The following is a 57,671-nucleotide window of genomic DNA, read 5'->3' on the forward strand; positions in this document are numbered from 1 at the left end:
GTACGGGCGGCCACCGGTACCGGTCGTAGCGCGGGCTCGCGCTACAGCCACTCACCTTCCAGGGCGGTGGCCGTGAGGCCCGGTGCCGCCGCGTACAGGACGGCCCGGTCGCCCGGCTTCTGCCCGGCGTCGTGCGCCCTGCGCATGATGTCGAACACGGCGGCGCCTCCGCGGTTGCCGCTGGTGTAGCTGTCCCGGCTGTGCTCCAGCAGCCCCGACGGCCACGCGTCGGGCATCGTCTGCTCCATGTACTCCAGCACCCGGGTCCCGCCGGGGTGCGCGAGCAGGACGTCGGGGTGCCAGGAGCCGGGGTCGTCCCGGTAGCGCAGACGCAGCCACTCCCACATCGCCGTCACCGTCTCCTGTACGGCGCGCGGCCCGCGCCGGTCCATCACGAAGTGGGTGCCGTCCGACCGTGTCTCCAGGCGGTGCAGGTGCTGGGTGCCCGGCAGGGTGTGGTTCCAGGCGGTGTCCAGCCGCAGCACCGACTCGGGCCGCCGGCGGCCCGTGACCACCGCGGCGACCGCGGTGTCCGCGAACAGCAACCGGACGATCAGGGACTCCAGAGTGTCGTCCGCGGGCTGGTAGGTGGTGCTCAGCGCCTCCGAGATCACGACCAGGACGACCCGGTCGGGGTCCGCGGCCACGAGATCGGCCGCCAGCGCCAGGGAGCGGGTCCCGGCTATGCAGGCCCACTGCGTGGCCGGCAGCAGCATCACGTCGTTGCGGAGCGGAAGCCTGTTGGCCAGGGCGACGTCCAGACCCGGCAGCGCCGGGGTGGTGGAGTTGCTGGTGATCAGACAGTCGACGTCCGAGGCGTCCAGCCCGGCGATCTGCAGGGCGCCGCGTGCCGCACGCTCGCCGTAGGACTGCACGGCCTCCCAGGCGGGCGCGGTGCGCTCCTGGACGGTCTGCGGCGCGGGTACCGTCTCGAGGGCGGCGATCACGCGGTCCACGTCCTGTTCGGCGAACCCGTCGCGGGCCAGCGCCTCCCGGGCCGGGCCGGCACCGGCTGCCACCAGGCCGCCGCTCCCGTCGCCGGGGGCGACGGCGGTCTCCAGCGGCAGCATCCACCCGCGGGACTCGATGCCCGTACTGGCAGCGATGCCGTCGATCCGGGGTGCCCACGTCGCGTGTGGGTGCCGGCCGCGTACTTCCGCCACGATCTGGTCGGTCTCCACGGTGTGCTCGCCGTGAATCACGGCGGGAGGGCACAGGTAAGCGGCCACGGTTCGCGCCTTTCTACAGGGACGTATGGGGGCGTACTGGCTGGAACGTGCGGGGCGTGCAGGGCATGCGGGGCGGGGGAGCGCCACGAGTACCGCGCCATGGGTCACTTGGCGCTTCGCGTCCGGGGAAATGCCGCTGCGCTCTCCTTCGGGCGCCGGCATCCGTGTCGAGCATGGACGCCAAAAGGACATTTCCGCTGTGATGCAGTCAACTTGGGCGGCATTCAGGTGCGTGACTCGGCACACATCGCCCGAGACGGGGCTCCCTGGGCGCTCCCCCGCGGACTTGCCGTGATGTGCCGTCAGCCCGCCATCCCGGCGTGCGGCGCGCTGTCGGCCGTCGCCTCGACCACGCGTGCCTGGTGCTCCCCCTGTTGGAGCACGGGTACCCCGTACGGCCGCGGGGCCTCCGCTGCGTTCCGCACCATGTGGTGAGGACGTCACCCGGTACACGGTGGAGCCTTCGGGGGGGGCGGCGGTCGGGGTGCCGCTCCGGCCGCCCGGCGGGCGAGCGGGCCCGGGGGCCGACCACCGGGTCGTGGAGGCCGTCGGCCATGTCGGTGGCCCGCACGGCCACTTGGACGTTCACCGTGACCGCGCCACATCGCCGCGGTGCGCACCGGGCGGACGGCCCGATGCTCTCGGGGGCCCGCACGTCAACCGGCCCCGGTTGCCGCCCGCTTCGGCGTCGGACGTAGAAGTGGAAGGGGCACCCCCACCCCCACCCCCTTCCGGATTCAGCGCCCTGTCGCGCCGTCGATCAGTTCGCGGAGGATGTCCGCGTGGCCGGCGTGGCGGCCGGTCTCCTCGATCATGTGGGTGAGGGCCCAGCGGACACTCGGCGCGGGGTGCCCCGGGTCCGGCCGGGGGACCGGCCCGCCGAGGTCGGCGCAGTCGTCGAGGACGGCGTTCGCACGCCCGACGGCCTCCCGGTAGCGGGCGACGACGTCGCCCACGCCGTCCTCCGGCGCGGCACGGAACGTCGCCCGCCAGTCGGTGACCTTCTCGCCCAGGAAGATCGCGCGTTCGACGCAGGCGAGGTGGTTCAGCAGGCCGAGCAGGTTCGTGCCCGAGGGGACTTGGGCCGTTCGGACCTGCGGCTCGGGGGCGCCGTCGACCTTCGCGGCCACCGAGGTCCGGAGGTAGTCGAGGAAACCGCGCGGCACGTCGGCCTCGCTGCTTCCGGTCCGGGGCGGAGGGGTGTCCCTGCGGCGGGATCCGGTGGGCATGGTGGCCTCCTTCTTCGGGGGCGGCTCTCGGGCCGTTCGGTCAGGCGCCGCGGCGGACGAGCAGGACGTGGTCGACGAGCTCGGCGGTGCGCCCGTCCGGGCCGGTCGCCGTCCGGCGGGGGGCGTCGGCCCGCTCGACCGTCCACGTCGCCGGGTCCAGGCCGATGCCCGCCGCGACCTCCTGCGGGGTCGGGTAGCGGACGTCGGCATCCCGGTTCCACGACCACGGCGCGGTGGAGCCGTGGTCGACGACCAGCAGCCGCCCTCCCGGGCGCAGCGCATGCGCGGCCTTGCGCAGGACCGCCGCCCGGTCCAGGTCGAAGGGGGTGTGGAGGTAGTGGACGGAGACCAGGTCGAACCGGCCCTCGGGGAAGGAGCCGCGTAGGTCGTGCTGCCCGGCGGTGACCAGGTCGGCGAGCCCGAGCGAGCGGGCGTGGCCGGTGAGCCGGTCGGCCGCCACGGCCGAGATGTCGACGGCGGTGACCCGCCATCCCCGGCGGGCGAGCCACAGCGAGTCGCCGCCGTCGCCGCATCCGAGGTCCAGCACGTCCCCGGGCGGCAGGCCCGTGACCGTCTCGACGAGACGGACGTTCGGCCGCGGGTCGGTGGCCGGCGGCCGGCCGCCGTAGACACCGTCCCAGAACGTGACCGCATCGGTGGCACTCATCGGAACTCCCCTCTGTCTGCCCGGCTTGTCTGCCGGGATCGTCTGCAGGTCTCGTCCGTGGGACCTGCTCTCGTCCGTGGGACCTGTCTCGTCCGTGGGGCCTGTCTCGTCCGTGGGACTGACCTGTCTTGTACGTGGGCTTGTCTCGTCCGCAGCTCTTGTCCGCAGCGGTGCGGTCAGTCTCGTCAGGGGCTCGTGAACCGGCACGGAATCTTGCCGTTGTGGCAAGGTGGGCCGATGGACGGCGGAACGGAAGACGTGCTCGGCGCGGTGGGGCCCCGGCTGCGTGCGCTGCGGCGCGATCGCGGCATCACCCTCGCCGATCTCTCGGCGGCCACCGGAGTGTCGGAGAGCACGCTGTCCCGGCTGGAGAGCGGGCAGCGCCGGGCGACCCTGGAGCTGCTGCTGCCGCTCGCCCGCATCTACGACGTTCCGCTGGACGACCTCGTCGGTGCCCCGCGCACGGGCGACCCCCGTATCCACCTGAAGCCGATCCGGCGGTTCGGGATGGTCTTCGTGCCGCTGTCCCGGCGGCCGGGCGGGACCCAGGCCTTCAAAATGATCATCCCGAGCCGGCCACGCCCCCTCGAGCCGACCCCGCAGACGCACGAGGGCTTCGAATGGCTGTACGTGCTGGGCGGCCGGCTCCGGCTGGTGCTCGGCGAGCGCGACCTGACGCTGACGCCCGGCGAGGCCGCCGAGTTCGACACGTCCCTGCCGCACTGGCTGGGCAGCGCCGACGGCGGCGCGGTCGAACTGCTCGTCCTGTTCGGCCTCCAAGGGGTTCGTGCGCACGTGCGCACCGGCTCCCCGCCGGTCTCGTAGGGCACGCGCGGGGCCGGCCACCCCGGCGGACGACTGAACGACGGGTCAGGAAGCGAGTCGGGAAGCGGGTCTGGAAGCGGGTCGCTCAAACGACGCGGGGGCCCGCACATCCGTGCAAGGCCCTTGTGTAATTCCTCTGGAAGCCTCAATCTTTCGGCTGACGCACCAAAAGTCGCTCCGGATTGACATGACCATGACCCGATGGTCGTGGCCGGAGCGGCCTGCTCGGCGTGCACGAACCCCACCACGCACCACCGACTGAGGAGGACCCCTCACATGGCAGTGCTGCGTCAGCACCCCCACGGCACCACCCGGCGAAGACTGGCCGCCGTCAGCGCCGCGGCCACCGCGGCCCTCGCCGCGAGCCTCGTCTCCGCGCTCCCCGCCACCGCCGCGGAGGGCCACATCCAGTACGAGGGCGCGGCGAACGCGGTCGCCGGAAGCTACATCGTGACCCTGAAGGCGGACGAGGCGAAGGCCGGTTCGGCCGAGGGCCGCGCCGTCGCCAAGCGCCACGGCGCCGACATCGAGCGCACGTACACCAAGGCCCTGAACGGCTACGCGGTCGAGGCCTCCGAGACCGAGGCGAAACGTCTCGCCGCCGACCCGGCCGTCGCCTCCGTCGTCCAGGACCGCACCTTCCACGTCACCGGCACCCAGCCCAACCCGCCCTCGTGGGGCCTGGACCGCATCGACCAGCAGAACCGCCCGCTGGACAGCTCGTACACCTACCCGGACAGCGCCGGACGGGGCGTGACCGCGTACGTCATCGACACCGGCGTCCGCATCACCCACAACGACTTCGGCGGCCGCGCCTCCTACGGCTACGACGCCATCGACAACGACAACACCGCCCAGGACGGCCACGGCCACGGCACCCACGTCGCCGGCACCGTCGCGGGCGGCGCGTACGGCGTCGCCAAGCAGGCGAAGGTCGTCGGCGTCCGGGTGCTGAACAACTCCGGGTCCGGCACCACCGCGCAGGTCGTCGCCGGCATCGACTGGGTCGCCCGCAACGCGGTGAAGCCGGCCGTCGCCAACATGTCGCTGGGCGGCGGCGCCGACAGTGCCCTGGACACGGCCGTCCGCAACGCCATCGCCTCCGGGATCACCTTCGCCGTGGCGGCCGGCAACGAGTCCACCAACGCCTCCACCAAGTCCCCCGCCCGGGTGACCGAGGCGATAACGGTCGGCGCCACCACGTCGAGCGACTCCCGCGCGAGCTACTCCAACTACGGCTCGGTCCTGGACCTGTTCGCCCCCGGTTCGTCCATCACCTCGGCCTGGAACAGCGGCGACTCGGCCACCAACACCATCTCCGGTACGTCGATGGCGAGTCCGCACGTCGCCGGGGCCGCCGTGCTCTACCTGGCCGACAACCCCTCGTCCACACCCGCGCAGGTCGCCTCCGCGCTGACGTCCGCCGCCACCGGCGGCGTCGTCTCCAACCCCGGCAGCGGCTCGCCCAACCGGCTGCTGAACGTCGGCGACGGCGGCACCACGCCCCCGCCGACCGGTGACCGCTTCGAGAACACCGGCGACTACACCATCCGGGACAACGCCACCGTCGAGTCCCCGGTGACCGTCGCCGGAGTGTCGGGCAACGCGCCCTCGTCCCTGGCGGTCGAGGTGAACATCGTCCACAGCTACATCGGCGACCTCCAGGTCCAGCTGGTCGCCCCGGACGGCACGGCGTACACGCTGAAGTCGTACGGCACCGGCGGCAGCGCGAACGACATCAACACCACGTACACCGTGAACGCCTCCTCGGAGACCGCGAACGGCACGTGGAAGCTGCGGGTCAGCGACAACGCGTCCTGGGACACCGGGCGGATCGACGCCTGGGCCCTGCAGTTCTGACGGACCGCTCCTGACAGCGGCTCAGTGAAGGACCTCGCCCTCGCGGTGCGGCTCCGGGTCGGTGACCCGGCCCGCCGCGAGGGCGAGGCGCGTGTGCTGGTGCGGCCGTTCGCCGCCCGGATCGCCGCGTTCGCGACCCGCGTACCGCCCCCGCCTGCCGCGCGCTTAACATGCGCTCAGTCATCGACCGGCCGTCCGTCGGGCCGGCCGGTCCAGCCCCGCGGCGCCTTGGCGTCACCGCCCCGAACAGGAGCACGGCACACGTGTCCATACCGCCGCCCGGTCCCCAAGAGCCGCACGACCAGGGGCAGCACCTGCGGGGACCGTACCCGCAGGGCGGGTACGCACAGGTGCCGTATCCGCCGCAGGGGCCGTATCCGCCGAGGCAGCCGTACCCGGGCGGCTGGGGCGGGCCCTACGGGGCCTTCCCCCGGCAGCCTCCCGTCAACGGTGTGGCCATCGCCGCCTTCGTCCTCGGTGTCCTCTGCTTCGTACCGGCCGTCGGGCTCGTGCTGGGGCTGATCGCGCTGGCCCGGATCCGGAGGACGGGCGAGCGGGGCAAGGGGTTCGCCGTGGCCGGTTCCGTGCTGTCCTCCGTGGGGCTGGCCCTGTGGGTGCTGTCGCTCTCCACGGGCGCCGCCGCCGGCCTCTGGGACGGCTTCCGGGACGCCGCGCGGGGCGAGGGAACCGCCTACGCGCTCGAGAAGGGCCAGTGCTTCACCACACCCAGCGGATCCCTGCGGGGGGTGACCTACGACGTCGAACAGGTGCCCTGCCAGGAGGAGCACGACGGCGAGGTGTTCGCCGCCTTCGAGCTGCCGGGCGGTGCCTTCCCCGGCGACGCGGAGATCACCCGGGCCGCCGACGAGCGGTGCTACGGCCTCCAGGACGCGTACGCCATGGACCGGTGGGCGCTGCCGGCCGACGTCGACGTGTACTACCTGACCCCGACCGCGCAGAGCTGGCGCACGGGTGACCGGGAGATCACCTGTCTGTTCGGGAACACGGACGAGCGGGGGACGCTGACCGGCTCGCTGCGCAACGACGGGACGAGCCTCGACTCGCACCAGCACACGTACCTGGTGGCGGAGGGCTACCTCAACCGGGCCACGGACGAGATGCCCGTGGCGGAGACCGTCGAGGAGGACCTCGCCGGGTACCAGGTCTGGGCGGGGCAGATGTCGGAGGCGCTCGTCCGGGAGACCGGGACGCTGCGCGGGCACAGCTGGTCCGCCGGCGCCGAGCGGCCGGTCGCCGACCTGGTCGAGGACCTGGAGACGGCGCAGGAGGAGTGGGGACTGGCGGCGAAGGCCACCGACGTCGACACGTACTACGCGCACCTCGACAAGGGCTTCGCGCTCATCGAGGCCGACACGACGGTCACCGCCCGCAAGGCTCTGGGGCTCGACTCCACACCGCCGGTGTACGAGGAGGGCGGTGACGGAGGGGGAGAGAGCCCCGGCAAGGAGGTGTGACGGCTCCTATAGCGGGGAGAAAGTGCCTGCGTAAAGCCCTCCGTGGGGATAAGTCATCACTTCGAGTGATTCTCTGGCCTTTGCTTGCCTGGCGGAACCTACGGTTGCCACGCTGTTGCTGTCTGTACAACCCGATGGGAGCGGCCAGTGACATTCGGTGAGCAGCCGGCGTATCTGCGTGTCGCGGGTGATCTCCGCAAGAAGATCGCCGACGGCCTGCTGCCGCCCCACACCCGCCTCCCGTCCCAGGCGCGGATCCGTGAGGAGTACGGCGTCTCGGACACCGTCGCCCTGGAGGCGCGCAAGGTGCTGATGGCCGAGGGGCTGGTCGAGGGCCGCTCCGGATCCGGGACGTATGTGCGCGAGCGGCCCGTGCCCCGGCGCATCGCCCGCTCCGGGTACCGGCCGGCCGGTGGCGCCACGCCCTTCCGGCAGGAGCAGGCCGAAGGCATGACGCGCGGCACCTGGGAGTCGCGCAGCGAGCAGGCCGAGGCGAGCGGCGCCGTCGCCGAGCGGCTCGGGATCAAGCCCGGGGACCGGGTGATGTGCACGCGGTACGCCTTCCGGGACGGCGGCGAGGCCATGATGCTCTCCACCTCCTGGGAGCCGCTGGACCTCACCGGCCGTACGCCGGTGATGCTGCCCGAGGAGGGGCCGCTCGGCGGCATGGGCGTCGTCGAGCGGATGGCCGCGATCGACGTCGTCGTCGACAACGTCACCGAGGAGGTCGGCGCCCGCCCCGGCCTCGCCGAGGAGTTGCTCGCGCTCGGAGGGGTCCCGGGGCACGTGGTCCTGGTCATCCAGCGCACGTTCTACGCCTCGGGCCGGGCGGTCGAGACGGCCGACGTGGTCGTTCCCGCCGACCGCTACCGCGTGGCGTACCACCTGCCCGTCAAGTAGCGGCGCCGCCGGGGGAGTTCGCGCGTCGCCGGTGGTGTGAGATGGCGCACGCCTCTCGTGCGCCTCCCGCGCCCCCTTTTCGTTGCCGGCGCCGGTCGCCGTACCTCGTGCCGTGGTCCGCTCGACACCGGATTCCGGTCGTTCCCGCAGGTCGTCCCCGGGGCTTCGGGCATGCCTCCGACCGGAAGCACTTGAGTGCGCGGACGGCGCGTTTCACATCGTGCGCCCCCTGCGTTCTGGCTGGTTGCGTACCTCTTTGTGCAAAGCCGTATTCGCTGCGTGAAGGTTGGGCGTAGGCTCCGGCATATGCGGATTGCGGTTTCCTTGGCGGGCGGGGCGCGGCGCGGGCCGCGGGCGGGAAGTGGAGGGGCGCGATGAACGACGGCACGGTCACTCTTCCCTGGCTGGTCTTCCGGCGGGACGACAACGGCAATCGCTACCGCGTGGGCAGGTACGCGACCCGGGCCGAGGCCCAGAGGATCGCGGACACCCTCGACGGTCGCGGCCACCAGCAGCTCTACTGGGTCGAGAGGCTCGGCCCGAACGGCACGGGCACGGCGGACTGACCGCGTCGGCGGGACAGGCCGTAGGCTCCGGCGCATGACGGAACGGATCGTGGTGGGTGCCGCCCTCGTCGACGGTGGCCGGCTGCTCGCCGCGCGCCGCAGCGCACCGGCCGAGCTGGCCGGACGGTGGGAGCTGCCCGGCGGCAAGGTGGAGGCGGGCGAGGAGCCCGAGGCGGCCCTCGTGCGCGAACTGCGCGAGGAACTGGGCGTGACGGCCGAGCCCGGTGAGCGGGTCCCGGGGCAGTGGCCCCTGCGTCCGCCGCTCGTCCTCCAGGTGTGGACAGCCCGCCTGCTCCCCGGCTCCGCCTCCCCCGAACCCCTCGAGGACCACGACGCCCTGCGCTGGCTCGGCCCCGCCGAGATCTGGGACGTGCCCTGGCTCGACCAGGACGTGCCGGCCGTCCAGGCGGTGCTCGCGTACCTGGGGCCGGCGGCGGACGCGCGGGGCGTGTGAGAGCTCCGGAGCGAGCGCCCCGTACGCCGTCGATGCCACAGTGCGCCCTTCCGGGCGGTACCGGCACCCGAATATCGGGTATGTGCCCATTAACCCCACGAAAGCGGACATGGGTGGGGGTCGCCGGCCGGGGAAGTGATCGGCGTGATCGACAGCGAAGACGGCTGTGCCGAGTGGGTCTTTCCCGCGGCGCCGGACGCCGTGCGGACCGCCCGCTCCCTCGTCCGCCGCACCCTGCACGGGTGGGACCTCGACAGCGTCTGCGACGTCGCCGCCCTGCTGGTGAGCGAGCTGGTCACCAACGCCCTGCGGCACGCCACCGGCCCCATCGGCGTCCGCCTGGTACGCCATCCCGCCGGACCGGACGGCGTGCTGCTCGTCGAGGTCTCCGATCCGCTTCCGGACCCGCCCCGCGAGCGGGTCGCCCGCCCCGGGGACGAGGACGGCCGGGGGCTGCAACTGGTGGCCTCCTCCGCCCGCCGCTGGGGAACCCGGCCCGGAGAGGTGGGCAAGACCGTGTGGTTCGAACTCGCGGTGCCGCGATGACCGGGTGACACAACGATTTCCGGGCGTACTTGACTCCTTTCGGTACGTCCCTCGCCGCCCCGGAACGCCCCGGCACCGGCCCTGGTCCCGACGGCCGACTGGTTCAGGCCAGTGGCAGTTGTCGAACTGCGTGATTCGATGTCGTGTCCGCTGGTTAGAAGACTGGAAGTGTTGTCACGGTCCGGACCGAAAAGCATCGGGACCGTGCTGTGATCGTGAACACCGTGTTGTGCGGCGCCGTAGTGCTGGATACTGCGGGCAGCCGCCCCCGGTGACCGGTGCCGGACGCGGTGAGCTGGAGGGGACGGTTCGCGTGAGCGAGATACCAGCGAGGGCCACGGAGTCCGAGGGCCCGTCGGACGGCGCGCCGTTCGGTGACGCGGTGTGGCAGAGCAGCCCGCCCGGCTCCATCTACGACTACGTGAAGGTCGCGTCCTTCTCCATCGGCCCCGACGGGCTCGTCGACCAGTGGAGCCTGCGCGCGGAGCAACTGCTCGGCATCCGGGCCGGGCAAGCCGTGGGCACCGACCCCATCGAGGCCTTCATCGACCCCGACCTGCGGGAGCGGGGCCAGCGCAAGATGGCCGAGATCCTGGACGGCCGGGAGTGGACCGGCGTGGTCCCCTTCCGGGTGCCGGACGACGGCGCCGATGCGGGGCACCGCCGGCCCGGACAGCGCGGGCTCGCCGAGGTGTACGTCATGCCGACGCGGACGGAGGACGGTGAGAAGGCCGCCGTCTGCATCGTGGTCGACGTCCGCGTCCTGCGCACCATCGAGACCGACCTCGCCGCCTCGCAGGCCATATTCGGCCAGTCTCCGTTCGGCTTCCTGCTGATCGACCCCGACCTCAGGGTGCGCCGCGCCAACGAGCGGTTCGCCTCCGTCTTCGGCGGCACGCCCGACGACCACCGCGGCAAGGGCGTCCACGACTACCTGCCGCGCGCCGAAAGCGACCGGGTCTCGGCGACCCTGCGCCGGGTGCTGGAGACCGGGGACTCCATCACCGACATGCACGTCACCGGCTTCGTGCCGGGCACGGAGGAACGCCGCCACTGGTCCGTCAACCTCTACCGCGTGCACAGCGGTTCCGGCCGGCCCATCGGCGTGGCCTGGCTCGGAACCGACATCACCGCCCGCCGCGAGGCCGCCCGCGAGGCCGCCGCCGCCCGGCGCAACCTCGCCCTCCTCAACGAGGCGGGCGCACGCATCGGCAACTCCCTGGACCTGGAGACCACCGCCCGCGAACTCCTCCACGTCGTCGTCCCCGGCTTCTGCGACCTGGCCACCGTCGACCTCTACCAGGGCCTGCTGGTGGGAGACGAGACCCCGCCCGGCCTCGCCGACGGCAGCGCGGAGCTGCGCCGCGTGGCCTTCTCCAGCGCGGTCTCCGACGTGCCGTTCCACGGCACCGGCGAGCGGGTCCAGCTCGGCGCCGTCCACCACTACCCGTTCAACTCGCCCTGCGCGGACGCCCTGCGCACCGCCCGCCCGCGCGCCGTCCCCGCCGAGGACGGCGGCCTGGTGCAGTCCACGCTGGCCGTGCCGATGGTCGCCCACGACACGGTCGTGGGACTCGTGCAGTTCGCCCGGGCCAAGGGCAGCGAGCCGTTCGGGGACCGCGACCGCGACCTCGCCGTGGAGCTGGCCGCGCGGGCCGCCGTCTGCATCGACAACGCCCGCCTCTACCGGCGTGAGCACGAGCGCGCGCTGATCCTGCAACGCTCCCTGCTCCCGCCCGGCGACCCCGAGGCGTCCGGCCTCGACATCGCCTGCCGCTACCTGCCCGGCAACGCGGCCACCGGCCGCTCCAGCGAGGTCGGCGGCGACTGGTTCGACGTGATCGAACTACCCGGACACCGCACCGCGTTGGTCGTCGGCGACGTCATGGGACGCGGCCTGCGCGCCGCCGTCGCCATGGGTGAACTCCGCACCGCCGTACGCACGCTGGCCCAGCTCGACATCGAACCGGCCGAGGTGCTCTCCCAGCTGGACGAGATCGCGCGCGGCCTCGGAGCCCCCGGGGGTGTCCAGCAGGCGACCCGGGCCGCCCGCCGCCCCCGCGAGGCCGACCTGTCCGAGGTCTACCTGGCGACCTGCGTCTACGCCGTCTACGACTCGGTCACCAGGCGCTGCACCTTCGCCAACGCGGGCCACCTGCCGCCCGTGCTGGTCGAGCCCGGCGAGTCCGCGCTGATGCTGGACGTCCCCCCGGGCCTGCCGCTCGGCGTCGGAGGCGAGCCCTTCGAGGAGGTGGAGGTGGAACTGCCAGAGGGGTCCCTGCTCGCCCTCTACACGGACGGACTGGTCGAAAGCCGCGACCACCCCCTCGACGAGGGCCTCCAGGCCTTCGTCGGCGCGCTCACGGACCCCACCCGTCCCCTGGAAGACGTCTGCGACCAGGTCCTCAACACCCTCGACAGCCACCACGGCGAGGACGACATCGCGCTGCTGATGGCCCGCGTCCAGGGCCTGCCCAGCGAGTCCGTCGGCGACTGGACCCTGCCGCGCGAGCCGCGCAGCGTCGGCCGGGCGCGCGAGCTGGCCCGCGCCCAGCTGCTCGACTGGGACATGGAGACGCTGGTCGACACGACGGAGCTGCTCGTCAGCGAACTGGTCACCAACGCCCTGAGGTACGGCGAGGGCGAGATCAGACTCCGCCTCCTCCTCGACCGCACCCTGGTCTGCGAGGTCTGGGACTCCGGCCTGGTCCAGCCCCGCCGACGCCGCGCCCGCGACACCGATGAGGGCGGGCGCGGCCTGCAACTGGTCGGACTGCTCAGCGCCGCCTGGGGCTCACGCCGCACGCCGCGTGGCAAGACGGTGTGGTTCGAACTGCCCCTCCCGGGCGCCGACACCCAGCTCACGGACCCGGCGGAGGCCCTGCTGAGCCTGTTCTGACCCGGCCCGGTGTCGTGCGGGTCCGGGCGCGCCGGACGCGGCGCCGGTGGCCGCAGCCGGCCAGCAGCAGCGCCGTCGCGGCCGTGACCAGGGGCGGCACCAGGTCGGCGGAGATCACCGCGCCGCGCTCCCGACCGCAACCGGAACACCGGTTCGAGTCGTCCACGCTGGCAACACGTTCGGAGCGTATGCGCGTGAACCGGCCACCGCGACCGGGGGCGGGCCAGAGGGAGGGAACACCGTGGAGCAGACGGAATCGAAGGCCACCGAACCGGCAGCCGCCGACGACGAGAGCCCCACGGGCGGTGCGAGCGGGAACACGAAGAGGAAAAGACGGCTCCGCCGCCTGCGCCGCGTCACCCTCGCCGTCCTCCTGGTCCTGCTCGTGCCCCTCCTCACCGCCGAGACGGCCCTGCGCGTCAACTACATGGGCGACCCCGCCGACGGCACCTACACCAGGAACCGCGACGCGATGTGGCTCGGCCACGCCTGGGTCGACGGCCGCAAGGGCGACGCGGACCTCGCCGCCTTCGCCGGCCGCGTGGAGACCACCGGCATCCGCGACCTGTACGTCCACACCGGCCCGCTGGAACACGACGGCACCCTGCCCGAGGCCCGCTACCCCAAGGCCCGCTGGCTGATCGACGCCGTGCACCGGGAACTGCCCGGCGTCCGTGTCCAGGCCTTCCTCGGCGACGTCCTGGTCACCGAGGGCGCCGAGGGCATGCACCTGGCGAAGGCCGGCACCCGGGCCGCCGTCGTCGACTCCGCCCGCCAGGTCCTGGACGCGGGCTACGACGGCGTCCACCTCGACCTGGAGCCCCTGCACTCCGGCGACCGGGACTACCTCTCCCTCCTGGACGACCTGCGCGCCGTCACCCGTGCCCGGGACGCGCAGCTGTCCGTGGCCACCCACCAGATCGATCCGCTCCCGGCCCTCCACTCCGTCTTCGGCGTCTTCACCGAGAACCCCAAGTGGTGGTCGCAGGAGTTCTTCGGCCAGGTCGCCCGACGCGTCGACCAGGTCGCCGTGATGACCTACGACACCGCGCAGCCGCTGGAGGGCACCTACGGCGGCTACGTGGCCCAGCAGACCTCCCTGGCCCTGGAGGTCACGCCGCCCACCACCCACCTGCTGATGGGCCTGCCCTTCTACCACGAGAGCAACTTCGACCACTGGGGCCACGCCGAGACCGTCGCCGCCGCCGTACGCGGCGTCCGCCTGGGCCTGTCCCGCACGGACGCGGACCGGAAGCTCTTCGGGGTCGCTCCGTACATCGACTTCGCGGCGACGGAGAAGAACTGGGACGAGTACCGCGAGGGCTGGGTCCGCTGAGCGGGCGCTCGACGCCCTAGGACCGGCGCCTGATCTTCGACCCCAGCCACACCAGCGGGTCGTACTTGCGGTCCACGGCCCGTTCCTTCAGCGGGATCAGCGCGTTGTCCGTGATCTTGATGCCCTCGGGGCAGACCTCCGTGCAGCACTTGGTGATGTTGCAGTAGCCGAGGCCGTGTTCGTCCTGGGCCGTGCGCCCACGGTCCAGGCCGGTGTCGCCGGCCGCGTCCAGCGGGTGCATGTCCAGTTCGGCGACGCGCATGAGGAAGCGCGGGCCCGCGAAGGCGGGTTTGTTCTCCTCGTGGTCACGGACCACATGGCAGGTGTCCTGGCACAGGAAGCACTCGATGCACTTGCGGAACTCCTGCGAGCGGTCGACGTCCTCCTGCATCATCCGGTACTCGCCGGGCCCCAGGTCGGCGGGCGGGACGAAGGACGGGACCTCGCGGGCCTTGGTGTAGTTGAAGCCGACGTCCGTCACCAGGTCGCGGATGACCGGGAAGGCGCGCAGGGGCGTGACGGTGACCGTCTCCTCGGGGGAGAAGACGGACATCCGGGTCATGCACAGCAGCCGCGGCCGTCCGTTGATCTCCGCCGAGCACGAACCGCACTTGCCCGCCTTGCAGTTCCAGCGCACGGCGAGGTCGGGGGCCTGCGTGGCCTGGAGCCGGTGGATGATGTCGAGGACCACCTCGCCCTCGTTCACCTCGACCTCGAAGTCCTCGAGGCCGCCGCCCTCGACGTCTCCCCGCCACACCTTGAAGCGAGCCTCGTAGCCGCTCATTCGGACAGCTCCTCCTCGGCGAGGTACTTGACCAGCTCGTCCTTCTCGAAGAGGGCGAGCAGGTCGGGTCGGACGGGCTCGGTGGTCCGCCGCTCCAGCGTGATCTGGCCGCGCTCGGGGTCCGCCGCCGCCAGGCCGCCACTCGGGTCGGCCAGGGAGCACACCAGGTTGGCCGGGCGCCACCGGCGGTCCATCGACGGATGGTCCTCGCGGGTGTGCCCGCCGCGCGACTCGGTGCGCTCCAGCGCGGCCCGCGCCACGCATTCGCTGACCAGCAGCATGTTGCGCAGGTCCAGGGCGAGGTGCCAGCCCGGGTTGAACTGCCGGTGCCCCTCGACTCCGGCCCGGTGGGCCCGTACCCGCAGCTCCGCGAGCTTCTCCAGGGCCTGCTTCATCTCCGGCTCGCGGCGGATGATGCCGACCAGGTCGTTCATCGTCTGCTGGAGCTCCTGGTGGAGGGTGTACGGGTTCTCCGGCGGGCCGTCGGACGCCTCGGGTGCCTCGGCCTCGGCGGAGAACGGCCGCAGCGCCTCCGCGGCGGCGGCGTCGACCTGGTCGTCGTCCACCCGGGGCCGCCCGGCGGACGCCCGGCCGGCCGCGTACTCTGCGGCGTGCCAGCCCGCCCGGCGCCCGAAGACCAGCAGGTCGGACAGGGAGTTGCCGCCGAGCCGGTTGGAGCCGTGCATGCCGCCGGCCACCTCACCGGCCGCGAACAGCCCCGGCACCCCGCGTGCGGCGGCCGAGTCGGAGTCGACGGCGATGCCGCCCATCACGTAGTGGCAGGTGGGCCCGACCTCCATCGGCTCGGCCGTGATGTCGACGTCCGCCAGCTCCTTGAACTGGTGGTACATCGAGGGCAGCCGACGCTGGATCACCTCGGCGGGCATCCGCGTGGAGACGTCGAGGAAGACCCCGCCGTGCGGGGAGCCCCGGCCCTCCTTGACCTCGGAGTTGATCGCGCGCGCGACCTCGTCCCGGGGGAGCAGCTCGGGTGGCCGCCGGTTGTGGTCCGGGTCGTCGTACCAGCGGTCGGCCTCCTCCTCCGTCACCGCGTACTTGTCCTTGAAGACGTCGGGGACGTAGTCGAACATGAACCGCTTGCCGTCGGAGTTCCTGAGCACCCCGCCGTCGCCGCGCACCGACTCGGTGACCAGGATGCCCTTCACGGACGGCGGCCAGACCATGCCGGTCGGGTGGAACTGCACGAACTCCATGTTCAGCAGCGGCGCCCCGGCCAGCAGTGCCAGCGCGTGGCCGTCACCCGTGTACTCCCACGAGTTCGACGTCACCTTGAAGGACTTACCGATGCCGCCCGTGGCGATCACCACCGAGGGCGCCTCCAGTACGAAGAAGCGGCCCGACTCCCGCTCGTAGCCGAAGACGCCCGATACCTGGCCGCCCTCCTTGAGCACGCGGGTGACCGTGCACTCCTGGAAGACCTTCAGGCGGGACTCGTAGTCGCCGCTCTCCCGGAAGTCCTCCTGCTGGAGCGAGACGATCTTCTGCTGGAGGGTGCGGATCAGCTCCAGGCCCGTGCGGTCGCCGACGTGGGCGAGGCGCGGGTACTCGTGGCCGCCGAAGTTGCGCTGCGAGATCCGGCCGTCCTTCGTACGGTCGAACAGCGCGCCCCAGGTCTCCAGCTCCCACACCCGCTGCGGGGCCTCCTGGGCGTGCAGCTCGGCCATCCGCCACTGGTTGAGGAACTTGCCGCCGCGCATGGTGTCGCGGAAGTGCACCTGCCAGTCGTCGCCGGAGTTGGCGTTGCCCATGGCGGCCGCGATGCCGCCCTCGGCCATCACGGTGTGCGCCTTGCCGAACAGCGACTTGCAGATCACGGCGGTACGGGCGCCCCGTTCGCGGGCCTCGATGGCGGCGCGCAGCCCGGCGCCGCCCGCGCCCACCACGACGACGTCCCATTCCTGCCGGTCGACCACGGACATCAGAACAACCTCGGATCGTCGAAGGCACCGGACGCGACGAGATACACGTAGAAGTCGGCGAGCGCCACGCTCACCAGTGAGGCCCAGGCGAGCAGCATGTGCCGGGCGTTGAGCCTGCCGACCCACTGCCACATCCGGTAGCGCACGGGGTGCCGGGAGAAGTGCTTGAGCTTGCCGCCGACGATGTGCCGGCAGGAGTGGCAGGAGAGGGTGTATGCCCAGATCAGCACGATGTTGACGAGGAACACCAGGGTGCCCAGGCCCATGTGGCCCCACGCGTAGTGCTCGTCGCGGAAGGCGAGCACGGTGTCGTAGGTGAGGATCAGCGCGACCAGGAGCGCGGCGTAGAAGAAGTACCGGTGGATGTTCTGCAGGATGAGCGGGAAGCGGGTCTCGCCGGTGTACTTCTTGTGCGGCTCGGCCACCGCGCAGGCCGGCGGGGACGCCCAGAACCCCCGGTAGTAGGCCTTGCGGTAGTAGTAGCAGGTCAGGCGGAAGCCGAGCGGGAAGATCAGGATGATGATCGCGGGGGAGATGCCCCACCAGCCGCCGAACAGTTCCCAGTTGGGGCCGCCGCGCATCGGCTCGCAGTTCTCCGCCAGACAGGGGGAGTAGAAGGGCGAGACGTACGGCGCCGCGTAGTAGTCCGCGTTGGCGAAGGCCCGCCAGGTCGAGTAGACGACGAAGGCCAGCAGGCCCGCGGCGGTGGCGGCCGGTGCCAGCCACCAGCGGTCGGTGCGCAGGTGCGGGGCGCGGATGGCGGCGCGCGTCGGGGTGTGGACGCCACCGCCTCGGGGATGGGGTTCGGTGGCTGGAGGTTCCGTACCAGTGGCCACTGGGCGACTCCGGTCGGTCGGGTCGGGTTCAGGGGGCGCGGCGGTCGCGGGCGCCGAGGCCCTCGTCGTCCGAGTCCGTCCACAGCGAGCCGTCGTACGGCGTGTCGGGGATCGGGACGAGGTCCGGACGCTTGGGCGTGTCCGGTGCGGCTGCCGCCGTCCGCAGCAGCGCGACGCTCTCGCGCAGATGGTCGGCGTCGGTGCGGACCCGGCGGACCTCGAGCCCGCCGCTGCCCAGCTGCTGTTCCAGCCGGGCCACCGACCGGGACAGGTCGTCGAGACTGCGTTGCATGGATGACAGGTCGTCGTGCACGGACATGACGTGACCTCGCTTCCGTAGGGCACGGCACGGGGCCGGTCCTGGGTGTCGACGTTCATGCGCCTGCGAGTGTCGCGCGTCACACCTGCCGCTGGGAAGGGACTTGCACCGATTGGCCGGGGCGTGTCGGTGCATCACGGGTTGCGTTGCGCCGCACGGGTGGGGTTACGCACCGTCGTCGCCGTGTCTCCCAGCGTCGCCGAACCGTTTCCTCTTCAGTGGCGGCATCCCTGCCCGGGATACAAATGATCAACTCCAATACCGCATATAACGCATACCGCACCATACAGCGCATATTGCCGTCACAAGTGATCACCATGCCCGCGGCCTTCCGGAGGTAGCAGAGATGTCCTACGTCGGCGTCGGACCGCGCGCGGTCACGCGCTCGGTCGCCTTCCTCACCGCGGGGGTGCTCGCGGTCCCCGCGCTGGCCGGCTGCAGCTCCGAGGACCCGTCGGGCAAGCCGCTCGCCGGACCGGACATCGCCTCGGCGGCCCGCTCCCACGTCTCCGACGGCGGCACCCTGCGCTGGGCCGTGGACTCCGTACCGGACACGCTGAACACCTTCCAGTCGGACGCCGACGCCACCACGACCCGCGTCGCGCAGGCCGTGCTGCCCTCGATGTACCGGATGGACGAGACCGGCCGCCCGGTGCGCGACTCCGACTACCTGGAATCGGCCGAGGTCGTCGAGACCGAGCCCAAGCAGGTCGTCGTCTACAAGCTCAACCAGCAGGCCGTCTGGAGCGACGGCCGGGAGATCGGCGCCGCCGACTTCGCCGCCCAGTGGCGCGCCCTGTCCGGCAAGGACAGCGCCTACTGGACCGCCCGCAACGCCGGCTACGACCGCATCGAGAAGATCCAGCGCGGCGCCGGCGACCTGGAGGTCAAGGTCACCTTCAGCCGCCCCTACGCCGACTGGAAGTCGCTGTTCACGCCGCTGTACCCGAAGGACGTCATGGGCACCCCCGACGCCTTCAACGACGGCGCCCGGCGCAAGCTCAAGGTCACCGCGGGCCCCTTCGCCGTCGAGAAGGTCGACACCAAGGGCGACGAGGTCGTCCTCACCGGAAACCCGCGCTGGTGGGGCGAGCCGGCGAAGCTGGACCGGATCGTGCTGCGCGCCGTGCCCCGCGACGAGCGGGTCTCCGAGCTGGTCGCGGGCAAGCTCGACCTGGCCGAGGTCGACCCGGGCGGCGCCGAGCAGGCAGGCCTGGCCGCCGCCCCCCGGGACGCGGGCACCGGTACCCAGCTCATGGGGCCGGACGACACCCCGGCCGCAGGCTCGGGCGACTCGCCGCTGCCCGGGCCGCAGGGCAGGTCCGCCGCTCAGGCGCTGCGCTCCTGGGCGGTGGCCAACGGCTCCGACGAGGAGGCCGCCGAGGAGGAGATCCAGGCCCGTGAGAAGCGCCGCGAGGCACTGGCGAAGTTCGAACGCCGGCAGAAGGCCCTGAGCGGCTTCGAGGTCCGCAAGTCGCTGGAGCCCGCCTACACCCAGCTCGCCCTGAACGGCGCCGACGGTCCCCTCGCCGACGAACGCGTCCGCCGGGCCGTGGCCCGGGCCCTGGACCGCGAGAAGCTGGCCGAGGCGGTGCTGGGGCCGCTGGGCCTGCCCGCCGAGCCCGTGGGCAGCCACCTCGCGCTGTCCGGCCAGCCCGCCTACGCCGACGGCAGCGGCGCCCTCGGCGACCAGGACGCCAAGGAGGCCCGGGCCCTGCTCGCGGACGCCGGGTGGGTGCCCGGCGGGCCGGTGGAGGAGTCCGAGGAGGGCGAGAAGGCGGCCGGCGCCAAGGGCGAGAAGGGCAAGGACGGCAAGGACGAGAAGGAGTCCGAGGACGCCGACGACGGGACGTACATCGTCGGCGAGGACGACAAGAACACGGACGGCGGGAACGGCGGCGAGCGCGCGGACGACGAGAACGGCGAGCGCACGGACGGCGAGGAGAAGGCGGAGCGGGAGAACGGCGAGAGGGAGAAAGAGGACAGCAGCGGCAAGAACACCGCGCAGGGCGGCGCCCCCGGCGCCTACGCCCCCAAGGGCACCGCCGCCCCGGCCGGCTCGGCGACGGGCCCGCTCGCCAAGGACGGCAAGGCGCTCACCCTGCGCTTCGTCCTCCCCTCCGGCCCCGGCTCCGAGGCGCTGCGCACCGTCGCCGACCGCATCTCGGACATGCTGGAGAAGATCGGCATCGGCACCGACGTCACCAAGGTGCCGGACGAGAGCTACTTCAAGGACCACGTCGCCTCCGGCGAGTACGACCTGGCGCTCTACTCCTGGCCCGCCTCCGCCTTCCCCGCCACCGACGCCCGACCCATCCACGCCAAGCCCGTCCCGGCCGCCGACGGCTCCCTGAACGTCGCACAGAACTACACCCGGGTCGGCACCGACCAGGTCGACCAGCTCTTCGACCAGGCCGTGGCGACCCTGGACCAGAAGGAGGCCCGGAACCTGCTCCGCAAGGCCGACTCGCGCATCTGGGCGGCGGCCGGCTCCATCCCCCTCTACCAGCGCCCCCAGCTGGTGGCGGCCCGGAAGAACCTCGCCAACGCGGGCGCGTTCGGTTTCGAGACCCCGGTCTACGAGGACATGGGCTTCCTGAAGAAGGGCGCCCACGGCCCCCGGCCGTCGGCCACCCCCTCGTCCTGACCGGGTGCTCCGGACGGCCTGACCCGGTGCTCCGGACGTCCTGACCCGGCGTCCCCGGCCCGTCCGCAGAGCACCCGGGAAGCCCCAGTCCCACGGGCCCCGTACCATTGGGTGAGGCCGTGGCATGTATCGCCCGGCAGGCCCGCGTGACACGGACGTACGCGAGGGCCGTCCTCACACCCTCCGGGAGTACGCCTCATATGGCCACGCGCCACGACATCCGCAACGTCGCCATCGTCGCCCACGTCGACCACGGCAAGACCACCATCGTCGACGGAATGCTGAAGCAGGCCGGCGCCTTCGCCGCCCACCAGCTCGAAGGCGTCGACGACCGCATGATGGACTCGAACGACCTGGAGCGTGAGAAGGGCATCACGATCCTCGCCAAGAACACGGCGGTGAAGTACCACCCGAAGGATGGCGGCGACGTCATCACCATCAACATCATCGACACCCCCGGCCACGCCGACTTCGGTGGCGAGGTCGAGCGCGGTCTGTCGATGGTCGACGGCGTCGTCCTGCTCGTGGACGCCTCCGAGGGCCCGCTCCCGCAGACCCGCTTCGTGCTGCGCAAGGCGCTCAGCCAGCGGCTGCCGATCATCCTCTGCATCAACAAGACGGACCGCCCGGACGCCCGGATCGACGAGGTCGTCAACGAGACGTACGACCTCTTCCTCGACCTGGACGCCGACGAGGAGCAGATCGAGTTCCCGATCGTCTACGCCTGCGGCCGGGACGGCGTCGCCTCCCTGACCAAGCCCGAAGACGGCACGGTCCCCTCCGACTCCACCAGCCTGGAGCCGTTCTTCTCGACGATCCTGGACTACATCCCGGCGCCGACCTACGACGAGGACGCCCCGCTCCAGGCGCACGTGACCAACCTGGACGCGGACAACTTCCTCGGCCGTATCGCCCTGCTGCGCGTCCACCAGGGTGAGCTGAAGAAGGGTCAGACGGTCGCCTGGATGAAGCGCGACGGATCCGTGCAGAACGTGCGGATCTCCGAGCTGATGATGACCGAGGCGCTCACCCGCAAGCCCGCGGAGAAGGCCGGACCGGGTGACATCTGCGCCGTCGCCGGCATCCCGGACATCATGATCGGCGAGACCCTGGCCGACCAGGAGAACCCGGTCCCGCTGCCGCTGATCACGGTGGACGAGCCCGCGATCTCCATGACCATCGGCACCAACACCTCGCCGCTGGTCGGCCGCGGCGCCACCGGCAAGGGCGCGGACAACAAGGCGGCCGTCAAGGACCGCAAGGTCACCGCCCGCCAGGTCAAGGACCGCCTGGACCGCGAGCTGATCGGCAACGTCTCGCTCCGTGTCCTGGACACCGAGCGTCCGGACGCCTGGGAGGTGCAGGGCCGCGGTGAGCTGGCGCTGGCCATCCTGGTCGAGCAGATGCGCCGCGAGGGCTTCGAGCTGACCATCGGCAAGCCGCAGGTCGTCACCAAGGAGGTCGACGGCAAGACGCACGAGCCGGTCGAGCGCATGACGATCGACGTGCCCGAGGAGCACATGGGCGCGGTCACGCAGGTCATGGGCGTGCGCAAGGGCCGGATGGACAACATGTCCAACCACGGCTCCGGCTGGGTCCGCATGGAGTTCGTGGTCCCCTCCCGCGGTCTGATCGGCTTCCGTACGGAGTTCCTGACCCAGACCCGCGGCACCGGCATCGCCCACTCCATCCACGAGGGCCACGAGCCCTGGTTCGGCACCCTCACGACCCGTAACAACGGTTCGCTGGTCGCCGACCGCTCCGGTGCCGTCACCGCGTTCGCGATGACGAACCTCCAGGAGCGCGGCGTGCTCTTCACGGAGCCCGGCACCGAGGTGTACGAGGGCATGATCGTCGGAGAGAACTCCCGCGCCGACGACATGGACGTCAACATCACCAAGGAGAAGAAGCTCACCAACATGCGGTCGGCCTCGGCCGACTCGTTCGAGGCGATCGTTCCGCCGCGCAAGCTCTCGCTGGAGCAGTCGCTGGAGTTCTGCCGCGACGACGAGTGCGTCGAGGTGACCCCGGAGGCCGTTCGCATCCGCAAGGTGAACCTGGACGCCCGCGAGCGTGCCCGCGCCGCGAGCCGCGCCAAGCACGGCTGATCCCACTCCCCGGCTCCCCGGCTCCCCGACGGCACCGGACACCACGCCTGACGTGGTGTCCGGTGCCGTTTCGCATGGGGTGGCGGGGCGGCGGCCGCGAGGGGCACCCGAGAGGCGTAGGGATAACCCTCGATTTCGTGACGAGGTGCCGTTGAGTGGCTCGTATCGCACTAACCTGCGCGGAAACCAGAGCGCCCACGGGTCGATTTCCGGGGCTCCGCGGCCGGCGTCACCGAGTGCGAGACAGACCTGCAAGGCACCTTGCACCGCCGACGCGTTACGCGCAATCACTTTTCGTCACACAGGCGTCCGTTATACGGACAGTGACCTCCGCTAGATGTGTAACAAGTCCGTTTCGCTGTGATCTCTCACCAAACCCTTTGTCCGGATTTTGAAAGATCTGGCCTCTATCTGTGATCGAACCGAGACCTCTAGGGTGTGGTTCGTTCCCTGGCGGATGGCAGATAGTTAGCCACATAAAGCTCGGATGAACGGGTCACGCCCTGACGGCGCGGACTCGCGAGCGCGGGGGCACTTGGCGAATCTCCAGTCACCCATGAGTGGCCGGGATGTGTCGTGTGCTCCTCTTTGCGGTGAACCAGCGGATTCATGAGGAGGAACCCATGCGAGGTGCCACAAGCGCCATATGGGTCGCATCATCCCCGATGGCAGGTGTAGGCCCCGCGGGTGCGTTCAGTGCCGTCACGGTGGTTGCGGCAGCGGCCAGGCGTCGCGAACTTCCTTGACGACGCGTGCCGTCGGCCGGTGCGTGCCGGTCGCGAGCCAGGGTTCTCCAGGGGTGATGTCGCCCCTCCGTCGTTGTTCCCCTCGCGCGCTGCGAATGACGTACGCCGTGCGAAGGCCGTCGGACGGCCGTGCAGTCCCGACGACCTCCAACCTGTGAAATGGACGAATCATGACGAGTCCAATCGAGATTGAGGGTGCTGAAGCCTCTTCCGTCTTGGACAAAGAGAGCGCGCCGCAGAGCGACGCCCCAGAGCCCAAGGAGCCGGAAGGGCGCAAGCCCGGACAGTTGATGTGGGCGCGCTTCAAGCGTGACCGGGCCGGTGTGGTCTCTGCCTTCGTCGTCCTGTTCTTCTTCGTGATCGCGGCGGCGGCGCCACTGATCTCGAAGGTGTACGGCAAGGACCCGTACACGCTGTACGGGCAGGAGAACCCCGACCTTCTGGACATGTTCACCATGCCGGCCGCGCCGTTCGGCGGTATCTCCGGTGACTTCTGGTTCGGCATCGAACCGGGCCTCGGCCGCGACGTGTTCACCCAGCTGCTGTACGGGATGCGCAACTCGATGGCCACCGCGCTGGCCGCGACCCTCATCATGACGGTGCTGGGTGTCCTGATCGGCCTCGCCGGCGGCTACTTCGGCGGGAGGATCGACTACTGGCTCGGCCGGATCACCGACTTCTTCATGGCCCTGCCCAGCCAGCTCTTCTTCGTCGCCGCGATGCCCGTCATCACCACAGTGTTCGTCGCCCCGGACAAGGAGACGCCCACCTACGTGCGCGCCGCCGCGATCATCATCGTGCTGTCCTTCCTGGGCTGGATGAGCATGGCCCGCATCGTCCGGGGTGCCACGATGTCCCTGCGCGACCGGGAGTTCATCGAGGCGGCACGCATCTCCGGGGCCTCGCCCTGGCGCATCCTGCGCAAGGAACTGCTGCCCAACATCGTCACCCCGACGCTGGTACAGGCGACGCTCACGCTGCCGAGCACCATCCTCAGCATCGCGTTCCTCTCCTTCGTGGGCGTGGGGTACGTCGAGCCCACGCCGGACTGGGGACGGATGTTCGCCATCGGCGCCGGCATCGTCGAGCAGGATCCGTACTACATGCTCTTCCCCGGAGTAGCCATGGTGATCTTCATTGTGGCCTTCAACCTTCTCGGTGACTCGGTGCGGGACGCCTTCGATCCCAAGACCAACCGCTGAGATGCCAGGGGAGTCCCCCCACATCCTCGCCCGGCCGGTTCGGTGCCGCTCAGCCCGGCCCGGGCCATGTACCAGCAGTGCTCACTACTCACAGGCAGGTGGATTCGTCCCTATGAGCATCTTCCGTAACCGCACCGCCACGGCCGCCATAGTCGCGGTCGCAGCCGGCGCCCTGACCCTCACCGCCTGCGGTGGTGGCGACAGCGACAGCTCGTCCAAGGACACCAGCAAGCAGAAGGAGGACGCCAAGTCGCAGTCGAAGCCGGTCCAGATCGGTGACGCCAAGGCGTCCACCGGTCCGGCACCCGAGGTTCCGGGAGCCAAGCCGGGCGGTGTCGCGACGGTCTACCAGGAGGACGACTTCTCCCACCTGGACCCGGGCCAGATCTACGTCTCGGACGGCAAGCTGCTCAGCCGCCTCATCTTCCGCGGTCTGACCCAGTACGACGAGGACGAGAACGGCAACCTGACGGTCGTGGGCGACCTCGCCACCGACGCGGGCAAGCCGTCCGACGGCGGCAAGACCTGGACGTACACCCTCAAGGACAACCTGAAGGACGAGAACGGGAACCCGATCAACGCGGCGGACATCCGCAACACGGTCGAGCGCCTGTACTCCAACTACATCACCGACGGTCCGACGTACCTGCAGCAGTGGCTGTCCGGCGCCGGCACCACCTACCGCGACGCCTACGCCGGCCCGGACAAGGGCAAGCACCTGCCCGACACCGTCCTGGAGACGCCGGACGACAAGACGGTCGTCTTCCACTTCAAGGACGCGCGCCCCGACGTCCCGCAGATGCTGACCATGCCCGGTTACAGCGTCGTCCCCGAGGAGACGGACACCAAGGCGAAGTACGACTCCGACCCGGTCGCCGCGGGTCCGTACAAGATCGCCGACTTCAAGCCGGGCAAGTCCATGAAGCTGGTCAAGAACACCCAGTGGGACCCGAAGTCCGACTCGGTGCGCCACCAGTACGTCGACGGGTTCAACATCTCGATGAACCACGACGACGAGGACCAGACCAAGACCCTCCTCGCCGACCAGGGCGAGGCCAAGAACGCCATGATGTTCACGGGCCAGGTCGCCACCACGCAGCTGCAGAAGGTGGTGGGCGACAAGGAGGCCATGAAGAACCGCACGATCCAGGGCTACGCGCCCTACGTGTGGCAGCTCAACTTCAACCTGGACCGCGTCAAGGACAAGAAGCTCCGTGACGCCATCACCCTGGCGCTCCCCTCCGACGCGGTCTTCAAGACCGACGGCGGTGCCTACGGCGGTGAGGTCGCCAACTCGCTGATGTCGCCCACCACTCCGGGCTACAACGAGGACTTCGACCCGTTCAACCGTCGCAAGAAGCCCAACGGCGACATCGAGGCCGCCAAGAAGCTGATCAAGGAAGGCGGCTTCGAGGGCAAGAGCCTCGTCTACGCCTACGGCAACACGCCGGTCCGCCAGAAGCAGGCCGTCCTGATCGCCGACGCCCTGGAGAAGATCGGTCTCGACATCCAGAAGAAGGAGATCGACTCCGCCACCTGGTACGAGCAGGTCGGCAAGGTCAAGAACGGCTACGACATGTACATGACCGGTTGGGGCCAGGACTGGCCGTCCGCCTCCACGGTCATCCCGCCGGTGTACGACGGCACGCAGATCCAGGACGGCGCGTCGAACTACTCGCACATCAACGACGAGCACGTCAACTCGGAGATCAAGCGCATCGAGAAGATCGCCGACACGGCTGAGGCCACCAAGGCGTGGGCCGAGCTGAACGAGTACATCTCCACGGAGGTCAACCCGGCCGCGCCGATCTACTACACCAAGGTCTTCCAGATCTTCGGTTCGAACATCGGCGGCATCCGCTACAGCTCCGACTCGAGCTACGTGGACGTGACCCGGATCTTCCTCAAGAAGTAACCGTCAGGCCGGGACTTCGGTGGTGGGCGCGCGGCGGAGCGCCCACCACCGGGGCCCGGACACCTTCCAGCCTCCCCTCCGATTGCCGCCGTCCTGAGAGCAGCTGCCTGCCATGCTTCAATTCCTCATTCGCCGGACGTTCGGCGCGGCGCTGATTCTGCTGTTGATCAGTGCGTTCACGTTCTTCATGTTCTTCGCGATCCCGCAGGACCCGGCCATGCTGGCCTGTGGCAAGAACTGCACTCCGGACGCGCTGGCGATCATTCACCAGAACATGGGCCTCGACAAGCCGGTCACGGTCCAGTACTGGAACTTCCTGATCGGCATCTTCGCCGGCCGTGACTTCGCCGTCGGGCACTGTCCCGCCCCGTGCTTCGGTGTCTCCTTCGCCAACGACCAGAACGTCTGGGACACGATTCTCGACCGATTCCCGCTGACCGTCTCCCTGACCCTCGGCAGCCTGGTGGTCTTCCTCATCCTCGGCCTCGGCGCCGGCATGGTGGCCGCCAAGAACCGCGGCACCTGGGTCGACAAGGTGTTCAGCTCCGGGTCGCTCGTCGTCAGCTCCCTGCAGATCTACTTCCTCGGCCCGCTCGTGCTGCTTCTGTTCGTCTACAGCACCGGCTGGCTGGACAAGCCGAAGTACGTGCCGTTCTCCGAGGACCTCGGCGGCTGGTTCATGGGCCTGTTGATCCCATGGATCGTCATGGCGACCATCTTCACCGCCAACTACACCCGTATGAGCCGCTCGTCGCTGATCGAGCAACTCCAGGAAGAGCACGTGAAGGCGGCCCGCGCCAAGGGCATGTCGGGCAACTACACCTTCTTCCGCTACGCCTGGCGCGGCTCCCTCGTCCCCATCGTCACCATCCTCGGCATCGACCTGTCCTCGCTGATGGGCGGCGGCATGGTGACCGAGATGACGTTCGGTCTGGCCGGGATCGGCCGGCTCGCGCTGGACTCCGTCACCAACAAGGACCTGCCGATGCTGATGGGCGTCATGCTCGTCAGTGCCGCACTCATCATCGTCTTCAACCTGATCGTGGACACCCTGTACGCCGTCATCGACCCGCGCGTGCGCCTGTCCTAGGAGAACCACCGTGACCACTCAGACCAAGCCCGAAGAGGCCCCGGCCGCCGCGGGGGGAGCGTTTCTCTCGGTGCGCGACCTCAAGGTCCACTTCTCCACCGAGGGCGGCGTCGTCAAGGCGGTGGACGGACTCTCCTTCGACCTTGAGCGCGGCAAGACCCTCGGCATCGTGGGCGAGTCCGGCTCCGGCAAGTCGGTGACCAACCTGGCCGTGCTCGGCCTGCACGACCGCCGGAAGACCGCCATCGACGGATCGATCACCCTGGACGGCCAGGAGCTGACCGACGCCGAGGAGAAGCAGCTGGAGAAGCTGCGCGGCAAGAAGATGGCGATGATCTTCCAGGACGCGCTGACCGCGCTGTCGCCGTACTACACGGTCGGCCGGCAGATCGGCGAGCCGTTCATGAAGCACACCGGGGCGTCCAAGAAGGACGCCCGGGTGCGCGCCATCGACCTGCTGGAGAAGGTGGGCATCCCGCAGCCGCAGACGCGCGTCGACGACTACCCGCACCAGTTCTCCGGCGGCATGCGGCAGCGCGCCATGATCGCCATGGCCCTGTCGTGCAACCCGGACCTGCTCATCGCCGACGAGCCGACCACGGCGCTCGACGTGACCGTGCAGGCGCAGATCCTCGACCTACTCAAGGACCTCCAGCAGGAGTTCGGCTCCGCGATCATCATGATCACCCACGACCTGGGCGTGGTCGGCAACATGGCCGACGACATCCTGGTCATGTACGCGGGCCGGGCCGTCGAGCGCGGCACGGTGCGCGAGGTGCTCAAGTCGCCCCAGCACCCGTACACCTGGGGTCTGCTGGGTTCGATGCCGAGGCTCTCCTCCGACGTCGACGAGCCGCTGCTGCCGATTCCGGGATCGCCGCCCTCGCTGCTCAACCCGCCCTCGGGTTGCGCGTTCCACCCGCGCTGCGGCTTCACCGACCTGGTCTCCGGTGGCCGCTGCTCGGGCGATCGGCCGGTGCTGCCCCAGGGCCGCGCAGCCGCCTGTCACCTGACGAGGGACCAGCGCCAGCAGGCGTTCATCGAGAAGATTCAGCCCCGGCTGGGCTGAGCGGAAACCGGCGACTGGGGCATCACCATGAGCGACAACAGCAAGACCACCACGGCGGTGGCCGACGCGTTCCCGCAGCAGCGGGACGGCGACACCGCGCCGCTTCTCAAGGTCAGCGGACTGACGAAGCACTTCCCGATCAAGGGCGGCTTCCCGATCAAGCGCACCGTCGGCCACGTCAAGGCCGTCGACGGCGTCGACTTCGAGGTCTACCCGGGCGAGAGCCTGGGCCTGGTCGGTGAGTCCGGCTGCGGCAAGTCGACGACCGGCCGGCTGCTGACCCGCCTGTACGAGCCCACCCAGGGCACCATCGAGTACCGGGGCCAGGACATCACCCGCGCCAGCCGGCGACAGCTGGCGCCGATCCGGTCCGAGATCCAGATGATCTTCCAGGACCCGTACGCCTCGCTGAACCCGCGGCAGACCGTCGGCACGATCATCTCGGGCCCGATGGAGATCAACGGGATCAACCCGCCCGGTGGCCGCGAGAAGCGCGTCCGGGAGCTGCTGGAGATCGTCGGGCTCAACCCGGAGCACTACAACCGCTTCCCGCACGAGTTCTCCGGCGGTCAGCGTCAGCGCATCGGTGTCGCGCGTGCGGTCGCCCTGCAGCCGAAGCTGATCGTCGCCGACGAGCCGGTCTCGGCCCTCGACGTGTCGATCCAGGCCCAGGTGGTGAACCTGCTGCAGGAAGTGCAGCGGGAGATGGGGATCGCGTTCGTCTTCATCGCCCACGACCTGGCGATCGTGCGGCACTTCTCGCAGCGCGTCGCGGTGATGTACCTGGGCAAGGTCGTGGAGATCGCGGACCGCGACTCGCTCTACAACCGCCCTCGTCACCCGTACACTCACGCCCTGCTGTCGGCCGTGCCGGAGGCGGACCTCGACGTCGAGAAGAGGGAGCGGATCCGGCTGGAGGGCGACGTGCCCTCGCCGATCTCGCCGCCGTCCGGCTGCCGGTTCCGTACCCGGTGCTGGAAGGCGCAGGACAAGTGCGCGACCGAGGAGCCGCCACTCGTGCAGATCTCCGGCAACCGTGAGGGCCACCTGACGGCCTGCCACTTCCCGGAGGACCCCACGACGGAGGCCAGGGCGGCGGACGTCGTCATGGACCCGGGCCTGAAGGCGATGGAGGAGGGCGGCGGCGCCGACGGCGGCGCGGCGGTCTCCAAGAGCTGAACAAGGCACAGGCGAGCCGGCCCGGCGGGAGAGCGGGGGCGGGAGGAGAACTCCCGCCCCCGCTCTCCGCATGCGCGGCCGCCGCCCGCGGCCTCCCCGCCCCGCTCGTCCGCCGACACCCGTCCGGCGGACATCGCAACCCGTACGGACCGGACGGGTGTGCGTCGCGCAGTGGCCCCCCTGAAGCTGACCGGTGACGGACCAGCGGACGAGTCAGGGCACGAGGAGGCACTCCATGCGCGGAACCACGCACGCCAGATGGGCCGCCTGCGCGGTGGTGGCAGCCCTCGCGGCGACCGCCTGCGGAGGCGGGGGAGGAGGCAGCGGAGACACGAGCGCGGTCCTCAGCTCCTCCTGGGGCGACCCGCAGAACCCGCTGGAGCCGGCCAACACCAACGAGGTGCAGGGCGGCAAGGTCCTCGACATGATCTTCCGGGGGCTGAAGAAGTACGACCCCGAGACCGGCGAGGCGCAGAACATGCTCGCCGAGAAGATCGAGACCTCCGACTCGCAGAACTTCACCATCACCGTCAAGGACGGCTGGACCTTCAGCAACGGCGAGAAGGTCACCGCCCAGTCCTTCGTGGACGCCTGGAACTACGGCGCGAGCCTGAGGAACAACCAGCGCAACGCCTACTTCTTCGCGTACATCGACGGCTATGACAAGACGCACCCCGAGAGCGGCGAGCAGAGCGCCGACACGCTCTCCGGGCTGGAGGTCACCGGGCCCCTCACCTTCACCGTCAGGCTCAGCCAGAAGTTCTCCACGTTCCCCGACACCCTCGGCTACCCGGCCTTCGCCCCGCTGCCCCGGGCCTTCTTCGACGACCACGACGCCTGGCTGAAGAAGCCGGTCGGCAACGGCCCGTACATGGTGGACAACTACGCCCGCGGCTCCCAGATGTCCCTGCGCAAGTGGGAGGAGTACCCCGGCCCGGACAAGGCGCAGAACGGCGGCGTCGACCTCAAGGTCTACACCGACAACAACACCGCCTACACCGACCTGATGGCCGGCAACCTCGACCTCGTCGACGACGTCCCCGCCGCCCAGCTCAAGAACGTGCAGAACGACCTCGGCGACCGGTACCTCAACACCCCGGCCGGCATCATCCAGACCCTCGCCTTCCCCTTCTACGACAACGACTGGAACAAGCCCGGCTCGGAGAAGGTCCGCAAGGGCCTGTCCATGGCGATCGACCGCAAGCAGATCACCGACACGATCTTCCAGCAGACGCGCACCCCGGCCACCGACTGGACCTCACCGGTCCTCGGCGAGGACGGCGGCTACGAGGCGGGCCTGTGCGGCGAGGCCTGCGAGTACAAGCCCGACGAGGCCAAGCAGCTGATCAAGGACGGCGGCGGGCTGCCCGGCGGGCAGGTCAAGATCACGTACAACGCCGACACCGGCTCCCACAAGCAGTGGGTCGACGCGGTCTGCAACTCCATCAACAACGCCCTGGACAACGACCGCGCCTGCGTCGGCAACCCGGTCGGCACCTTCGCCGACTTCCGCAACCAGATCACCGACCGGAAGATGAGCGGCCCCTTCCGCGCCGGCTGGCAGATGGACTACCCCCTCATCCAGAACTTCCTCCAGCCGCTCTACTACACCAACGCCTCCTCCAACGACGGCAAGTGGTCCAACGAGAAGTTCGACGACCTCGTCGACCAGGCCAACGCGGAGACCGACACCGCCAAGGCCGTCGGCCTCTTCCAGCAGGCCGAGGAAGTCCTGAGGGACGAGATGGGGGCCATCCCGCTCTGGTACCAGAACGGCAGCGCCGGCTACTCGGACCGGCTGTCCAACGTCGAGCTGAACCCGTTCAGCGTCCCGGTCTACAACGAGATCAAGGTCGGCTGAGGGGGCGCCATGGGACGCTACGTCGTCCGGCGGCTGCTCCAGATGATCCCGGTCTTCATCGGGGCCACGCTGCTGATCTTCCTGATGGTCAACGTGATGGGCGACCCCATCGCGGGCCTGTGCGGCGACCGGGAGTGCGACCCGGCGACCGCCGCGCGGCTGCGGCACGAGTTCGGCCTCGACCAGCCCGTGTGGCAGCAGTACGTCACCTACATGGGCAACCTCTTCACCGGCGACTTCGGCACCGCCTTCAACGGCCAGCCGGTCACCGAGCTGATGGGCACGGCCTTCCCGGTCACCATCCGGCTCACCCTCATCGCCATCCTCTTCGAGATCGTCGTCGGCATCGTCCTCGGCGTCGTCACCGGCCTGCGCCGCGGCCGCCCGGTCGACACCGGGGTGCTGCTGTTCACCCTGGTCGTCATCTCCGTCCCCACCTTCGTCACCGGACTCCTCCTCCAGCTCCTGCTGGGCGTCAAGTGGGGCTGGATCGACCCGGCCGTCTCGTCCGAGGCCCCCTTCCGCGAGCTGATCGTCCCCGGCCTGGTCCTCGCCTCGGTCTCGCTGGCGTACGTCACCCGGCTGACCCGTACCTCCATCGCGGAGAACCGGCGCTCCGACTACGTCCGCACCGCCATCGCCAAGGGCCTGCCCCGCCACCGGGTCATCACCCGGCACCTGCTGCGCAACTCCCTCATCCCCGTCGTCACCTTCATCGGCACCGACATCGGCGCCCTGATGGGCGGCGCCATCGTCACCGAGCGGATCTTCAACATCCACGGCGTCGGATACCAGCTCTACCAGGGCATCCTCCGCCAGAACACGCAGACCGTCGTCGGCTTCGTCACCGTCCTCGTCCTGGTCTTCCTCGTCGCCAACCTCGTCGTCGACCTCCTGTACGCCGTACTCGACCCGAGGATCCGCTATGCCTGAGCAGGAGCCCTACGAGCCCGAGCGCGCCATCGCCGGTACCGGGATGGGCGGCACGATGGACCTCGGCGCGAGTGAGGCGGTGACGCTCGAGAAGACCCCGTCGGGCCCGGACGGCCCGGAGGGCGCCGGCTCCCAGGACAAGCCCCGCAGCCTCTGGTCCGACGCCTGGCACGACCTGCGCCGCAACCCCGTCTTCGTCATCTCGGCCCTGGTGATCCTCTTCCTGTTCGTCATCTCCGTCTGGCCGTCCCTGATCACCTCCGGCAGTCCCCTCCAGTGCGACCTGGCCAAGGCCCAGGAGGGCTCCCAGTCCGGGCACCCCTTCGGCTTCAACGGCCAGGGCTGCGACGTCTACACCCGCACCGTCTACGGCGCCCGTACGTCGGTGGCGGTCGGCGTCCTCGCCACGCTCGGGGTCGCCGTCCTCGGCAGCGTCCTCGGCGGCCTCGCCGGCTTCTTCGGCGGCGCGGGGGACGCGGTCCTCTCCCGGATCACCGACGTCTTCTTCGCGATCCCGGTAGTACTGGGCGGTCTCGTCCTCCTCTCCGTCATCACCAGCAACACCGTCTGGCCGGTCATCGGCTTCATCGTGCTGCTCGGCTGGCCGCAGATCTCCCGCATCGCCCGCGGCTCCGTCATCACCGCCAAGCAGAACGACTACGTCCAGGCCGCCCGCGCCCTCGGCGCCTCCAACTCCCGCCTCCTGCTGCGTCACATCGCCCCCAACGCCATCGCCCCCGTGATCGTCGTGGCGACCATCGCGCTCGGCACCTACATCTCCCTGGAGGCGACCCTGTCCTTCCTCGGCGTCGGGCTCAAGCCGCCCAGCGTCTCCTGGGGCATCGACATCTCCGCCGCCGCCCCCTACGTCCGCAACGCCCCGCACGCACTGCTCTGGCCGTCCGGAGCGCTCGCCATCACCGTCCTCGCGTTCATCATGCTCGGCGACGCGGTGCGCGACGCCCTCGACCCGAAGCTGAGGTGAGCCGCCGCATGCTGCTCGAAGTGCGCGACCTGCACGTGGAGTTCCACACCCGGGACGGCGTCGCCAAGGCCGTCAACGGCGTCAGCTACGGCGTCGACGCGGGCGAGACCCTGGCCGTCCTCGGCGAGTCGGGCTCCGGCAAGTCCGTCACCGCCCAGACCGTCATGGGCATCCTCGACACGCCGCCGGGACGGATCACCGCGGGCGAGGTCCTCTTCGAGGGCCGGGACCTGCTGAAGCTGAAGGAGGAGGAACGCCGGAAGGTCCGCGGTGCCGAGATGGCGATGATCTTCCAGGACGCGCTGTCCTCGTTGAATCCCGTCCTCACCGTCGGCGACCAGCTCGGCGAGATGTTCACCGTGCACCGGGGGATGTCGCGGAAGGACGCGCGGGCCAAGGCAGTCGAGCTGATGGACCGCGTCCGCATCCCGGCCGCCAAGGAGCGGGTGCGGCAGTACCCGCACCAGTTCTCCGGCGGTATGCGCCAGCGCATCATGATCGCCATGGCGATGGCCCTGGAGCCGAAGCTGATCATCGCCGACGAACCGACCACCGCGCTCGACGTCACCGTCCAGGCCCAGGTCATGGACCTGCTCGCGGAACTCCAGCGGGAACTGCACATGGGCCTCATCCTCATCACCCACGACCTCGGCGTGGTCGCCGACGTGGCCGACAAGATCGCCGTCATGTACGCGGGCCGCATCGTGGAGACCGCCCCGGTCCACGACATCTACAAGGCGCCGGCCCACCCGTACACCCGCGGCCTCCTGGACTCCATCCCGCGCCTGGACCAGAAGGGCCAGGAGCTGTACGCCATCAAGGGCCTGCCGCCCAACCTCACCCGCATCCCGCCGGGCTGCGCCTTCCACCCCCGCTGCCCGATGGCCCAGGACGTCTGCCGCACCGACGTGCCACCCCTGTACGACGTGACGGAGTCCGACGCGGAGCGGGGCAGCGCCTGCCACTTCTGGAGGGAGTGCCTGCATGGCTGAGGCGACCGAGCCGATCCTCGAAGTGCGCGGCCTCGTCAAGCACTACCCGCTCACCACCGGCATCGTCTTCAAGAAGCAGGTCGGCGCGGTCAAGGCGGTCGACGGCGTGGACTTCCACCTCGACCGGGGCGAGACGCTGGGCATCGTCGGCGAGTCCGGCTGCGGCAAGTCCACGGTCGCCAAGATGCTGGTCAACCTGGAGAAGCCGACGGCCGGCGAGATCCGCTACAAGGGCGAGGACATCACCAGGCTGTCGGGAAAGGCCCTCAAGGCCGTACGCCGCAACATCCAGATGGTCTTCCAGGACCCCTACACCTCCCTCAACCCCCGCATGACGGTCGGCGACATCATCGGGGAGGCCTACGACATCCACCCGGAGGTGGCCCCGAAGGGCGACCGGCGGGCACGGGTCCAGCACCTGCTGGACGTGGTCGGCCTCAACCCCGAGTACATCAACCGCTACCCCCACCAGTTCTCCGGCGGCCAGCGCCAGCGCATCGGCATCGCGCGGGGCCTGGCACTGCGCCCGGAGATCATCGTCGCCGACGAGCCGGTCTCCGCCCTCGACGTCTCCGTCCAGGCCCAGGTGATCAACCTGATGGGCCGCCTCCAGGACGAGTTCGACCTCTCCTACATCTTCATCGCCCACGACCTGTCGATCGTCCGGCACATCTCGGACCGGGTCGGCGTGATGTACCTCGGCCGCATCGTGGAGACCGGCCGGGACGCCGAGATCTACGACCATCCGACGCACCCCTACACCCAGGCCCTGCTGTCCGCCGTCCCCGTGCCCGACCCGGAGGCCCGGGAGCACCGCGAGCGGATCATCCTGGCCGGCGACGTGCCTTCCCCGACCAACATCCCCTCCGGCTGTCGCTTCCGCACCCGCTGCTGGAAGGCGCGGGAGCGCTGCGCCCTGGAGGTGCCGGCACTGGCGGTGCCCGCCGAGTTCCGGGGTGTCTCCGGTCCCGCGGCCCACGACTCGGCGTGCCACTTCGCGGAGGAGAAGCAGGTGGTGCCGCCGCCGGAGGAGCACGGCGGGGACGCGCCCGGCCCGCACGGCTCGCACCGGGAGGACGCCGAGGACGCCGAGGACGGCCACGGACACGGCGGCGGGCCGGGGTGACATGGCGCTCCCCGGCCCGCTTACGGCACCCGCACGGCCGTACGCTGATCAGCGTCACGCGTCCGTATATCGGAACCGCGTCGGCGAAGTTGCCTGCGTGTAAAAGCGGTTGGTGCCTTCGTGTGGTGCGCAGACGCTACGCCGGTGACGCCAGCGACCGCTTGAGGAAGTCCACCTGGAGCAGCAGCAGGTTCTCGGCGACCGACTCCTGCGGGGTCATGTGCGTGACGCCGGACAGCGGGAGCACCTCGTGCGGACGTCCGGCGGCCAGCAGGGCCGAGGACAGGCGCAGGGAGTGGGCGACCACCACGTTGTCGTCGGCCAGTCCATGGATGATCATCATCGGCCGGTGCGGCTCGGCGGCGTCGACCAGGCCGGCGTCGTCGATCACCGAGTTGCGGCGGTAGACCTCCGGCTGCTCGTCCGGGTGGCCGATGTACCGCTCCTGGTAGTGGGTGTCGTAGAGCCGCAGATCGGTGACCGGGGCGCCCACCACCGCGGCGTGGAAGACGTCCGGACGGCGCAGGGCCGCCAGCGCCGCCAGATAGCCGCCGAAGGACCAGCCGCGGATGGCGACGCGGTTCAGGTCGAGCGGGAAGTCGACGGCGAGGGCGTGCAGCGCGTCCACCTGGTCCTGGAGTACGACGGCGGCCACGTCGTCCTTGATGGCCTTCTCCCAGGCGGGGGACCGCCCCGGCGTGCCCCGCCCGTCGGCGACGACCACCGCGAACCCCTGGTCGGCGAACCACTGCGAGGTGAGGTGGGCGTTGTGCGCGGCCGCCACGCGCTGACCGTGCGGGCCACCGTAGGGGTCCAGGAGGACGGGGAGGGGGGCGTCGCCGTGGTAGTCCCTTGGCATAAGCACGGCGCACGGTACACGGCGTGCGCCCCCCTGGGTGAGCGTCACGCGCGGGGACAAACCGGGGTCTTCGGCATACGAGGCGACGGTCGCCACCGGCTTCCCGTCCCGGAGGACCTGTGCCCGCGCCCCCGGCCGGTCGAGCGTCGCGGAGACGAGAACGGTCACACCCCCGGCGCGCACCGCCGAGTGCACGCCGGGCTCCTGCGAGAGGCGCTCCACACCGAGTTCGTTCACCCGGTACACGTGCACTTCACCCGTCTCCGGCTCGGCCGCCTCCTCGCCCGCCGACGCGGAAACCAGCACGTCGTCGCCGGAGACGTCCAGTACGGCCCGCAGATGCAACTGAGCACCGGTGAGCGGCCGTTCACCGACCGCCAGCACCCGCGCTCCCCCCTCGTCGGCGATCCGGACGAGCTGTCCGGAGGGGCTCCAGCAGGGCACGCCGGGGAAGAGTTCCAGCCAAGTTGGATCTTCGTCGGCGTGCACCATCCGGGTCCCCCCGGAGTCGGTGTCCACGGCCAGGAACAACTGACTGCGCTGGTCGCGGGACTGTACGAGAAGGAGTGGCGCACCCGCCGCTGACCAGTGCACTCGCGCCAGATACGGATACCGCGCCCGGTCCCACAGGACCTCCGTGCGCCCCCCGTCCAGCCCGATCGCGAACAGCCGTACGTCGGCGTTGGCGGTGCCCGCCGCCGGGTACGGAACGTGGTGTGGGTCACGCCCGGGATGCGCCGGGTCGGAGATCCACCATCGCCGCACCGGCGTGTCGTCCACGCGTGCCACCAGCAGCCGGTCGGACTCCGGACCCCACCAGAAGCCCCGGCTGCGCCCCATCTCCTCGGCGGCGACGAACTCGGCGAGCCCGTAGGTGACGCCCTCCGCGTCCGCCTCGGCCAGCGCCCTGTCCCCGTCGCCCTCGGCGCCCACGACCCGCAGGGCGCCCTGGGCGACGTAGGCGACGTACCGGCCGTCGGGGGAGGGGCGAGGGTCGATCACCGGTCCGGGGGTGGGCAGTTCGCGTGCCGTCCCGGCCCGCAGCTCGGCCGCGAAGAGCCGTCCTGACAAGGCGAAAGAGGCCAGCTCGACGGCCGCGTCGGTGGCGTAGCCGACGATGCCGGCACCGCCCTCGCGGCTGCGTTCACGCCGCGCCCGCTCCTCGGGCGACAGATGCTCCTCGACACCGCCCAGGAGGGCGCGCGGGTCGGCGGCGACGCGCTCGCCGCCCTCCTCGGTATCGAGGATCCACAGTGAATTGGCCCGGTCCGTGCCGGTACCGGAGCGCAGGAAGGCGACCCGGGAACCGTCGGGTGCCACGGTGAACGAACGCGGCGCGCCGAGCGTGAAACGCTGGGTGCGAGCGTGCCGTCTGGGGAAGGAGTCGGACTCGGTCTTCATGCCCCGACCATATTGGCCATGCGCCCCCTTGTGCGGCCGTGCGCCGAGAGATGCGCGCGCACGGATAGTTATGATCACTAGCGCATAGTGGGTATCAACCAGGTGCCCGCTGCGTGGATTTATCTGTCCCAAGGTTCGACTGCGTCCGACCCCCCATGTCCCTGGGCCTATTGGAGGTGAGCCGCCGTGGCACTCTCGATTTCGGCGGTTGTGCTGCTGGCGATCATCGTCTTCCTGCTGGTCAAGAAGTCAGGACTGAAGGCGGGGCATGCGGTCGTCTGCATGCTGCTCGGCTTCTACCTGGCTTCGTCGACCGTCGCACCCACGATCAGTGAGGTGACGACGAACATCGCGGGGATGATCGGCAGCATCAACTTCTGACGGCTGCCACGAAGTCGGCCCGGGCCCCCGGAGCCACCGCGAGCCCGCCCGCGTCCGGCACCCTCGGCATCGCCGTCCCACGCGGTCGTCGACCCCCGCACCGGCACCGGCGCCGTCCTCACCGACTCCACGCCACCCCGGGCGGCCCCGCTACGCCACCCGCAAGGACTTCGTCCACGGCGAGGAGGCCACCGTCGCGGAGTGGACGATCTCCACGGACGGACTCCCGCGTTACGAGGACGAGCACGCGGCCTCATAGGGTGGTCCCATGACGGACCTCCCCGCCCGGCGTCTGCTGCTGGTGCACGCGCACCCGGACGACGAGTCGATCAACAACGGCGTCACCATGGCCAGGTACGCCGCCGAAGGCGCCCACGTCACGCTGGTGACCTGCACCCTCGGCGAGCGGGGCGAGGTCATCCCGCCCGAGCTCGCGCACCTGACCGGACCCGCCCTGGGCGGCCACCGCAGGGGCGAGCTGGCGGCGGCGATGCGCGCGCTCGGCGTCGACGACTTCCGGCTGCTCGGCGGACCGGGACGGTTCGCCGACTCGGGGATGACGGGACTGCCCGACAACGACGACCCCGGCTGCCTCTGGCAGGCCGACGTCGACCGGGCCGCCGAGCTCCTCGTCGAGGTGATCCGCGAGGTGCGCCCCCAGGTGCTCGTCACCTACGACCCCGACGGCGGATACGGCCACCCCGACCACATCCAGGCCCACCGCATCGCCATGCGCGCCGCCGAGCTCGCGGCCGAGGCGGGCTGTCCGATCGCCAAGGTCTACTGGAACCGCGTCCCGCGCACCGTCGCCGAGGACGCCTTCGCCCGTCTCCGCGACGACCTGCCCGGCCTGCCCTTCGAGAAGGCGGCCGGCGTCGAGGACGTACCGGGTGTCGTCGACGACGAGCGGATCACCACCGAGATCCGCGGCGCGGACAGCGCGAGCGCCGCCAAGAAGGCCGCCATGCGCGCGCACGCCACGCAGATCACCGTGGCCGATCCGTACTTCGTCCTCTCCAACGAACTGGCCCAGCCGGTCTTCACCACCGAGTACTACGAACTGGTGCGCGGCGAGCGGGCCGGTGACGGCGACGGACGTGAGAGCGATCTGTTCGCCGGAATCCACCGTGGGGAGGCGCCATGAGCGGCCGTACCGAACCGACGACATCCACCCTGGCCCAGCCGCTGCGGGCACCCTCGCTCGGGCGGGCCGCCCTCTATCTGGGGCTCTTCGCGATCGGCGCCGTCGTCGCGGTGGCGGGCGCGCTGGTGCAGCCGGGGTGGTTCCCGGGCGGGCTGCTGCTCGCGCTGGCCGCCGAGGCGGGACTGTGCGTCGGCGCGGGCCGGGCCGTGGGGCGCCGGGGCGGGGCCGTCGCGCCCGCCGCGGGCTGGGCGCTCGCCGTGGTCCTGCTCACCACCAGCCGTCCCGAGGGCGACTTCCTGTTCGCCGCAGGCAGCGGCTCCTACCTCTTCCTGCTCGGCGGGATCGCCGTCGCTGTGATGTGTGCCACCCTCGCACCCGTGCGGCAACCGGACGGCGGCGCCGTCCGACTTGGCAAGTGACGTACTACTTCGCCGTGGCGCGGGCGTGCGAGTCCGGTGTGGGTTTCCCCAGCGGTCGCGGGATACGCGCGAGAAGTGGCCAGTATGGTGGTGCGCGCCGCCGAGCCGCCCGCTTTCTGGTGTGCCGGGCGGCGGAGCCAACCGGGAGAACCTGCCTTGAGTCGTGAAACTGACAGTTCGTCCTCCGGGCCCCACGGGCGCGGCGGAGCCGCATACCCGTCGGGCACCCCGCCCTACGGGACACCCACGGCTTCCGACGCCGGTGCGGACGCGGGCCGTTCGGCCTCGCGGCCGGAGGAGCGCAAGACCGAGACGACGCTGACGACCCGGATCCGGATCAACATCCCCGGGTCGCGGCCCATCCCGCCGGTCGTCATGCGCAAGCCCGTCGCGGACGCCGAGGGCGCCGCCGGCGACACGGAGGCGGCGGCCGAGCGGCCCGCACCGGCACCGAGCGCCGCGGAGCCCACGGGAGCCGTCGAGGCCCCCGCCGAGCCGGCTCAGCACGCCCGGCCCGGCGAGGACAAGCCGACCAGCGACTGGTTCGCGCCGCGCAAGTCCGGTCCGGCCAAGGGTGCTCAGGGCGGCGGCTCCACCAACGGCGCCGGCCTGCCCGGAGGCTCCGGCGGTCCCGGAGCGGCGGCCGGTACGCCCGGCGCGCCCTCCGCGGGCGCGGGACCGGGTGCCGGCGCTTCCGGTGCACGACCGGGCGGTGGGAGTGGCCGTCCCGGTGGCGTCGTCGGCTCCATGAACGTGCCGGGCGGGTCCCGCCCCGGCGCCACGGGCGGCGCCGGTCTCTCCGGAGCGACCGGCGGACCCGTGGCGCCCGGCCACGGTGGCGGCACCGGCTCCTTCGACGTGACCGAGGCACTGGCGGCGGGACCGCTGGGCAACGGCAACGGCAACGGCAACGGCCACGGCCACGGTGGCGGCACCCGCCCGGGCCCCGACGGCGGTCCCGAACCGCGCCGCGACGACCTGCCGTACTTCTCGGAGAACGGTCAGGGCGACCAGCGCCCCGCCCCCCGCGGGCAGACCGGCCCGAACGGGCAGACACCGTACGGCGGCCCCCAGGGCCCCGCGGGCGCGACGAGCGGCCCGGTCACCGGTGACAGCCGGCTGACGCCGCCCCCGGTGGGCGACCTCGGCGATCTGAGCGGCCCCAGGACGCAGGGCGGCCCCGGCGCGCCCAACGGACAGCGCGGCCCCGCACCGAACGGCATGCGCGGCCCGGGTGGTCCGGGCGCCCCCGGTGGCCCGGGCAGGCCACCGGGGCCCGGCACCGGCCCCGACGCCGCCCGCCCCGGTCCCGGCGGCGGGCTCAGCGACGACACCGCGATCCTCACCCCGCAGAAGCCGGCCCCCGAACCGGGCACTCCCGGCTACGGCAACCCGGACAACGTCTCCGGGAACACCGTCACCAGCGGCATCCCCGTCGTGCCGACCGACCGGAACGCGCCGCCGTTCCAGGGCGCGCCCGCCGACGGACCGCTGCCGCACACGCCCCCCAAGCTGCCCGAGCCGGTCTCCGCGCCCCCGGAGAGCTCCGCCAAGCCGGCGAAGAAGAAGAGGCGCGGGAAGCTCCCGCTGCTCGTCGGCGGCCTGGTCGTGATCGCCGGTGTGACCTACGGCGCCGGCCTGCTCATGAACCGCTCCGACGTGCCCAAGGGCACCACCGTCCTCGGCGTCGACATCGGCGGCAGTACGCGCGACGACGCCGTCGAGAAGCTGGACGACGTCCTGTCCGCCCGCGCGGGCAAGCCGCTCAAGCTCACGGTGGGCGGCGAGACCGTCTCCCTGAAGCCGGACCAGGCGGGGCTCCAGCTCGACACGCAGGCCACGGCCAGCGCGGCGGCGACGAGCGACTACAACCCGGTGTCCGTGATCGGCTCCCTCTTCGGGCAGCAGCGCGTCGTCGACCCGGTCATGCCCGTCGACGAGGAGAAGCTGCACGCCGCCCTGGAGAACGCGGCCGGCGGGGCCGGATCGGTGACCGAGGGGACGATCAGGTTCGAGTCCGGCAAGGCCGTCCCCGTGTACGGCAAGGCCGGCAAGGGCATCGACGTCGACAAGTCGACCGAGGCCGTGCAGGAGGCGTACCGAGCCCAGGTGGAGACGGGCACCGCCACCCCGGTGAACGTGCCGACCACCACCCAGCAGCCCACGGTCTCCAAGGCCGAGGTCGACCGGATGATGAAGGAGTTCGCCGAGCCGGCGATGTCGGCCAAGGTCACCGTGCAGACCGACGCCGCGCACTCGGTCCCGATGAGTCCGGAGAAGTCGCTGTGGAAGTTCCTCAGGGTCACGGCCGTCAACGGCAAGCTGGTCGACAAGCCCGACCTGAAGGCCCTCGAGGACCTCTACGGCGGTGCGTTCGACGGCGTGCTCATCACCCGGGCCAACGGTGAGAAGACGCCCGTCACCCCCGAGGACGTCTACGGCGCCCTGCGCCAGGCCCTGAAGAGCAAGACCGACCGCGTGGCGGTCATCGAGACCGACCCGAGCTGACGCCGCTCGACGAGGGGGCGCCAGGCGAGTGCCGGGCGCCCCTTCTCGACGACCGCGAACGCCGGATCCCGCGCGAGGGGGCCGGCAGTACCCGCTCCAGCGCGAGGGGGCCGGCGGTACCGCCCGAAGGGGCACGGGGCTTCGCCGGTACACGGCTGCACCCGCGTGGACGCGACCAGCCACGTTCTCGCCGTGGCCGCCGACGCCACAGGTGCCGCGGCGGGACGTCGCAACCTCAGTTGAGCATGGCCCGAGCCACCCGTGCCTCCCCCCGCACCTGCTCCGCGACCGCCTCGTCCACCGCCCCCACGATCTCGGCGTACGCCTCCAGCTCCCCGGCCCCCGCCGCGAACTCCCCCCGCTGCACCAGCAACCGCGCCCGCTCGTACCGCAACCGCGCCGCGTGCGTCGGCAACAGCAAAGCCAGTTCGATCGCCCACAGCCCGACAGCCGACTGCTCGGGCCGGCCCGCCGCCCACGCCCGGACGTTGTTCAGGATCCGCGACACCACGTCCAGCGGTGCCGCGGGCTCCAGCATCGACGGCCGCAGCCCGGCCCCCGTCGCCCCGGCGACCAGCACCTCCGCGTCGCTCCCGCTGAGCACCCGGCCCCCGTCGAAGGGATCGGCGAGCACCCGCCCCTCCTCCGGCCCGAACTCCGGCCCGAAGCCGACCACGAAGTGCCCGGGCAGCGCGACCCCGTACACCGGGGCTCCCGCCCGCCGGGCGACCTCCAGCCACACCACCGACAGTATGATCGGCAGCCCGCGCCGGCGCCGCAGCACCTCGTGCAGCAGCGACGACTCCAGCCGCTGGTAGTCCGCGGCGACCCCGTGGAAGCCGTACCGCTCGCCGAGCAGGTCCCGCAGCGCCGCCGCCCAGGCCTGCGGCGAGCCCGGCCGGAACGGCAGCTGCCCGGCCAGCCGGTCGAGCTCCATCTGCGCGGCGTCCAGGCCCGCCTCGTCCAGCGCGCCGTCCGCCTCCGCGCCCACCAGCAGGCACAGCGTGGCCAGGTCGGGCCGCTCGGACCGGGCCTCTTCGGCGAACCGCCGCCGTACCTCGGCGGAGCGTTCCGGCGACGGGGGATGAGGATGACGCATGGCTGGCTCGTGCCCTTTCACGGCGATCGGTCACCGGTCGTTCCGGTGTTCGTGGGCTCCCGGTAGTGGTGGTACGCGTGATGCGCCGTGAAGCCCATGCCGGCGTACAGCGCCCGGGCCCCCGCGTTGTCCGTCTCGACCTGGAGCCACGCCGCGGACGCGCCCTCGTCGAGCGCCCGCCGGGCCAGCGCGGCCATCACCGCGGTCGCGAGCCCCCGGCGCCGCTGTGCGAGGTCGACCTCGACGGCCGCGAAGGAGGCCCACCGTCCGTCCACGACACACCGCCCGATCGCCGCCGGGGCGGCCGGGCCCGCACCGGGCACCGTCGCGAACCACACCGACGGTCCGGCGGCCAGCACCCGCAGGGCCACGTCGCTCACCCCCTTGCGCTGATACCGCGCCAGCCACGTCTCGTCCGCCTCCCGGGACAGGACCACACCGGTTCCCTCCGTCAGGTCGGCGACGGGAGCCAGTGCGCCGGTCCACACCTCGGCCGTCACCTCCCGCACCCAGCCGCGCCGCGCCAGCTCCGCGCACAGCGACTCCTGCGTGCCGGCGGCCCCGGTCGCGGTCTGGACGTACGCGGGCAGGCCCCGTTCGGCGTACCAGCGGCGTACGGCGGTCAGCGCCTCGTCGAGCGGCAGCCCCGGATCGCCGAGCGGCAGTACGGAATTGGCCCGCCGGGTGAACCCGGCGGCCGCCCGCAGCTCCCACTCGCCGAGCCGCTCGCTCTCCACGGGCCGCCAGGCCCGCGAGGCGACCCGTGCCAGCTCCTCGTACGAGGCGGCAGGCCCGCGTCGACGCGCGGGAGCCGACGGCACGACCTTCCCCGCGACCAACGCGGACTCCGGGATACGGACGGATTCGCCACCCTTCCGTGTGATCAGCAGCACACCGTCATCCCATGATGTGAGAACACCCACCGTGTCGGTGAACTTCCCGCCCGCGACACCCGGTTCGCTCAAGCGCCGCACGGAGACTCGTTTGCCCACGTCAGCAGCGGTGATACGGACCTCAAGGCGCCCAGCGGCAGAGATTTCCACGGGTCGGTACACCCCTCCTGTTCGGATCATGCCCAAGAACGGAGATACTAGAGGCGGGCATCGACGACGCCGCGCTCCCGCGCGCCAGGCGGCGGAGCCTCAGGAGGCCCGCCAGCGCCCTATCGAGGAGGAACGACAGCGTGACCTACGTCATCGCGCAGCCTTGTGTCGACGTGAAGGACAAGGCGTGCATCGAGGAGTGCCCGGTCGACTGCATCTACGAGGGCCAGCGGTCCTTGTACATCCACCCGGACGAATGCGTCGACTGTGGTGCCTGTGAGCCGGTCTGCCCGGTCGAGGCGATCTTCTACGAGGACGACACTCCGGAGGAGTGGAAGGACTACTACAAGGCGAACGTCGAGTTCTTCGACGAGCTGGGCTCGCCCGGCGGCGCCAGCAAGTTGGGGCTGATCGAGCGCGACCACCCCTTCGTCGCCGCGCTGCCGCCGCAGAACCAGTAGGAGCGGACCCGCACCGCGCCCGTCTCGGTCCCGTACGGCTGATCGCCCCCGATCGGTGCCGTGCGGGACCGAGGCGCTTCGCCCTGCGGCCGCACCGGCCGCACCGAAGAAAGTGAGCCAGTAACCGTGTCCGCAGTCTCCGACCGGCTTCCGACCTTCCCCTGGGACAAGCTGGAGCCGTACAAGAAGACGGCCGCCGCGCATCCGGACGGCATCGTCGACCTCTCCGTCGGCACGCCGGTCGACCCGGTCCCCGAGCTGATCCAGAAGGCCCTGATCGACGCGGCCGACTCCCCGGGCTACCCGACGGTCTGGGGCACCCCGGCACTGCGCGACGCGATCACCGGCTGGGTCGAGCGTCGCCTCGGCGCCCGGGACGTCACCCACCGCCACGTCCTGCCGATCGTCGGCTCCAAGGAACTCGTCGCCTGGCTCCCGACCCAGCTGGGCCTCGGGCCCGGCGACCGGGTCGCCTTCCCGCGGCTGGCCTACCCGACGTACGAGGTCGGCGCGCGGCTGGCCCGCGCGGAGTACGAGGCGTACGACGACGCGACCGAGCTGGACCCGACGGGCCTGAAGCTGCTCTGGCTCAACTCCCCGTCGAATCCGACCGGCAAGGTCCTGTCGAAGTCCGAGCTGACCCGGACCGTGGCCTGGGCCCGGGCCCACGGCGTCCTCGTCGTCGCCGACGAGTGCTACCTGGAGCTGGGCTGGGAGGCCGACCCGGTCTCCGTCCTCCACCCGGACGTCAACGGCGGCTCGTACGACGGCCTGGTGGCCGTCCACTCGCTCTCCAAGCGCTCCAACCTCGCGGGCTACCGCGCGGCCTTCCTGGCGGGCGATCCGGCCGTCCTCGGGCCCCTCCTGGAGATCCGCAAGCACGGCGGCATGATGACCTCGGCGCCGACCCAGGCAGCCGTGGTGGCGGCCCTCGGCGACGACGAGCACGTCCGCGTCCAGCGCGAGCGCTACGCGGCCCGCCGCACGGCGCTGCGCGAGGCGCTCCTCGGTCACGGCTTCCGCATCGAGCACAGCGAGGCCAGCCTCTACCTCTGGGCCACCCGCGACGAGTCCTGCTGGGACACGGTGGCCCACCTGGCCGAGCGCGGCATCCTGGTGGCTCCCGGCGACTTCTACGGCCCGGCGGGCGGGCACTTCGTCCGCGTGGCCCTCACGGCCACGGACGAGCGCGTACGCGCGGCAGTGGACAGGCTGGCCTGACCGCCTGACCGCCTGACCGCCTGACCGCCTGACCGCCTGACCGCCTGACACGCGAAACGCCGGGGCCCGGGGACGAACCCCGGGCCCCGGCGCCGCACAAGCCGGGCGCAGCCGCCGTCAGCCGACCGGCAGCCCCTGCACCGGCAGCCCGCCCGTGCCCAGCGCGTCCGTCGGCAGTCCGCCCTTCGTGGCCGTCTGGGCCGTGTCACCGACGACGTCCCCGGCGGAGCCCGCCGCGTCCCCGGCGGTCTTCTGGGCCACCGGGGTGGTCTTCTTGACGACCGAGCCGCCGGTCTTGCCCGCGGCCGGCACGGACTTCTTGACGGCCTTGCTGCCGGTGTCACCCGCGGTCTCGGTGACGCTCTGGGCCGCGGCGTCGACGGTGTTGCCGACGTTCGCCCCGTCCAGGGCGGTCAGTCCGCCGAGGTTCGGGGTGGCCGGCAGTTCGGGAGCCGCGCTGGCGGAGCCGGCCGCACCGACCCCGGCAGCCGCTCCCGCAGCGACGAGCAGCGCGGCACGGGCGATCCGGCGGGTCAGGGGGAGGGTCATGATGCTCCTTCGACGGAAGTCAATGATGAGGAATCGACCGTGTCCGGCGAGTGATCCGCCGGGCTCGGACGCAGTGACTACCGCTCGAAGGCCACGAAGGTTGCGGCGGCACAACGTAAAGAGTTGGTAATGCGTCGCATTATCAGGTGCACAGAAAAACGGGCAAAAGGACTCCGGTCGGAAAGTCTGCCGAATCCTTACAGCCCTTGATTTTCCTGGGCTCCGGCGGAATGAGGGATGACGGTCCGAAAACCCGCGCACCGCGTCGACCCGGCGCCGGTGCGGGTAACTCCCCGGAGTGACGACTCGTACGGGCGAGCGTTACCGGGCGGAGGTGATGCGGACCGATCCGGCGGCCCGTTCGGCGCCGCCGGCGCCGCCCGCACCCGTCGGGTGCCACTTGCTGTCGGTGTTTCCCGCGGTCCACTCACGGCCCGCGTAGGCGACCCGCTCGATGCGCAGCGAGGAGGCGTTGGCGACCGCCCAGTGCGCCAGCTGCCAGCCACGCTGCTCGAGGCGCTCCTGAGTGCCCGAGCCGGCGGTCACGGGCAGCGTCACGGTCCGCTCGCCGGAGCCGCCGGAGCCGCCGGAGCCGCCCGTGGTCGGTGGGGGCGAGGCCGTGGGCGCCGCCGAGCCGCCGTCCGAGGCTGCTCCGGCCGGCCGCAGCACGTCCTGTCCGAAGTCCCGTACGAGCGCCGCGCGGACCGCGTCCGGACCCTCGGCCCGGGCCGCGCCGGGGCGGCCCTCGCAGGTCAGCGTCGCCGCGGAACGGCCGGTCAGGGCGGCGGCGAGCAGCCTGGCGTCCGTCTCGTGCTTGGCGTAGGCCTGCGGGAAGCCGCTGCGCTGCACGCGCTGGGCGGCGACGGTCAGCGGGAGGCGCGTGTAGCCGGGCACCTCGACCAGATGGTCGTAGAACATGGCCGCCGAGTAGGCCGGGTCCATGATCTCCTCCGGGGTGCCCCAGCCCTGGGAGGGCCGCTGCTGGAACAGGCCGAGCGAGTCGCGGTCGCCGTAGTCGATGTTGCGCAGCGTCGACTCCTGCAGCGCGGTCGCCAGCGCGATCGTCACCGCCCGCTCCGGCAGGTTGCGCGCGGTGCCCACCGCGGTGATCGTCGCCGCGTTCACCGCCTGCTCCGGCGTGAACTCGTAGGTCGTCCGGTCGTCCCCGGCCGAGACGACCTTGCAGCCCGGAGCGCCCGCGCCCCCGGTGACGTACTGCAGCGCGAGGTACCCGGCGACCGCGAGCAGGACCATGGAGGCCGCGCCGGAACGGAGCAGGCGGCCATGGCGTTTGCGGGGTGGCGACGGCTCAAGCACGCGTACAAGGTACTGGAGGGTAGGGAGTGGTGTACGCCGGGTACGCGCAATGCCTGAAAGGGCAGGGGCGCTAGGGTCGAGGCCATGGCCGATACCCCGCTTGACCTCACGCTGGACGCCGCGGAGCTCACCGCGCGGCTCGTCGACTTCCCCTCCGAGAGCGGCACCGAGGAGCCGTTGGCGGATGCGATCGAGAGTGCCCTGCGCACCCTGCCGCACCTGGCGGTCGAGCGGTACGGCAACAACGTGGTGGCCCGTACCGACCTGGGCCGGGCGGAGCGGGTGATCCTGGCCGGCCACATCGACACCGTCCCGATCGCCGACAACGTACCGTCCCGGCTGGACGAGGACGGCGTCCTGTGGGGCTGCGGCACCTGCGACATGAAGGCGGGCGTCGCGGTGCAGCTGCGCATCGCGGCGACCGTTCCGGCCCCCAACCGCGACCTGACCTTCGTCTTCTACGACAACGAGGAGGTCGCCGCCGAGCTGAACGGGCTGAAGCACGTCGCCGAGGCGCATCCCGAATGGCTGGAGGGCGACTTCGCGGTGCTCCTCGAACCGTCGGACGGCCAGGTGGAGGGCGGCTGCCAGGGCACACTGCGGGTGCTGCTGAGGACGACGGGGGAGCGGGCGCACTCCGCGCGTTCCTGGATGGGGTCCAACGCCATCCACGCCGCCGCCCCGATCCTCGCGCGCCTGGCGGCGTACGAGCCGCGCTACCCGGTGATCGACGGCCTGGAGTACCGCGAGGGCCTGAACGCGGTCGGCGTCACGGGCGGGGTCGCGGGCAACGTCATCCCCGACGAGTGCGTGGTCACGGTCAACTTCCGCTACGCCCCCGACCGCAGCCCCGAGGAGGCCCTCGCCCACGTGCGGGAGGTCTTCGCGGACTGCGGGGTGGCGGAGTTCGTGGTCGACGACCACAGCGGCGCGGCCCTGCCGGGGCTGTCCCACCCGGCCGCGGCGGCCTTCATCGAGGCGGTGGGCGGCACCCCGCAGCCCAAGTACGGCTGGACGGACGTGTCGCGCTTCTCGGCGCTCGGCGTCCCGGCGGTCAACTACGGTCCGGGCAACCCGCACCTGGCGCACAAGCGCGACGAGCGGGTCGAGGTGGCGAAGATCCTCGCGGGGGAGGAGCGTTTGCGGTCCTGGCTGACCGCGTGATCGACACCGGGTTTACGCCGCTGCGCGACGGACATGCTGAGGTCCCTCGTACGTAACCCGCGTAGATCTACGCTGAGGTGGAAGAACCTGCGACTGGAGGGAGCGCGCATGGCTACCGGCAACCCCGAGGGCAAGAGGCGGCCACCGGAGGAGCAGCGCCTGGGCCCTGTCCTCCGGCGGCGGGGTCAGGTGCAGAAGAGCACCACGGACCAGCGCCTGCTGGACGAGCGTGCCCCGACCGACTGGGTCCACACCGACCCCTGGCGCGTCCTGCGCATCCAGTCGGAGTTCATCGAGGGCTTCGGCACGCTCGCCGAACTGCCGCCCGCGATCAGCGTCTTCGGCTCCGCCCGTACGGCGGCGGACTCACCGGAGTACGAGGCGGGCGTGCGGCTGGGCCGCGGCCTGGTCGAGGCCGGCTTCGCGGTCATCACCGGCGGCGGGCCCGGCGCCATGGAGGCGGCCAACAGGGGCGCCCTGGAGGCGAAGGGCACGTCGGTCGGCCTCGGCATCGAGCTGCCCTTCGAGCAGGGGCTCAACCCGTACGTCGACATCGGCCTGAACTTCCGGTACTTCTTCGTCCGCAAGATGATGTTCGTGAAGTACGCGCAGGGCTTCGTGGTCCTGCCCGGCGGTCTCGGCACCCTCGACGAGCTCTTCGAGGCCCTCACCCTGGTGCAGACCCAGAAGGTGACCCGCTTCCCCATCGTCCTGTTCGGCTCCGAGTACTGGGGCGGGCTGGTCGACTGGCTCCGCGGCACCCTCGTCGCCCAGGGCAAGGCCGCGGAGAAGGACCTCCTGCTCTTCCACGTCACGGACGACGTGGACGAGGCGGTGGCCCTGGTCTCCAAGGAGGCGGGGCGGTAGGCGAGGGCCAGAGGCCAGGGCAGGGACCAGAGGCCAGGGGCCAGGGGCCGGGAAGACGAGGCCCCTGGTGCCTAGGCCAGTCCCCGCCTGGCGACGGCGGGCTCCCGACGGCCCGCGATGGTCGCCACCATGTCCAGCACCTGCCGGGTCTCCGCCACCTCGTGCACCCGGTACACCCGCGCCCCCAGCCACGCGGACACCGCCGTCGTCGCCAGCGTCCCCAGCACCCGCTCCTTCACGGGCCGGTCCAGCGTCTCCCCGACGAAGTCCTTGTTGGACAGGGACACCAGCACCGGCCACCCCGTCTCCACCATCTCCCCGAGCCGCCGCGTCGCCTCCAGGCTGTGCCGCGTGTTCTTCCCGAAGTCGTGACCGGGGTCGATCATCACCGACTCCCGCGGGACCCCCAGCGCCACCGCCCGCTCGGCCAGTCCCAGCGTCACCTTCAGGATGTCGGCCATCACGTCGTCGTATGTCACCCGGTGCGGCCGGGTCCGCGGCTCAGCGCCGCCGGCGTGCGTGCACACCAGCCCGACCCCGTGCCGCGCGGCGACCTCCGCGAGTTTCGGGTCGACGCCGCCCCACGCGTCGTTGAGCACGTCGGCCCCCGCCTCGCACACGGCTTCGCCGACCTCGTGCCGCCAGGTGTCCACGCTGATCACGACGTCCGGGAACCGCCGCCGCACCTCCGCGACGAACCCCACCGTCCGCCGCGCCTCCTCTTCGGCGGACACCTCGTCCCCCGGCCCGGCCTTCACCCCGCCGATGTCGATGATCGCGGCGCCCTCGGCCACCGCCTGCTCCACGCGCGCGAGGGCGGGCTCGTCGCGGAAGGTCGCCCCCTGGTCGTAGAAGGAGTCCGGGGTCCGGTTCACGATCGCCATGATCACCGGCTCGTGCGCCGCGAATTCACGCCTGCCCAGCCTGAGCATCCCCTGTGACATCTCCTCGTCCATACCGTTCTCACGTCCCGCTCTCGACCCTTGGGGCGGACCGGCGGATCCGGCCTCCGAATCCGGTTCTCTCCGGTCCTCAGGTGCGGCTTCGACCGCCTGCGGCCCCGACTGTCAGACTCGCATGGCACGATCGGACCCGACACAACCCACTCCGACCCACTCGGACTCCTGGTCCGACTCCCAGTCCGACTCAGATCCAACCAGCCACGCGATCCGTCGAACCAACGCGATCGCCGCGCTCGACCCGACCATGGGGGCCTCAGCGATGGTCATGTTCCTGTTCCTCGTCGTCGCGCTGGCCGTCGTGGTCGCCGCGGTGACACTCGCCGTGGTGAGCGGCAGCGACAGCGGGCCGTTGCCCGACGCCGCCCCCGAGCGGCTGCGGGACTCCCTGCCCCCGGACCGGCCGGTGGGCCGCGCGGACGTGGAACGGCTCCGCTTCCCGCTCGTCGCCCGCGGCTACCGCATGGCGGACGTCGACGACGCCCTCGGCCGCCTCGGCGCCGAACTGGCCGAGCGCGAGGCCCGTATCGCCGACCTGGAGTCCGCGCTGGCCGGTGCCCGGGCCGCCATCGCCCACCAGCACGTCTCCATGGAGAAGCCGGCCCAGGAGGAGCAGCAGTGAGCGCCGAAGAGACCGTCGCCGGACCGGACGGCGCGCCGCGCTGCCCCTGGGCCCTGTCCACCCCGGACTACGTGACGTATCACGACGAGGAATGGGGCCGCGCGGTCCACGGCGACGACGCCCTGTACGAACGCCTCAGCCTGGAGGCCTTCCAGTCCGGCCTGTCCTGGATCACCATCCTGCGCCGCCGCCCCGGCTTCCGTACGGCCTTCGCCGACTTCGAGATCGCCAAGGTGGCGGCCTTCACCGACGAGGACCGCGAGCGGCTGCTCGCCGACGCGGGCATCATCCGCAACCGTGCCAAGGTCGACGCGACCATCGCCAACGCGCGCGTGCTGGCCGGGTGGGCCCCCGGCGACCTGGACGCCCTGATCTGGTCCCACGCCCCCGACCCGGCCGGCCGGCCGGTCCCCAGGACCCTCGCCGACGTCCCGGCCGTCACACCGGAGTCCACGGCGCTGTCCAAGGCCCTGAAGAAGCGGGGCCTGCGTTTCGTCGGCCCGACGACGGCGTACGCGCTGATGCAGGCGTGCGGACTGGTCAACGACCACCTGGCCGCGTGCGCCGCGCGCGAGAGCCCGTCCGGGGGAGCGTGAGGACGAGGCCGTCCCGGCACCCGCCGGGACGGCCGCCGGTCAGCGGCTCACTTGCCCAGGTAGCGCGGCTTCTCCTTGTCGACGAACGCCCGCACCGCGATCGCGTGGTCCTGCGAGGAGCCCGCCCGGGACTGGAGCTCCTCCTCCTTGTCCAGCGTCTCGGAGAGCGAGTGCGTCAGTCCGTACGCCACCGCCTCCTTCAGCGCCGCGTACGCCACCGTCGGGCCCTCCGCCAGCGCCCGCGCCGTCTGCTCGGCCTCGGCGCGCAGGTCGGCGGCGGGTACGACCCGGTTGGCGATGCCCAGTTCGTACGCCTCCCGGGCGCCGACGCTGCGGGGGAAGAGCAGCAGGTCGGCGGCGCGCCCGGGGCCGACGACGCGCGGCAGCGTCCAGGAGACGCCCGAGTCGGCGGTGAGCGCCACGCCCGCGAAGGACGTGTTGAAGGTGGCAGTCTCCGCGACGACCCGGTAGTCCGCCGCGAGCGCGAAGCCGAAGCCGGCCCCGGCCGCCACGCCGTTCACGGCGGCGACCACCGGCTTCCGCGCCTCGGCGAGCGCCCGCACGATCGGGTTGTAGTGCTCGCGCACCGTGCTCATGGTCTGGCCCGAGCCCGTTTCCCGGTCGGCGGCCAGCAGCCCGATGTGCTCCTTGAGGTCCTGGCCCACGCAGAACGCGCGCTCGCCGGCCGCGGTCAGCAGTACCGCCCGTACGGCCTCGTCCGCCGCCGCGGAGCGCACCGCTTCCCGGAGTGCGACCTTGGTCTCGATGTCCAGCGCGTTCATCGCCTCGGGGCGGTTCAGCGTGATCGTCGCGAGCCCGTCGCTCACCTCGTAGAGCACGGTGTCGGCCATGGGTTCCCCTCCGCGTCGTGGTCGTACGTCGTGGTCGTACGTGTGTGTCCGGGACACAGCATGACGGAGATCACCGGCAACGGTTCACTCAGGAGATGTGACCTGCGTCAAAGAATTCCGGTCCGTATCCATTCGGCGGAAGTGGGCGAGGGCGCGCAGTATCGCAGTCACATCGCCGAATTGAGTGGTTTTGCTCGCGTGCGTTGCCCAAGCGATGCCGACCGATGTTGGTCATCGGGTCCTGGGATGCGGGATAATGGCTGGGAAGCAATGTGTTCGATGCCGGTGTCGCGCGTCCATGCCGGACTGCGCGTGCCCTCACGGGCCGTCGGCGGTGACGGTGAGCTGGTATCAGGAAGGGGAACGAGCATGGCGGCCATGAAGCCGCGGACGGGCGATGGCCCGCTCGAGGTGACCAAGGAGGGGCGGGGCATCGTCATGCGCGTTCCGCTCGAAGGCGGCGGTCGACTCGTCGTCGAGCTGACCCCCGACGAGGCCGACGCGCTCGGCGACGCCCTCAAGAAGGTCGTCGGCTGACGCGCGAGCGACCATACCCGTTCAGTCGCCCCGGTACCGCACATGGTGCCGGGGTGATTGTTTTCTGTTTTCACACGAGACCCCGGGATTTTCCGCGTGTCCCGGGGCGGTCATTTCACCGCTTGACGGCACACAGCAGTCCGTCGCCCACCGGCAGCAGCGACGGCACCAGTTCCTGGCTCTCCCGCACCGCGCGCAGGACTTCCCGCAGCCGCAGCACCTCGGTGGGCTGCGGGCCGGAGTCGATCGTCCGGCCGGCACCGAAGACGCCCTCGAAGGCGACGAGACCTCCGGGGCGCAGCAGGCGCAACGATTCGGCGAGATAGTCCAGGTACTCCAGACGGTCGCCGTCGCAGAAGACCAGGTCATAACCGGCGTCCGCGAGCCGGGGCAGCACGTCCAGGGCGCGGCCCGGAATGAAGCGGGCCCGGTTGCTGGCGAAGCCCGCGGCCCGGAACGCCTGGCGGGCGAACTGCTGGTGCTCCGGCTCCGGGTCGACCGTGGTCAGTACCCCGTCCGGCCGCATGCCGTGCAGCAGGTGGATCCCGGAGACGCCGCAGCCGGTGCCGATCTCCGCGACGGCCTTGGCGTCCACGGCGGCGGCGAGCAACCCCAGCGCGGAGCCCGTGCCCGGGGTCACCGAACGCAGGCCCGCGTCCCGGGCCCGGTCGCGTGCCCAGAGCAGCGCGTCGTCCTCGGCGACATAGGCGTCGGCGAACGCCCAGCTCGTCTGCCGGTTGCCGGTAATGACCCTCTCCTGTCCCCGTCGTTGCCTCGGCGTGACTGTATCCGTTGGCGTCGGGAACCCGCAGATGGGACCGGTCGTTTAAAGGGGGGAGTAAAGAGACGACCGAGCGGCCGGGGCCGGGACGGGGCGGCGAATGGACCAGGGCGTCGAGCAAGTGCTGACGCAGCCGTACGAGCCGTGTCAGCCCGGATCAAATTTTCGTAAAACCGCTTATCCGGAGCTAACGGGCGAGGTGGCTATGGTAGGGGCTCCACTGGACACCACCAGAGCCGACAGGGGAGGTGCGGCCGCACACGCGGATCGGGGAGGAGTGCTTCGGCGCTTCCTCGGATCGGCAGGCAGGCCGAAATCCGTGAACGACACCGCTGCTGACCACAGCCACGCCAACGGTCCCACCACGGGACACGCCCAGACCGCGACCTTCTCCAGCGACGCGGACGGGCAGGCGTGGACTCCGCCCACCTGGGAGGAGATCGTCAGTACCCACAGCGGCCGGGTCTACCGCCTCGCCTACCGCCTCACCGGCAACCAGCACGATGCCGAGGACCTCACCCAGGAGGTCTTCGTCCGCGTCTTCAGGTCGCTGTCGACCTACACGCCGGGCACCTTCGAGGGCTGGCTGCACCGCATCACCACCAATCTCTTCCTGGACATGGTCCGCCGCAAGCAGCGCATCCGCTTCGACGCGCTCGGCGACGACGCGGCCGAGCGGCTGCCCAGCAAGGAGCCCAGCCCTCAGCAGGTCTTCCACGACGCCCACTTCGACGCGGACGTCCAGCAGGCCCTGGACACCCTCGCGCCCGAGTTCCGCGCCGCCGTGGTCCTGTGCGACATCGAAGGGCTGTCGTACGAGGAGATCGCCGCGACCCTCGGCGTCAAGCTCGGCACGGTCCGCTCCCGGATCCACCGCGGCCGTTCCCAGCTGCGCAAGGCACTCGCGCACCGGTCTCCCAAGGCGCGTGCCGAGCGTCGCTCGTTCGCGGCCCGTGTTCCCGCACTGGGAGGAGGGGGCACGAGCGCGTGAGTGGATCACGGCCGAAACCCGAGGGACACCTCGCAGAGCAGCATCTGGGAGACCGACTCTCCGCCCTGGTGGACGGCGAGCTCGGTCATGACACGCGTGAGCGTGTACTGGCGCACGTGGCCACCTGCCCGAAGTGCAAGGCAGAGGTGGACGCACAGCGCCGACTGAAGAACGTCTTCGCGGAAGCGGCCCCGCCGGCCCCGTCCGAGAGCTTCCTGGCCCGCCTCCAAGGGCTTCCCGGAGGAGGCGACACCGACGGTGCCGGCGGCTCGCCGCTGGGCGGCGGAGGGTTCGCCGGCGGCCTCGACGGGGTCTTCGGGACGAAGCGCGGCGAGCGGTTCGAGTTCGACTACGTGCCCGCCCGGCCGCACTCCACCGTGCTGTCGCCGTCCTCGCCGGGGCCGTCCTCGCCGGGACGGGGCTTCCGGATCCACGACGTGAGCCGGCACGAGTCCGAGCGGTCGTCCTCGCGCGGCCTGCGGTTCGCCTGCGCGGCCGCCGGCGCGGTGTCGCTGGCCGCGATCGCGCTGGGCGGTGTCACCGTCGGCACACCGGACGCCACCACGGAGGCCCGCGGCTCCGGGAGCGGCAGCAATGCGACGCCGACGCGCACCCAGGGCGCGGGAGTGGTCGCGGGCTCCGAGAGCCAGCGCCGCCGCGGGGGCGGTCCGCTGCTCGGGCAGGCCCAGGGACAGCGGGCGCTCGGCGACACCCCCGTAGCGCCCACCACGATGTCCGCTCCGCTGCTGCCCGGGATGCCCGCCCCCGCGGGCACCGATCCGCGGCAGCAGGCCCTGCGGGCACTGACGACCCCGGTGACGGCCGGTGCCGCCGCCATGTCCCCGCTGATACGTCCGCTCGAAGCGGTCCCGCCGCTCGCCCTGAGCTCATGGTCGACGGCCCCCGAAGTGAGGCCGCCCGGCCTGTTCGCCGCACCCGTCCCCGACCCGGTCCCGTCTCCCTACCCGATGGCGTCTCCCGCCGCCTCCCACCGTCCGGCTCCCTGACCGGGCTCTGCGCGCCGGCCCGCGAACCTGATTGAATCCGGGGTGGCACCAGAGCCCTTGGAGCCGACGATCTGCGGCCAGCTGCGGGGGAGAACATGAACGAGGGGAAGCCCACGAAGGCGAAGTGGTGGAATCGTCCCCGCTCGTCCGAAGACGCGACCGGGGGCGACTTCGAACTGGAACGCCCTCGCACGGCCCACACCACCGGCACCGGTGACGACGTGGCCGACGTGGCCGACGGGGGCGCCGGCGGCGACCGGACCGACTTCGAACTGGCCCGCCCGGCGCCGGCCCGCGTGGTCGACGAGGGGGACTACGAGCTGGACCGGCCGGCGCCCCGGACGGACGGACACACGGACGGACACACGGACGGACACACGGACGCCGATCCGCACGGGGGCGCCGAGGCCGCTGCTTACACGGACACGGACACGGCCCCGGGCACGGAAACCGCCCCGGACGCGGGCACGGACGCCGATGCCCGTGGCGCCGGCGCGGCTCCGTACGGGAGCGCGGGTGCCGACGCCGCCCGGGACATGGGCGTGCGGCCTGACCCCCGTGGCGGTGATGGCGGCGACGTCCTGGCCGTGGCGTCCGTCGCCGAACGCCCCAAGCCGCTGCACGACCCCGACCCGTACAGCACTCCGCCGTACGGCGAGCCGGGTCCCTGGGCCCCCGCTCCGCCGGTGCAGCATCCGGCGGCGACGCCGGCGCACGGCACGGTGGCGGCGGGACTGCCCGCCTCCGGCCCGCCGCCGGCAGCGGTGCCGTCGCAGGCTTCGCCTCCGGGGGCGGTGCCCGGGCCGGCGCCGGCCGATGCCCCGCCACCCGCCCCGCCGGAGGCACCGGCGGCCCCCGGGCCGGGCGGTGAGGAGCAGGGAGGCGGCACCGATCCCTGGGGGCGTTACGACCCCTGGGCCGCCTCGGCCGCCGCGCCCCTCCAGCACAACGGTGCGGTCGCGCCGACGCGGGAGCAGCGCCGTAAGCGGGCCGGAAAGGCGATCGTCGGGGGCGCGCTGCTGATCGCCCTGGTCTCCGGCGGCATCGGCGGCGCCCTGGGCACCTACCTGGAGCGGAACGGCGGCGTGGGGACGGTGGAGCTGCCGCAGGCCGGCAAGGAGGCGGCGGAGCGGGCGCCGGACAGTGTCGCCGGGATCGCCGCCCGGGCCCTGCCCA

Annotated in this window: 49 protein-coding genes and 1 pseudogene (1 of these 50 running past the window's edge); 35 read left to right on the top strand and 15 right to left on the bottom strand. The window is 71.4% G+C overall.

Annotated elements, in window-relative coordinates; translation table 11 throughout:
- Window positions 1-41: 41 nt before the first annotated feature.
- The 3 genes from ACZ4V1_RS07415 to ACZ4V1_RS07425 all read right to left on the bottom strand — a co-directional run bounded on the left by ACZ4V1_RS07415 (window position 42) and on the right by ACZ4V1_RS07425 (window position 3,125).
- On the bottom strand, window positions 42-1,229 hold the full coding sequence (locus ACZ4V1_RS07415) for a beta-ketoacyl-[acyl-carrier-protein] synthase family protein (RefSeq protein WP_468330690.1): 1,188 nt from the start codon (window positions 1,227-1,229) through the stop codon (window positions 42-44).
- Between the two features lie 737 nt (window positions 1,230-1,966).
- A complete protein-coding gene (locus ACZ4V1_RS07420) occupies window positions 1,967-2,458 on the bottom strand; it encodes a DinB family protein (protein ID WP_468330693.1) in 492 nt (163 codons plus the stop codon).
- A gap of 40 nt (window positions 2,459-2,498) precedes the next feature.
- The gene (locus tag ACZ4V1_RS07425; RefSeq protein ID WP_468330696.1) at window positions 2,499-3,125 is read right to left on the bottom strand and encodes an SAM-dependent methyltransferase; all 627 of its coding nucleotides are present in this window, start codon (window positions 3,123-3,125) and stop codon (window positions 2,499-2,501) included.
- A gap of 237 nt (window positions 3,126-3,362) precedes the next feature.
- On the opposite strand from ACZ4V1_RS07425, the gene ACZ4V1_RS07430 reads away from it, so the two are divergent.
- The 9 genes and pseudogenes from ACZ4V1_RS07430 (at window position 3,363) to ACZ4V1_RS07470 (ending at window position 13,986) form a co-directional block, all read left to right on the top strand.
- Entirely contained in the window at window positions 3,363-3,950 is a 588-nt protein-coding gene (locus ACZ4V1_RS07430) for a helix-turn-helix domain-containing protein (RefSeq protein WP_468330699.1), read from the top strand.
- Window positions 3,951-4,226: 276 nt separating this feature from the next.
- A complete protein-coding gene (locus tag ACZ4V1_RS07435) occupies window positions 4,227-5,810 on the top strand; it encodes a S8 family peptidase (protein ID WP_468330702.1) in 1,584 nt (527 codons plus the stop codon).
- A 263-nt stretch (window positions 5,811-6,073) separates the two neighbouring features.
- Window positions 6,074-7,285: a DUF4190 domain-containing protein gene (locus ACZ4V1_RS07440; protein WP_468330705.1), complete on the top strand. Its 1,212-nt coding sequence runs from the start codon at window positions 6,074-6,076 to the stop codon at window positions 7,283-7,285.
- 147 nt (window positions 7,286-7,432) lie between these two features.
- Window positions 7,433-8,185, top strand: coding sequence for a GntR family transcriptional regulator (locus ACZ4V1_RS07445; protein ID WP_468330708.1), 753 nt, complete (start codon window positions 7,433-7,435; stop codon window positions 8,183-8,185).
- A gap of 329 nt (window positions 8,186-8,514) precedes the next feature.
- Window positions 8,515-8,751 (top strand): annotated as a pseudogene (locus ACZ4V1_RS07450) (hypothetical protein); the annotation flags it as partial.
- Window positions 8,752-8,785: 34 nt separating this feature from the next.
- Complete coding sequence (locus tag ACZ4V1_RS07455) at window positions 8,786-9,205, top strand: (deoxy)nucleoside triphosphate pyrophosphohydrolase (protein ID WP_468330711.1); 420 nt, start codon at window positions 8,786-8,788, stop codon at window positions 9,203-9,205.
- Window positions 9,206-9,340: 135 nt separating this feature from the next.
- A complete protein-coding gene (locus ACZ4V1_RS07460; protein ID WP_468330714.1) occupies window positions 9,341-9,751 on the top strand; it encodes an ATP-binding protein in 411 nt (136 codons plus the stop codon).
- Window positions 9,752-10,064: 313 nt separating this feature from the next.
- Window positions 10,065-12,650, top strand: coding sequence for a SpoIIE family protein phosphatase (locus ACZ4V1_RS07465; protein WP_468330717.1), 2,586 nt, complete (start codon window positions 10,065-10,067; stop codon window positions 12,648-12,650).
- Between the two features lie 241 nt (window positions 12,651-12,891).
- The gene (locus ACZ4V1_RS07470; protein WP_468330720.1) at window positions 12,892-13,986 is read left to right on the top strand and encodes a glycoside hydrolase family 18 protein; all 1,095 of its coding nucleotides are present in this window, start codon (window positions 12,892-12,894) and stop codon (window positions 13,984-13,986) included.
- Window positions 13,987-14,002: 16 nt separating this feature from the next.
- Here ACZ4V1_RS07470 and ACZ4V1_RS07475 read toward each other — a convergent pair whose 3' ends face one another.
- Genes ACZ4V1_RS07475 through ACZ4V1_RS07490 form a run of 4 tightly spaced genes read right to left on the bottom strand, consistent with a single transcriptional unit; the run spans window position 14,003 to window position 17,865 of the window.
- Complete coding sequence (locus ACZ4V1_RS07475) at window positions 14,003-14,770, bottom strand: succinate dehydrogenase/fumarate reductase iron-sulfur subunit (protein ID WP_468330723.1); 768 nt, start codon at window positions 14,768-14,770, stop codon at window positions 14,003-14,005.
- The gene (locus ACZ4V1_RS07480) at window positions 14,767-16,710 is read right to left on the bottom strand and encodes a fumarate reductase/succinate dehydrogenase flavoprotein subunit (RefSeq protein ID WP_468330726.1); all 1,944 of its coding nucleotides are present in this window, start codon (window positions 16,708-16,710) and stop codon (window positions 14,767-14,769) included. Before ACZ4V1_RS07480 ends, ACZ4V1_RS07475 begins: the two co-directional genes overlap by 4 nt.
- Window positions 16,710-17,546, bottom strand: coding sequence for a hypothetical protein (locus ACZ4V1_RS07485; protein WP_468330729.1), 837 nt, complete (start codon window positions 17,544-17,546; stop codon window positions 16,710-16,712). Before ACZ4V1_RS07485 ends, ACZ4V1_RS07480 begins: the two co-directional genes overlap by 1 nt.
- Before the next feature lie 28 nt (window positions 17,547-17,574).
- Entirely contained in the window at window positions 17,575-17,865 is a 291-nt protein-coding gene (locus tag ACZ4V1_RS07490) for a hypothetical protein (protein WP_468330732.1), read from the bottom strand.
- 346 nt (window positions 17,866-18,211) lie between these two features.
- Here ACZ4V1_RS07490 and ACZ4V1_RS07495 point away from each other — a divergent pair, with 346 nt between their 5' ends.
- The 12 genes from ACZ4V1_RS07495 to ACZ4V1_RS07550 all read left to right on the top strand — a co-directional run bounded on the left by ACZ4V1_RS07495 (window position 18,212) and on the right by ACZ4V1_RS07550 (window position 35,718).
- Window positions 18,212-20,512 (top strand): ABC transporter family substrate-binding protein, encoded by a 2,301-nt coding sequence (locus ACZ4V1_RS07495; RefSeq protein ID WP_468330735.1) that lies wholly within the window; start codon window positions 18,212-18,214, stop codon window positions 20,510-20,512.
- Between the two features lie 200 nt (window positions 20,513-20,712).
- A complete protein-coding gene (typA, locus tag ACZ4V1_RS07500; RefSeq protein WP_468330738.1) occupies window positions 20,713-22,620 on the top strand; it encodes a translational GTPase TypA in 1,908 nt (635 codons plus the stop codon).
- 916 nt (window positions 22,621-23,536) lie between these two features.
- The gene (locus tag ACZ4V1_RS07505) at window positions 23,537-24,568 is read left to right on the top strand and encodes an ABC transporter permease (protein WP_468330741.1); all 1,032 of its coding nucleotides are present in this window, start codon (window positions 23,537-23,539) and stop codon (window positions 24,566-24,568) included.
- 112 nt (window positions 24,569-24,680) lie between these two features.
- A complete protein-coding gene (locus ACZ4V1_RS07510; RefSeq protein ID WP_468330744.1) occupies window positions 24,681-26,483 on the top strand; it encodes an ABC transporter substrate-binding protein in 1,803 nt (600 codons plus the stop codon).
- A 112-nt stretch (window positions 26,484-26,595) separates the two neighbouring features.
- Entirely contained in the window at window positions 26,596-27,573 is a 978-nt protein-coding gene (locus ACZ4V1_RS07515) for an ABC transporter permease (RefSeq protein WP_468330748.1), read from the top strand.
- A 10-nt stretch (window positions 27,574-27,583) separates the two neighbouring features.
- The gene (locus ACZ4V1_RS07520; protein WP_468330751.1) at window positions 27,584-28,642 is read left to right on the top strand and encodes an ABC transporter ATP-binding protein; all 1,059 of its coding nucleotides are present in this window, start codon (window positions 27,584-27,586) and stop codon (window positions 28,640-28,642) included.
- 27 nt (window positions 28,643-28,669) lie between these two features.
- Complete coding sequence (locus ACZ4V1_RS07525) at window positions 28,670-29,821, top strand: ABC transporter ATP-binding protein (RefSeq protein WP_468330754.1); 1,152 nt, start codon at window positions 28,670-28,672, stop codon at window positions 29,819-29,821.
- Window positions 29,822-30,056: 235 nt separating this feature from the next.
- Window positions 30,057-31,682, top strand: coding sequence for a peptide ABC transporter substrate-binding protein (locus ACZ4V1_RS07530; protein WP_468330757.1), 1,626 nt, complete (start codon window positions 30,057-30,059; stop codon window positions 31,680-31,682).
- Window positions 31,683-31,691: 9 nt separating this feature from the next.
- The gene (locus ACZ4V1_RS07535; RefSeq protein WP_468330760.1) at window positions 31,692-32,615 is read left to right on the top strand and encodes an ABC transporter permease; all 924 of its coding nucleotides are present in this window, start codon (window positions 31,692-31,694) and stop codon (window positions 32,613-32,615) included.
- Entirely contained in the window at window positions 32,608-33,600 is a 993-nt protein-coding gene (locus tag ACZ4V1_RS07540) for an ABC transporter permease (protein WP_468330763.1), read from the top strand. Before ACZ4V1_RS07535 ends, ACZ4V1_RS07540 begins: the two co-directional genes overlap by 8 nt.
- A gap of 8 nt (window positions 33,601-33,608) precedes the next feature.
- Entirely contained in the window at window positions 33,609-34,592 is a 984-nt protein-coding gene (locus tag ACZ4V1_RS07545) for an ABC transporter ATP-binding protein (RefSeq protein ID WP_468330766.1), read from the top strand.
- A complete protein-coding gene (locus ACZ4V1_RS07550; RefSeq protein WP_468330769.1) occupies window positions 34,585-35,718 on the top strand; it encodes an ABC transporter ATP-binding protein in 1,134 nt (377 codons plus the stop codon). Before ACZ4V1_RS07545 ends, ACZ4V1_RS07550 begins: the two co-directional genes overlap by 8 nt.
- 136 nt (window positions 35,719-35,854) lie before the next feature.
- On the opposite strand, the gene ACZ4V1_RS07555 is transcribed toward ACZ4V1_RS07550, so the two are convergent.
- Complete coding sequence (locus ACZ4V1_RS07555; RefSeq protein ID WP_468330772.1) at window positions 35,855-37,978, bottom strand: S9 family peptidase; 2,124 nt, start codon at window positions 37,976-37,978, stop codon at window positions 35,855-35,857.
- 186 nt (window positions 37,979-38,164) lie between these two features.
- Between ACZ4V1_RS07555 and ACZ4V1_RS07560 the strand changes: the two genes are divergently transcribed.
- The 4 genes from ACZ4V1_RS07560 (at window position 38,165) to ACZ4V1_RS07575 (ending at window position 42,430) form a co-directional block, all read left to right on the top strand.
- Window positions 38,165-38,359 (top strand): hypothetical protein, encoded by a 195-nt coding sequence (locus tag ACZ4V1_RS07560; protein ID WP_393805549.1) that lies wholly within the window; start codon window positions 38,165-38,167, stop codon window positions 38,357-38,359.
- A gap of 268 nt (window positions 38,360-38,627) precedes the next feature.
- On the top strand, window positions 38,628-39,503 hold the full coding sequence (mshB, locus tag ACZ4V1_RS07565) for an N-acetyl-1-D-myo-inositol-2-amino-2-deoxy-alpha-D-glucopyranoside deacetylase (protein ID WP_468330776.1): 876 nt from the start codon (window positions 38,628-38,630) through the stop codon (window positions 39,501-39,503).
- A complete protein-coding gene (locus ACZ4V1_RS07570; protein ID WP_468330779.1) occupies window positions 39,500-39,922 on the top strand; it encodes a DUF6113 family protein in 423 nt (140 codons plus the stop codon). Before mshB ends, ACZ4V1_RS07570 begins: the two co-directional genes overlap by 4 nt.
- A 156-nt stretch (window positions 39,923-40,078) precedes the next feature.
- Entirely contained in the window at window positions 40,079-42,430 is a 2,352-nt protein-coding gene (locus tag ACZ4V1_RS07575) for a hypothetical protein (protein ID WP_468330782.1), read from the top strand.
- 235 nt (window positions 42,431-42,665) lie between these two features.
- Here the strand turns inward: ACZ4V1_RS07575 and ACZ4V1_RS07580 are convergent, their stop codons facing one another.
- Window positions 42,666-43,529 carry a transglutaminase-like and tetratricopeptide repeat-containing protein gene (locus ACZ4V1_RS07580; RefSeq protein WP_468330785.1) on the bottom strand — a complete coding sequence of 288 codons (864 nt, stop codon included), beginning with the start codon at window positions 43,527-43,529 and terminating at the stop codon, window positions 42,666-42,668.
- Between the two features lie 17 nt (window positions 43,530-43,546).
- Window positions 43,547-44,572: a GNAT family N-acetyltransferase gene (locus tag ACZ4V1_RS07585; RefSeq protein ID WP_468330788.1), complete on the bottom strand. Its 1,026-nt coding sequence runs from the start codon at window positions 44,570-44,572 to the stop codon at window positions 43,547-43,549.
- A 140-nt stretch (window positions 44,573-44,712) separates the two neighbouring features.
- Here ACZ4V1_RS07585 and fdxA point away from each other — a divergent pair, with 140 nt between their 5' ends.
- Window positions 44,713-45,033, top strand: coding sequence for a ferredoxin (gene fdxA / locus ACZ4V1_RS07590; protein WP_003973842.1), 321 nt, complete (start codon window positions 44,713-44,715; stop codon window positions 45,031-45,033).
- Window positions 45,034-45,159: 126 nt separating this feature from the next.
- Window positions 45,160-46,254 carry a bifunctional succinyldiaminopimelate transaminase/glutamate-prephenate aminotransferase gene (locus tag ACZ4V1_RS07595; RefSeq protein ID WP_468330791.1) on the top strand — a complete coding sequence of 365 codons (1,095 nt, stop codon included), beginning with the start codon at window positions 45,160-45,162 and terminating at the stop codon, window positions 46,252-46,254.
- Window positions 46,255-46,371: 117 nt separating this feature from the next.
- Here ACZ4V1_RS07595 and ACZ4V1_RS07600 read toward each other — a convergent pair whose 3' ends face one another.
- A complete protein-coding gene (locus ACZ4V1_RS07600; protein WP_468330794.1) occupies window positions 46,372-46,803 on the bottom strand; it encodes an ATP-binding protein in 432 nt (143 codons plus the stop codon).
- Between the two features lie 321 nt (window positions 46,804-47,124).
- Entirely contained in the window at window positions 47,125-48,120 is a 996-nt protein-coding gene (locus tag ACZ4V1_RS07605) for a heavy metal transporter (RefSeq protein ID WP_468330797.1), read from the bottom strand.
- Window positions 48,121-48,204: 84 nt separating this feature from the next.
- On the opposite strand from ACZ4V1_RS07605, the gene dapE reads away from it, so the two are divergent.
- Both dapE and ACZ4V1_RS07615 read left to right on the top strand, forming a co-directional pair.
- Window positions 48,205-49,284 (top strand): succinyl-diaminopimelate desuccinylase, encoded by a 1,080-nt coding sequence (dapE, locus tag ACZ4V1_RS07610; RefSeq protein WP_468330800.1) that lies wholly within the window; start codon window positions 48,205-48,207, stop codon window positions 49,282-49,284.
- 108 nt (window positions 49,285-49,392) lie between these two features.
- On the top strand, window positions 49,393-50,151 hold the full coding sequence (locus ACZ4V1_RS07615) for an LOG family protein (protein ID WP_468330803.1): 759 nt from the start codon (window positions 49,393-49,395) through the stop codon (window positions 50,149-50,151).
- A 71-nt stretch (window positions 50,152-50,222) separates the two neighbouring features.
- On the opposite strand, the gene folP is transcribed toward ACZ4V1_RS07615, so the two are convergent.
- On the bottom strand, window positions 50,223-51,083 hold the full coding sequence (folP, locus tag ACZ4V1_RS07620) for a dihydropteroate synthase (protein ID WP_468330962.1): 861 nt from the start codon (window positions 51,081-51,083) through the stop codon (window positions 50,223-50,225).
- A gap of 289 nt (window positions 51,084-51,372) precedes the next feature.
- On the opposite strand from folP, the gene ACZ4V1_RS07625 reads away from it, so the two are divergent.
- Together ACZ4V1_RS07625 and ACZ4V1_RS07630 are read left to right on the top strand one after the other, a co-directional pair.
- Window positions 51,373-51,732 carry a DivIVA domain-containing protein gene (locus ACZ4V1_RS07625; protein ID WP_468330806.1) on the top strand — a complete coding sequence of 120 codons (360 nt, stop codon included), beginning with the start codon at window positions 51,373-51,375 and terminating at the stop codon, window positions 51,730-51,732.
- Window positions 51,729-52,328, top strand: a complete 600-nt coding sequence (locus ACZ4V1_RS07630; protein WP_468330809.1) for a DNA-3-methyladenine glycosylase I — start codon at window positions 51,729-51,731, stop codon at window positions 52,326-52,328. Before ACZ4V1_RS07625 ends, ACZ4V1_RS07630 begins: the two co-directional genes overlap by 4 nt.
- 47 nt (window positions 52,329-52,375) lie before the next feature.
- On the opposite strand, the gene chcB is transcribed toward ACZ4V1_RS07630, so the two are convergent.
- Entirely contained in the window at window positions 52,376-53,179 is an 804-nt protein-coding gene (chcB, locus tag ACZ4V1_RS07635; RefSeq protein ID WP_468330812.1) for a 2-cyclohexenylcarbonyl CoA isomerase, read from the bottom strand.
- Window positions 53,180-53,548: 369 nt separating this feature from the next.
- On the opposite strand from chcB, the gene ACZ4V1_RS07640 reads away from it, so the two are divergent.
- Window positions 53,549-53,716, top strand: a complete 168-nt coding sequence (locus ACZ4V1_RS07640) for a DUF3117 domain-containing protein (RefSeq protein WP_003966491.1) — start codon at window positions 53,549-53,551, stop codon at window positions 53,714-53,716.
- Window positions 53,717-53,831: 115 nt separating this feature from the next.
- Here the strand turns inward: ACZ4V1_RS07640 and ACZ4V1_RS07645 are convergent, their stop codons facing one another.
- Window positions 53,832-54,530, bottom strand: a complete 699-nt coding sequence (locus ACZ4V1_RS07645; RefSeq protein WP_310875757.1) for an O-methyltransferase — start codon at window positions 54,528-54,530, stop codon at window positions 53,832-53,834.
- A 286-nt stretch (window positions 54,531-54,816) separates the two neighbouring features.
- Here ACZ4V1_RS07645 and sigE point away from each other — a divergent pair, with 286 nt between their 5' ends.
- The 3 genes from sigE to ACZ4V1_RS07660 form a co-directional block, all read left to right on the top strand.
- The gene (sigE, locus tag ACZ4V1_RS07650; protein WP_468330815.1) at window positions 54,817-55,488 is read left to right on the top strand and encodes an RNA polymerase sigma factor SigE; all 672 of its coding nucleotides are present in this window, start codon (window positions 54,817-54,819) and stop codon (window positions 55,486-55,488) included.
- A 68-nt stretch (window positions 55,489-55,556) separates the two neighbouring features.
- Window positions 55,557-56,495 carry a zf-HC2 domain-containing protein gene (locus ACZ4V1_RS07655; protein WP_468330965.1) on the top strand — a complete coding sequence of 313 codons (939 nt, stop codon included), beginning with the start codon at window positions 55,557-55,559 and terminating at the stop codon, window positions 56,493-56,495.
- Window positions 56,496-56,590: 95 nt separating this feature from the next.
- A protein-coding gene (locus ACZ4V1_RS07660; RefSeq protein WP_468330818.1) for a S1C family serine protease crosses the window boundary here: on the top strand, window positions 56,591-57,671 show its 5' portion. It continues 920 nt past the right edge of the window; the window shows 1,081 of its 2,001 coding nt (coding positions 1-1,081); its start codon is at window positions 56,591-56,593; its stop codon lies beyond the right edge, outside the window.

The sequence above is a fragment of the Streptomyces sp. NPDC028991 genome, assembly GCF_055564775.1.

What these genes read in the sequence shown, in the direction of transcription:
- ACZ4V1_RS07570 (WP_468330779.1), top strand. Translation starts at nt 39,500, where the DNA reads ATGAGCGGCCGTACCGAACCGACGACATCCACCCTGGCCCAGCCGCTG.
- ACZ4V1_RS07435 (WP_468330702.1), top strand. Translation starts at nt 4,227, where the DNA reads ATGGCAGTGCTGCGTCAGCACCCCCACGGCACCACCCGGCGAAGACTG.
- mshB (WP_468330776.1), top strand. Translation starts at nt 38,628, where the DNA reads ATGACGGACCTCCCCGCCCGGCGTCTGCTGCTGGTGCACGCGCACCCG.
- ACZ4V1_RS07510 (WP_468330744.1), top strand. Translation starts at nt 24,681, where the DNA reads ATGAGCATCTTCCGTAACCGCACCGCCACGGCCGCCATAGTCGCGGTC.
- dapE (WP_468330800.1), top strand. Translation starts at nt 48,205, where the DNA reads ATGGCCGATACCCCGCTTGACCTCACGCTGGACGCCGCGGAGCTCACC.
- ACZ4V1_RS07600 (WP_468330794.1), bottom strand. Translation starts at nt 46,803, where the DNA reads ATGACCCTCCCCCTGACCCGCCGGATCGCCCGTGCCGCGCTGCTCGTC.
- ACZ4V1_RS07640 (WP_003966491.1), top strand. Translation starts at nt 53,549, where the DNA reads ATGGCGGCCATGAAGCCGCGGACGGGCGATGGCCCGCTCGAGGTGACC.
- folP (WP_468330962.1), bottom strand. Translation starts at nt 51,083, where the DNA reads ATGCTCAGGCTGGGCAGGCGTGAATTCGCGGCGCACGAGCCGGTGATC.
- ACZ4V1_RS07515 (WP_468330748.1), top strand. Translation starts at nt 26,596, where the DNA reads ATGCTTCAATTCCTCATTCGCCGGACGTTCGGCGCGGCGCTGATTCTG.
- ACZ4V1_RS07615 (WP_468330803.1), top strand. Translation starts at nt 49,393, where the DNA reads ATGGCTACCGGCAACCCCGAGGGCAAGAGGCGGCCACCGGAGGAGCAG.
- ACZ4V1_RS07625 (WP_468330806.1), top strand. Translation starts at nt 51,373, where the DNA reads ATGGTCATGTTCCTGTTCCTCGTCGTCGCGCTGGCCGTCGTGGTCGCC.
- ACZ4V1_RS07550 (WP_468330769.1), top strand. Translation starts at nt 34,585, where the DNA reads ATGGCTGAGGCGACCGAGCCGATCCTCGAAGTGCGCGGCCTCGTCAAG.
- ACZ4V1_RS07430 (WP_468330699.1), top strand. Translation starts at nt 3,363, where the DNA reads ATGGACGGCGGAACGGAAGACGTGCTCGGCGCGGTGGGGCCCCGGCTG.
- ACZ4V1_RS07535 (WP_468330760.1), top strand. Translation starts at nt 31,692, where the DNA reads ATGGGACGCTACGTCGTCCGGCGGCTGCTCCAGATGATCCCGGTCTTC.
- ACZ4V1_RS07540 (WP_468330763.1), top strand. Translation starts at nt 32,608, where the DNA reads ATGCCTGAGCAGGAGCCCTACGAGCCCGAGCGCGCCATCGCCGGTACC.
- ACZ4V1_RS07580 (WP_468330785.1), bottom strand. Translation starts at nt 43,529, where the DNA reads ATGCGTCATCCTCATCCCCCGTCGCCGGAACGCTCCGCCGAGGTACGG.
- chcB (WP_468330812.1), bottom strand. Translation starts at nt 53,179, where the DNA reads ATGGCCGACACCGTGCTCTACGAGGTGAGCGACGGGCTCGCGACGATC.
- ACZ4V1_RS07475 (WP_468330723.1), bottom strand. Translation starts at nt 14,770, where the DNA reads ATGAGCGGCTACGAGGCTCGCTTCAAGGTGTGGCGGGGAGACGTCGAG.
- ACZ4V1_RS07555 (WP_468330772.1), bottom strand. Translation starts at nt 37,978, where the DNA reads ATGAAGACCGAGTCCGACTCCTTCCCCAGACGGCACGCTCGCACCCAG.
- ACZ4V1_RS07425 (WP_468330696.1), bottom strand. Translation starts at nt 3,125, where the DNA reads ATGAGTGCCACCGATGCGGTCACGTTCTGGGACGGTGTCTACGGCGGC.
- ACZ4V1_RS07490 (WP_468330732.1), bottom strand. Translation starts at nt 17,865, where the DNA reads ATGTCCGTGCACGACGACCTGTCATCCATGCAACGCAGTCTCGACGAC.
- ACZ4V1_RS07525 (WP_468330754.1), top strand. Translation starts at nt 28,670, where the DNA reads ATGAGCGACAACAGCAAGACCACCACGGCGGTGGCCGACGCGTTCCCG.
- ACZ4V1_RS07480 (WP_468330726.1), bottom strand. Translation starts at nt 16,710, where the DNA reads ATGTCCGTGGTCGACCGGCAGGAATGGGACGTCGTCGTGGTGGGCGCG.
- ACZ4V1_RS07505 (WP_468330741.1), top strand. Translation starts at nt 23,537, where the DNA reads ATGACGAGTCCAATCGAGATTGAGGGTGCTGAAGCCTCTTCCGTCTTG.
- typA (WP_468330738.1), top strand. Translation starts at nt 20,713, where the DNA reads ATGGCCACGCGCCACGACATCCGCAACGTCGCCATCGTCGCCCACGTC.
- ACZ4V1_RS07455 (WP_468330711.1), top strand. Translation starts at nt 8,786, where the DNA reads ATGACGGAACGGATCGTGGTGGGTGCCGCCCTCGTCGACGGTGGCCGG.
- ACZ4V1_RS07545 (WP_468330766.1), top strand. Translation starts at nt 33,609, where the DNA reads ATGCTGCTCGAAGTGCGCGACCTGCACGTGGAGTTCCACACCCGGGAC.
- ACZ4V1_RS07530 (WP_468330757.1), top strand. Translation starts at nt 30,057, where the DNA reads ATGCGCGGAACCACGCACGCCAGATGGGCCGCCTGCGCGGTGGTGGCA.
- ACZ4V1_RS07495 (WP_468330735.1), top strand. Translation starts at nt 18,212, where the DNA reads ATGTCCTACGTCGGCGTCGGACCGCGCGCGGTCACGCGCTCGGTCGCC.
- ACZ4V1_RS07420 (WP_468330693.1), bottom strand. Translation starts at nt 2,458, where the DNA reads ATGCCCACCGGATCCCGCCGCAGGGACACCCCTCCGCCCCGGACCGGA.